Source organism: Deltaproteobacteria bacterium (assembly GCA_020845895.1).
Lineage (GTDB): Bacteria > Lernaellota > Lernaellaia > JACKCT01 > JACKCT01 > JADLEX01.
This window is the reverse complement of the sequence record JADLEX010000085.1, coordinates 1-44,977: the sequence shown is the minus strand read 5'-3', so window position 1 is coordinate 44,977 and position 44,977 is coordinate 1. Positions and strand designations below refer to the sequence as shown.

Genomic DNA, 44,977 nt, shown 5'->3' with positions numbered 1-44,977 from the left:
TCAGGATGACAGCTAAAAGGCACTCTATGACAGCGGGAGAGCACTTAGAATGACAGCCGGAGAGCGCTCAGGATGACAGAGCGCGAGCACTCGGAATGACCGGTGGTGCGGCACCGATCGGCTCTCGAAATAAAAATTCAATTGGCGCGGAACTGTTTCAACGTCGCAACACTCGTCGGCCTCCGCCGTTTCCCGGGCGTTTGGGCGATGTTGCTGGTATGATGGCGCGAATCCAACCACATGTGGACTTCGCGCGCGCTGGGACCGCAAGATCTTGCGGTTCCGGACCCCACAAATCAACCGTGCAGCGGCATCCGCATACCCGCCTGCGCGGCCGCCCCACTCCGCTTCGCGTTGCTTTGCCCCCGGCGGGCCGCTTTCCTCAGTTCTCGCTGGGCACCGGCGCGGAAAAATCCGGTCCCTCGCCGGGGCGGCGAGGTTCGCGTTTCGTCGCAGGGGCGGAAGCGGGGGCGAGGGTGGCGGTCGGAATCGCGTGAATCGCCACCGTGCGTTCCATGCGAAAGGGGTAGAATTCGGTCGGGTCGAGATGGGGGTTCCCGTAGACCGACACCTCGCCGCGAAACTCGGCATTCGCGTCGACGCGCGTGGCGATGCCCGATTCCAGCGAAATCACTGCCGAGCCGCCGCCCTGTCCCCTGATGCCGTTATTCCCGAAACGCAGATTCGACGATCCGAATTCGCCGCCAGGCGATTCGCCCGAGTATTCGGTCTTTATCTCCACGCGGGCTTGACCCGTCTGGATTGCACGCAGTTTCAGGCGGATCTTTGTCGTGACGGGGATGAGGTCGAAGAAAATCTCGCGGGTCACATCCCATTCGTCGCCAGCCCGCGCCTTTTTCGACGGAAGGATGCCGAACAGCGTGCCGAGCGTGTCGGCCAGCGCACGATCCGACACGATATTGGACAGTTCCTTCTCCAACTCGCCGTCGTCCGTACGATTCGCCAGATCCGGTTCGGCGCGCAGCGCCGTCAGCAACGCCCGCGAGCCTTCGACCATCTCCAGCCCCCCCGCCCCGTTCAAACGAACGGACAGCGGGAATTGCGCGAACGCGCGCGTGTAGCCGGAAGGCACCGTCGCGGAGTCGCCGGGAGGAGTGCGTACGGCGTACTCGACGACGCCGCCGGGCGATGCCTTGCGCATGGAGAGCGACGACAGTGTGAACACGAGATCCGCGGAGTGCCCCTTCGCCACGGTCGTGAATCGCCAGTCCCCGTCGATGTTGATGTTAACCGTTTCCATTCGCTCGGCATCCCGAAACCGCAGGTAGAGTTTCTGGACGATGGCGATGCCGACGCGATACGAATCGCCCGAAGACGGCCGGATGGTGGGTGCGAGACTCGGTTCGCAACCCGCCGTTGCGAGCAGCACCAGTAAAGCGAAGGCCGCCGCACGCACACGCGCTGTCATGGCGCACGCTCGAAGACGGCCGCAAAGAATCCTTCGGGCGATTCGGACGTCGGTTCGAAGAGATAGAATCCGTCGCGGGCGTGCGTTCGGCATGGACCCTCCAGAATCCGGGCGGCGTCGGCCAAACGGAAGCCCTCGTGACGCGCCTGCGCCCAGAACGCGTGCGCCACATCCCGCGTCTCGGCGGCGGTGAGCGTGCAGACGGCGTACACGAGCCGTCCCCCGGGTTTCACCGATTTCGAAACGGCGCGAAGGAGCGCGAGTTGAAGCACCGACATGCGTTCCGGGTCCTCCGGGGCAAGCCGCCAGCGCAACTCGGGGTGCCGCGCCGCCTGCCCCAGCGCGGTGCACGGGGCATCGACCAGGACGCGGTCGAACGACGCGTCCGCGAGTTCCCGTGTTTCGGCGACATCCAACGCGCGCACTTCGATATTCGCCAAACCCAGCCGCCGGGCGTTTTCGGCGATCAGTTCGGCTCGGCCCGCGTGGACGTCGGCGGCGACGACGCGGCCCTGCGGCCCGACCTGCTCGGCCAGTCGCGTCGCTTTGCCGCCCGGCGCGGCGCAGGCGTCGAGCACCAACTCGCCCGGCTTCGCGCCGACCAATTCCACCGCGATCTGACTCGCCTCGCCCTGCACGATGGCGTGTCCCTGCGCGAACGCACGCGAGGCGATCGCCGCATCGAGATGGGCAACCCTTACGCCGAGCGGCGCGAATGGCGCCGGGGTCGCGTCGATGCCCTCGTCGCGAAGCTGCGCGATCAGATCGCCCGGCGAGATCCCGCACGCCCGCAACATTCCCGGCGGTTCATGCGCCAGGGCGTGTGCGTACCGGGCGGCGGCTTCGTCGCCGAAGTCCTGCACCCATTGCCGCACGACCCAGTCGGGCAGCGACGCGCGCAGAGCCACCGACGCCACTCCGTTGCCGCCTGGCGGATCGACCGCTCCGGCGCCCTCCCGGCGGATCTGTTCGAGCACGGCCTTGCAGAATCCCCGGGCACGATCGGGAACGAGCAGCAGCGTTTCGGCGACGGCGGCGTGATCGGGCACCCGGTCCAGCGCGGTCATCTGAAATACGGCCATGCGCAGCGCGTCGAGCACCGCCGGCTCCAGCTTTTTCGTCGGAATGCGCGAGACGCGGTCGATCCGCCAGTCGAGCGTGCGCCGCGCGCGCAAAACGCCATTGACGAGCGCGATGGCGAGTCGGCGATCGGGGGACGACAGGGCGCGCCGCTCGAACATCGCACCGAGCACGAGATTGGCGTACGCATCCCGGCGACGCACTTCGGTGAGGGCGTCGAGCGCCGCGCGCCGCGCGGGCGAGGCCGCGGATCGGGCGGCTTCGTCCGCGATCATCGGCCGATCCGATCGCCGGGGGCAAGTCGGGCGCCGCTCACGAAGTCGCGCGCGTCCATCGCCTTCTTGCCTTCGAGTTGAAGTCGCCCGATTCGAAGAGCGCCTTCGCCGCATGCCACGACGATTCCGCCCGATCCGGCTTCGACCACCACGTGCGGCTCGCCGTCCACGCCCCGTTCGGGCGAGGCCGACAGGATCTTGAGCCGCTTTGGGCCGAGCGTGGTCTGCGCTCCCGGCCATGGAGTCACGCCACGGATAAGCCGATCGATCTCGACGCACGGGCGCGTCCAGTCGATCAGGCCGTCGTCCTTTTCCATCATCGGAGCGTAGTCGGCGAGGTCGTGGTCCTGGGGAATCCACGTCAGTTCGCCCGCCTCGATGCGATCGATCGCGTCGGTCATTGCGACGGCGGCGAGTTTCGCAAGCTTTTCGGTGAGCGTCGCGGCGGTGTCGTCGGGCGCGATGGGTACCTGCCGGACGAGCCCGACGGGACCCGTGTCCATGCCCTCGTCGAGCTTCATGATCGACACGCCGGTCACGGTTTCGCCGCGGATGATCGCCCAATTGATTGGCGCTGCGCCGCGGTACTTCGGCAGGATCGAGGCGTGCGCGTTGATGCACCCAAGAGGGGGCAGGTCGAGTACCCGCTTGCGAAGGATTTTTCCGTAGGCGACGACCACGATCAGGTCGGGACGCACGTCGCGCAATCGCTCGAAGGCCGCGTCGTCGATCTTTTCGGGTTGAAGAATCGGCAGGCCGAGCTGATCCGCGGCCTCGTGAACCGGGGTCGGAACGAGTCCGAGTCCCCGCCCCCGCGGGCGGTCGGGCTGGGAGACCACGAGCGTCGGCGCGCGGCCGGCGAGCACGAGGGCGCTCAGGACGGTCGCGGCGATCGAGGGGGTTCCCATGAAGACAATGCGCATGGCGGCATTATGCCCGCCGGGTCGCCCGAGCCACAAGCCGAACATTGCGGAGGCGGATGCCGGGCGTTTCTCAGCCCTGGGCGGCCTTGGACTCTTCCATGCGCTTCGCGAGTTCGCGTTTGTATTTGCGCAGGGAGAACTTGCGGCGCAGGGGCGAGAGGCGGTCGAACATCAGGATGCCGTCGAGATGGTCGTTTTCGTGCTGGATGGCGACGGCAAGCAGGCCTTCGGCCTCGAGTTCGAACGGCGCGCCGGTTTCATCCATCGCGGCGACGCGTACGCGCTCGGCGCGCAGGATGTCCTCGTTGACGCCGGGAATCGACAGGCACCCTTCTTCCCAGACGATCTCGCCCTTCTTCTCGACGATCTTCGGGTTGATGAAGGCACGCAGCTTCGGGCCGCCGGAAGGGTCCTGATCGCGCACGTCGATGACGAAGATGCGGCGCGTGACGCCGATCTGCGGAGCGGCCAAGCCAACGCCGGGCGCGGCGTACATCGTCTCCGCCATGTCGCGGACGAGGGCGCGGATGGACTCGTCGAAAACCTCGACGGGTTCGCACTTTTCTTTCAGAACCGGGTCAGGATGCCAAAGGATGGGTCTTAAGGCCATAGGTCGTCGTCTGCTCCCGTGTCTCCATGTCCTGCTCCCGCATGGGAAGCTCGATGCGGAACGTGGTTCCCTGGCCGACCTGGCTTCGACAGGTCAGGCGACCGTTGTGATCCTGTACGATACTGTAACTGATGGAAAGTCCCAATCCCGTCCCCTCGCCCACCTTTTTGGTCGTGAAAAACGGGTCGAAGATTTTGCCGAGGTTTTCCGGCGCGATCCCCCTGCCCGAGTCCTCGATCTCCACCACGACGTTTGGTCCCTCGACGAAGGTGCGGATCGAGATCTTTCCCTCGGTCTCGATCGCCTGGATCGCGTTGTGGAGGATGTTCATGAAAACCTGATTCATCTTGCCCGGGTTGCCGATCAGAACCGGAATCTCGCTGTATTCCTTTTTGATTTCGACCCGGTTCTTGTACTCGTGGCGCAGAATTTCGAGCGTGCTGTCGATGCCCTGGTGCAGGTCCATGTCGACGTTTTCGCCCGAATCCACGCGCGAGAATGTGCGCAGGTTCTGCACGATTTCCTTGATGCGCTGGGCGCCCGTCGCGACGTTCTTGACGATGCGCCCCAGGTCTTCCTGCACGTACTCGTAATCGATTTCCTGCTTGATCTTGCGGATGACGTCCTTCTGGTCCTCGGCGATGTCCATCGTCTCGATCTGTTCGACGAGCGTGAGCAGCGCCCGGATGTTCTCGTCGAGCAGCGGCATCGAGCCGTAGACGAAGTTGACCGGGTTGTTGATCTCGTGCGCGACGCCGGCGACGAGCACACCCAGCGACGCCATTTTTTCGGACTGGAAGAGGGCCGACTGGGCCGCTTTGAGCTCTTCGTATGCTTGCTGGAGCTGCTCGTTGGCGATGCGCAGTTCCTCGTTGGCGACGGCCAGCTCGCGCGAGCGAATCTCGACGCTGCGCTCGAGCTTGATGCGCTGCGTGACGTCGCGGGCCAGTTCGATGCCCGCGATGATGTTGCCCTTGTCGTCGCGGATCGGGCTGCCCGTCGCTTCCATGTAGAGCAGCTTGTCGTCGCGGGTGTAAACGCGGCGCAGCGAGTGCTCGACGTTACCCGTGTCCATCGACCGGCGCACGGGGCATCCGCCGCACACGTCGGTCTTGTGCTCGTAGACCTTGAAGCAGTGATCGCCGGTGTGGTCGCCGAAGATCTTCTTCACCGTGTCGTTGACGTAGATGATGCGGAATTCCTTGTCGACGATCGTGACGGGGTCGCCGATGCCGCGAAGGAACGCCTCGAAACGCCGCTTCTCCTCGGACAGTTCATCCTGGAGTTTTTCGCTGGGCTGGGTGCGCGCCGTGAGCTGCGAGCGTTCGTCGAGCGCCTTGCCGATGCGCACGATCTTGCTTTCGAGCTCCGCGAACCGCCCCCCGGGCGCGTTGCGCGGCGGCAGACGGATCTCGCCGCGCTCCACCGCATCCGCCGCGGCATCGAGGTCGCGAAGGGCGCGGACCTGCCGCTGTCCGATCAACCACGCGATGCCGCCGCCGCCCGCCGCGATCAGGGCCCACACGCCGAAGATGAGCGCATATTCGCGCGGCGTCGGGCCCGCCTCTCCGACCGTCGCCACCGACACCAGCGCGAACGCCGCGAGTACCGTGGCCGGCGCGGCGACCGCCATGGCGAGTCCAATGGCTCCACGTTCGCTGAGCCAGGCGACGATCCGGTTCAACATGGCGATGGGACGATCGCCGTCACTCGGCGACGATGATGCAGTTGCGGCCCTGTTCCTTGGCCTTGTACAGCGCCTCGTCGGCGATGGCGATCATCTGCTCCTTGTTCGAAATTTTCGGGTGCGGGTAGTAGGCGACGCCGATCGAAACCTGCGGCGTGACGAGCGCGCCGTCGGGGCTCGTCAGGTGCGACACCCGGATGTCGGAGTGCATGCGCTTCGCCATGTACATCGCGCGCTCGATTCCCGTGTGCGGCAGGATGACGATGAACTCGTCGCCGCCGTAGCGCGTGGGGTAGTCTGTTTCGCGGATATTGCGTCGGATCTTCTCCGTCACCCGTTTGATGACCAGATCCCCGAAGGGGTGGCCCCAAGTGTCGTTCACCGACTTGAAGTTATCCATATCGATCATGAGAATGGAAAGATTCAGATCATATCGCTTCGCGCGGCCGATTTCGCCTTCCAGGATCTGGAACAGGTGGCGTTTGTTGAAAAAGCCCGTCAGCGGGTCGGTGATCGAGAGGCGTTCCAGCTTCTTGTTCGCCGCTTCGAGCTTGACGTTCTTGAGCTTGATCTCTTCCTGCGCCTTGAGCAGATCCAGGTTCGACCGGGCGAGCTTGTCGCTCATCTCGATCGCGATTTCCTTCTGCTCCTTGTACTCCATCGCCAGTCGCTCGATTTCGTCCTTCTGGCGCTGGAGCTCGGCATTCATCGCCTCGAGCTCTTCGTTCTTGCGCAGCAGCTCCCGCGTCAGGCGCTTGTTCGACTCCTGAAGGTCGAAGCGCTTCAGTTCATAAGCGACCGCGGACTTCAGGTCGCCGGGGTCCCAGGGCTTGGTGATGTAGCGCTGCACCTGCCCCTTGTTGATCGCGTCCACCGCGACCTTCATGTCGGCGTAGCCGGTGATCAGAATCCGGATGATGTGCTCGTATTTTTCGCGCAGGACCTGAAGGATCTGCGTGCCCGAGATGCCCGGCATCCTCTGGTCGGTGATGACCATGTGGATGTCCTCGGTTTCGAGGAGCGCCAGGGCCTCGTCGCCGCTGTGCGCCTTGAAGATCCGATTCCCGCGGCGCAGCGTCGACGCCAGCAGGTCGAGGTTCTCCGGCTCGTCGTCCACAATGAGAATGTGGTGAACGACGCTTTCGCTTTCCGGCGAAAATTGCGTGGTCGGTTCCGCTGTCATGGACTCCCGAGCCCGGATCTGTGCCTATTAGCGCTTGATTTTACGCGATCTCTTGGATTTTTTCCAGATGAGCCCCGACGCGGGTCTTCAGCGCAGCCGGGCGAAGTTCTGGACCACGTATACATGCCCTCCGTCCGGGTCGATCGCGATCCCAACGCCGATCCTGTCCACCTGTCCATCCAGAATGTTGCGCCGATGCGACGGGGACCGCATCAGGTCGTCGTGAACGACGTCGACGTTCTGATTGACCGCGATGTTCTCGGAAATCTTCACGAAGTCGATGCCCACCGCCTTCGCGCGGTCGACCAAATCGCCCGAGTCGGGCGAGACGTGGACGACCCGGCGGTTTCGCAACATCTCCTCGGCGTAACGCTGGGCGACGGTATTGAGAATGGAGTCCTCGCCGACCGGCAACAGGTCCTCTCGGTCGCGTTCGTCGTTCACCAGTTCGATCATCCGCGCGCGCATGCCTTCCGGCGTCACAAGAGGTTCCGCGAGCGGCGTCGGTCGCGGACGGGCCGAAACGGTCGCGGCCGACTCCAGACCGGCCACGACCTCGAAGAGCGCGGCCACCTCGGGTCCGTTCTGCGTGGTGGTCATGATCTCGACGTGATATCGCCCGTTGTCGCGCAGGCGGATCATCCGCGAAAACCTGCCTTCGAAGTTGAACGTCAGGTCCATGGTCTGCGTCTCGACGGGACCCTGCACCCAGAGTGTCACCGGTTCGGATCCGTTCAGGAGTTGTCCCTGGACAAACAGGTCCTCCCCGACCTTCATCCGGCGTTTGACGGGCTCGATCCGCACACTCTTGCGCACCAGCAACACACCGACCATGTACCCCGGCGGCCACCACGTGCGCACCGCGCCCACGCCGTAGTGCGTGTGGTGCTTTTCCCGCAGTTCCTCGTCGATCAGTTCTTCGAGCTGGGCGGCCGCGCGGCCGAGGGTGAGTTCGTTGAAAACGTAAGAGCGAAACGCATTGTCCACGCTGCCCATCTCGCGCATTTTTTCACTGATGCGCTCGGTCGTCAGTTCGTCGATCCGATCGACGCCGTTCGCGACGACTTCGTGCGCGAGGTTGCGGGAGACCGCGCACAGCACGTTTTCGCGGTCCGGCGCTCCGGCGCGGCGTTCGCCGAGCCGTTCGATCGTTTCGCCAAGTTTCCTTTCCGCGGCCGTGATCGCGAATCCGATCGGCTCGTCGCCGAAATCCTGTGCGGGCAATACCGGGCCGGGCGAGGGAGAGCAACCGGCGGCGACGGCGAGCGCCACACACGCGAGGGCCGTTCGCCGCCACCGGCGGAACCGAGGACGTTGTTCGGCTCCGGGTTCCATCGTAACCTCATGCCACACGCACGCCCGGCGTGTAAATGACGCGGGGACGGCGGCCCTTGTGATGGCCGTCATGGACGAATCTCTCGCGGTGCACGAGAAGCGGGACCGCCGAACCGAAAAATGGGCGGCGGGCGAGGCCAGATGACCGGACAGAGCGTGAAATCGACGGAACCGGGAATGGACGCGCGCAAACCCCTCACGGGACTGACCCGGGAGGATTTGCGCGAGGAGATGCGCCGGATCGGCCAGAGCGCTTACCGCGCCGACCAGATCTTCCAATGGATTTACGCGCGCGGCGCGGACTCGTTTGACGCCATGACGAATATCCGGAAGGACCTGCGCGCCGAGCTCGCCGGTCTGTACCGGATCGACGCGGGCGGCGTCGAAAATGTGAGCACCGCGGCGGACGGGACCCAGAAGTTCCTGCTTCGTTTGCCCGACGGCGCGAAGGTCGAATCGGTGCTGATCCCCGAGCCGGGGCGCCTGACGATCTGCGTGAGCACGCAGGTGGGTTGCAGCCTGAACTGTCGATTCTGCCGGACGGGCACGATGCGTCTCGAGCGACAGCTCGCGGCATGGGAAATCGTCGAGCAGATCCGGGCCGCGCGGCGCGAGGTTGCGGACCGCGACATCACCAACGTCGTGTTCATGGGGATGGGCGAGCCTCTGCTCAATTACGACGCGACCGTGGCTGCGGCGCGTATCTTGACCGACGACCTCGGAATGAACTTCTCGAACCGGCGCGTGACGATCTCGACGGCGGGTATCGTCCCGGCGATCCGGCAACTCGGACAGGACACTGACGTATCGCTCGCGATCTCGCTGCACGCCACGGACGACGACACGCGCTCCCGCCTCATGCCGATCAACAAGAAGCACCCGATCGGGGAGTTGCTCGCCGCGTGCCGCGACTACCCGCTCAGCAACCGCCGGCGCATCACCTATGAATACACGCTGCTCGACGGAGTGAACGATCGCGACGAGGACGCGCGCCGCCTGATTCGCCTGATGGCGCCGCTCAAGGCGCACGTGAATCTGATCTGCTTCAACCCGTGGCCGGGCAGCCCATACGCGGCGACGCCCGAGCCGCGCGTGCGCGCATTCCAGCGGATTTTGCTGAACGCGCGCATCAACTGCGTCGTTCGCCGCAGCCGGGGGCAGGACATTCTCGCCGCGTGCGGTCAGCTTCGCAGCCTCGACGCCGCCTCACCGCCCGCGTGATGCGACCGGTCAGCCGAGCGAGATCGAAGGGTTCTGAATCGGCGTGAGGAACGCGTCGGCGTCCTTCGTGAAATGCCCTTCGGCATCGTGCAGCGCGAGATCGGGAAGCACGTCGGGGAAGCCGCGCGCCTGATCCTCGCGGGCGACTTTTTGGCCCTCGACGAGGATGAATCTCGGCTCCTGGCCCGGCTTGGTGACGACTCGCCGGAGCCGCCCGGGCGCGATCCGATTGGCGTGGAATTGGGCGATCACCTCGTCTTCCCGCGCGTGCAGATGAATCAGGAAAAACCGGCCGCCCTCGCGCGCCAGCCACGCCGCCGCGCGCACGGCGTCGGCCAGTGTCATCGTGAGTTCGTGGCGGCTGGCGGCCTTGGCTTCGTCGGGGCTGTGATGCCCGCTGTCCGCGGGATAATAGGGGGGGTTTGCGCAAACGACGTCGAAGGACCCGGCCGGAAACAGGTCGTCGATACGGCGCGCATCGCCGGACACGACCGACGCGCGGTGATTGAGCCCATTGGCGCGGATCGACCGCGCGGCCATGTCTGCGATCTCCTCCTGGTGCTCGATGCCCACGACCTTTCGCGCGCCGCGTCCCGCGAGGAGCAGCGGGATCACGCCGCTGCCGCATCCGATGTCCGCGATCCGGTCGTCGGCCTCGAACGCGGTGAAAGCGGCGAGCAGCAGCGCGTCGATCGAGTATCGGAAACCGGACTTTTTCTGAATGATCCGCAAAGGACCGCGCATCAGATCCTGAAGGCGCTCGTCCGGGCGCACCACGACCTCGGCGAGCGGACGGCCGAGCACGCGCTCGACGATTTCGAACGGCATCTCGCCCCGGCGGATGAGTTTCGGCGGTTCGACGGACAGGTCCACGACGGTGCTGCCCAGCGAATCGAGCACTCCCGCGTCGAAGAACGTCAGGTCTTCGACGTCGCCGAAGTACTCTCGCATCATGGATGTGTTGGTCGCCGCGAGTTTGCCGTGGGGATTGGCGCTCGTCGCCACGAGCAGCGCACCCTCGCAAAGGCGCCCGAGCCGGGTGAGCGCGGGCAAATCGGGAACGCGGATGCCGATGTACGGCCCGTCGCCCGTGGCCGCGCCGATGAGGTGCGGCATCGCCGAACCGATCAGCGTAATCGGCCCCGGCCAGAGGTGGTCTGCGACGACGTTGAGACGGGGCGGATGCGGAAAGTACGCGGCGAGCGCGGTGGGAACATCCGGCGCCAGGCACGGCATCGCCTTGTAGTCGTCATGCTGCTTGATCTGCTTGATTCGCTCCACCGCGGCGGGCCGGTCGAGCCGGCAGATCATGCCGTAGAGCGTATCGGTCGGAAACACGATGACGCCGCCGTCATTGAGGATGTCGGCGGCGGTCCGGAGCGCCGACGCGTCCGGACGTTCGCGATCGATGGCGATTCGCCTCACGGTCCTCCCATTTCACAAAGTCGGCAAGCGCCGAAACAATCAGATCGACTTCAGTTTCTTCTGGAGCGCGGCGTTTTTCTTCGCGACACCTTCGCGTTGGCCGGCTTTGTGCGCCGCGACGGCCCGCGCCAGTTCCGCGTCTCCAACCGCCAGAATCTGCGCAGCCAAAACGGCTGCATTCGTCGCGCCGTAGTCGCCGATCGCCACGGTCGCCACCGGCACGCCCGGCGGCATCTGCACCGTGGCGAGCAGCGCGTCCAGCCCGCCCAGCGGCGTCGCCGCGATCGGCACGCCGATCACGGGCAGCGACGTGTGGGCCGCGACCGCTCCCGCCAAGTGCGCCGCGCCGCCCGCCGCCGCGATGAAGACACCCACGTTGCGCTTCGCCGCGCCCTTGACGAACCGGGCCGTGTCGTCGGGGCTGCGATGCGCCGAGAGCACGCGCACTTCGACGGCGATCCCGAACGCGCGAAGCTGTTCGACGCATTTTTGCATCACGCCGAAATCCGAATCGGACCCCATGAGAACGGCGACGGTTTTCATCATTCCCCCGTAAGCCTTCGAATGGCCCGCGCGCCGATGTCGCGCCGGAAGTGCGCGCCTTCGAACCGGATGCGGTCGGCCGCGGCGTAGGCGTTTTCGATCGCCCGCGCGATATCGTCTCCGAGCGCCGTGACGCCGAGTACCCGGCCGCCGCTGGTGACGACACGCCCCTCGCGCAGATCGGTTCCCGCGTGAAAGACCACGGTGTCGGGACCGAAGTCCTCATCGTGGCCCGTGATCGTTTTTCCCTTCTTGTAAGCGCCGGGATAGCCGCCCGCCGTCATGACCACGCACACCGCCGGCCGGGGGTCCCACTCGATGGCGTGCCCCGCCAACGTGCCGTTCACGCACGCCTTCATCAGCGGGACCAGATCGCTTTTCATGCGCGCGAGCAGCGGCTGTGTTTCGGGGTCGCCGAGTCGCGCGTTGTACTCCAGCACCTTCGCGCGGCCGTCCTTGATCATGAGCCCGGCGTAGAGCACGCCGCGATAGGGCGTGCCATCCTCGGCCAGCGCGCGCACGGTGGGTTCCAGAATGTCGCGCACCACGTGGGCAAACACCGCGTCGTCCACCACCGGCGCCGGGGAGTACGCCCCCATGCCGCCCGTGTTCGGTCCCCGGTCGCCGTCGTTCACGCGTTTGTGATCCTGACTCGTGGCGAGCGGCAGGATGGTTTTTCCGTCGGTGAGTGCCAGAAAACTCGCCTCTTCACCGTCCAGAAACTCTTCGACGAGCACGCGCCGGCCCGCATCGCCGAACTTGCGCTGCACGAGGATTTCGCGAAGCCCGGCCTCGACATCCGCATGCGTTTCGCAGATGAGCACGCCCGTGCCCGCGGCGAGCCCGTCGGCCTTGAGCACCACCGGCGAGCCGAGCCGCCCGGCGAAGTCGAGGGCCAGATCGTAGTCGGCGAAGCTTCTTGCCCGCGCCGTGGGCACGTTCGCACGTTCGAGCAGCGACTTGGTGAAGGCCTTGCTGCCCTCGATGCGCGCGGCCGCCGCGGTGGGTCCGAACGCGGGGATGTCGCGGTCGGACAACTCGTCGACCAGCCCCGCCACGAGCGGCGCTTCGGGGCCGACGACCACGAGATCGAGCTCCTCGTATTCGGCGAAGGCGACGAGCTTGCGCACGTCATCGGCGTCGATGGCCACATTCTGGGCGATTTTCGCCGTGCCGGCGTTTCCCGGCACGCAGAAGAGCTGCGTGACCTCGGGAGACTGAAGGATCTTCCAGCACAGGGCGTGCTCGCGCCCGCCCGAACCAACGACAAGGATTTTCATGATGCGACCCGCTCCACACCTGCGGCGATTCGGAAGGGTTACATCATAAACGACCGTGACGCGGCGTGTCGAGGGCGAAGGCGCTCACCGGGCGGTGAAAACGGATCGGGCGGTGCGCCGGCGATCAAGGTTGCTTCGCGCCGGTCTCAGAGCGGCGCCTGGGAGCACCCCGATTCACAGGTCTGCATGACGTCCATGCAAAGGAATCCCTTGTCGAGGTCGCAGTCTTCCAGCGGCTCCAGGCACGTGACGAACGCCGAATCGCATTCGGCCATGCACTGCCAGTAGACTGCCTGCTCCGCCAGTTCCGGGTAGATTTCGGAGCAATCCACGGCGCCGTCGAACAGGTCCACGAAACAGCCGATCAGGCAGTGGAAATCGTCGCAGAACTCCTCGCGTTCGTCACAGCCGACCTTGCATTCGTCGAACGGCGGCTTCAGGGCGTCGAGACACTCCTCGGCACCGGGACCCGTTCCGAACGTGTCGTCGTCAGCCGAATCGTCATCGGCGCCCGCGTCGTCGTCGCCGTCATCGTCCGCGTCGACGTCGTCATCGTCGGGCGCGTCGTCATCCGCCGTATCGTCGTCGCAATCGCAGTTTTCCTCGCTGCACGACGCGAAGATGAGCAGTCCGGAGCAGACCAGGAGCAACGTCGCCAAGGATGCGATTTTCATGAAAGCACTCCCAAACAGGAATATTCGTCATTCGCCTGACATGGCGTCCGAAAGAAATCATCGGCGGTCCGCACCAAAAGCATGAGTCGTTTTCCGCACCTCGGAACACCGCCGAACCTGCCCGCGTTCTTGACGCGGCTCGTCCGCCGCACCTACCATCGACCCGTGACCTTCCATCGGGCTTCGCCGTGATCGACTTGTCCGTTGTGATTCCCATTCACAACGAGCGGGCCAACCTCCCCCGACTCTTGGCCGGGCTGCGGGAGGAGTGCGCCCGTTGGGACTTCGCGTACGAAGTGGTCGCCGTGGACGACGGCAGCTCCGACGAGTCGCCGCAAATCCTGACCGACGCCGTCCCGGGCTTCCCCGCGTTGCGGATCGTGCGACGAGCGCACAACGGCGGCATGGGCGCGGCCCTGATGGACGGCACCCGCGAGGCGCGCGGCGAGCGGTGCGTTTGGATGATGGCGGATCTGTCGGACCGGCTTGCCGATATTCCCGTGATCTACCGCAAATTGATCGAGGGCTACGACCTCGTCATCGCCTCGCGGGCAATGCCGGGCGGCAGCTATGGGAAACTGGGGCAGGTCAAGGCGCGGCTGTCGAACGCCTATTCGTGGGTCACGCGGCGGATCTTCGATATCCCCGCACGCGACATCACCAACGCGTTTCGCGGCATGGTTCGAACGCTGCCGCTCGCCGCGGGGCTGACCAGCCGCGATTTCGCAATTTCGCCGGAACTCGCCATCAAGGCTCGGCGAATCGGGGCACGCATTACGGAAATCCCGACCGTTTACAGCTATCGTCACCATGGAGACAGCCACTTCAAGATCTTCCGCATGGGCTGGAAGTACGCTCGGCTGTACGTTTTGATGCTGGCCCGGTCGCGCGGCCGGATCGGGGAGTCGTGATGCGAGTGCTCCTGCTCGCCCCCCCTTGGGGCGAGGTCTATGGCCGGTTCCGATCGCTCACGCGGTCGCTCAACCTGAATCCGCCGCTCAATCTCGCGTGGCTGACCGCCTGCGCGAACGCGCACGGCCACGAGGTTCTGATCCAGGACCTTGAATTCATGCCGCGCGGCGATGCGCCGATCCGAACGCTCTTCCACGAATTTCGTCCCGATGTCGTCGGTCTGACCGTGACCTCGCCGCTCGTGCCTGTGATCGCGCGTCTCGCGCACCTCGCCCGGGAGGCGAAAGTCCGCGTGATTGTCGGCGGCCCCCACGCAACGCTCGTGCGCCATCAGTGTTTCGACGACGTTCCCGACGCCGACGATGTGATGATCGGCGAGGGCGAGGAGAACTTCGTAGAATATCTGAACCGACTTCGCGACGGACGGGATCTTCTCGGAATCCCCGGGTTGCTCGTGCGCGGTGAAACAGACGGCGGCGAATCGGACCCTCCGATCGTCAAGGATCTGGAATCGATCCCCGATCCCGTCTATCCCGGCATCAACTTTCGCAACTATCTGTGGAGTGTGAAGGGCCGGGCCAAGGTGCCGACGCAGACGATCATGAGCAGCCGCGGTTGCCCGTATCAGTGCGTGTTCTGCTCGATCGAGTTTCTCACGGGGCGCAGCGTGCGTTTCCGCAGCGCCGAGCGCGTCGCGGAAGAAATGACCCGCTCCATCCGCGAGCGGCCCGTACGTCACTTCGTTTTCGTTGACGACGTGATGACGCTCAACAAGCGACGCGTGCACACGCTGTGCGACCAGTTGATCGCCTCGCGCCTGCCCGAGACGGCTTCGTGGGAGGCCGACACCCGCGCCGACGCGGTGGACGAAGAGCTGCTCGCGCACATGGCCGCCGCGGGATGCCGGCGCATCAACTTCGGCATCGAGAGCGGCGACGTGGATGTGCTCAAGGGCCTCAACAAGCGCCTCGAACTGCCGCGCGTCGTCGAGGCCCTGAGCCTCGCGAAAAAGGCCGGGATGGACACGCGCGGCACGGCGATGATCGGCAACCCCGGCGACACGCGCGACACGATCGACCGCACGATCACGTTCCTGCGCGATTTGCCGAACCTCGACCAGCCCTACCTGTCGATCGCCCAGCCGTATCCGGGCACACGACTGCGCGACATCGCCCTGTCGGGGTCGAGCAACCTTCGCGTGGAACGCGACGCGCTCGCCGAGATGCGACGCTACGGCTCGTCGGTGATGTTCGTCGGCGACATCAGCCCGCGCGAGATGGAATCGTTGCAGCGCAAGTCGATCTTCCGCATGTACCTGCGCCCCCGGCGCATCTGGTACAACCTCACGCGCACCTCGCTGCTCGACGGATTTCGCCTGGCCCTCGGCCTGCTCGCGGGCGTGCTGATCCCGGAAAAAAAGGAACCCGCTCCGGCGCTCGCGCGGACCTGCTGAACCGCCCGCTCCGTCGTTGTCGCCGCGCGGCATTCCCCCTAACATCGCGATCATGATCCCGAAAGTGCGCGCATGGGCGTGAAAGGCGCCGAGTCCGCATCGGGCGGAAAGCCGATGTCGCGCTTCGACCGCGCGCTGGCGTCGGGTACGCTCGTCGCCATCGCGGCAGCGCCGTTCGCGCCCGACTGGCCGCGTCTGATCACCGAGCGACCCCTCCCGCTGTTTCCGATCGTTTGTGCGGCATCCATCGGGCTCGCGTCCGGACTCCTGGTGCCGGCGACTCGGCGAAAATGGTGGGCCTGGCTCGCCGCGACCCCGTATCTGTTGCTGGCGACAATTTGCATTCTGCCGCTCTTCGTCTTCGTCGCCGAAGCCAGCGGCTGGGTGTTCGCCGCCCTCGTGTGGCCGGTCGGCGCGCTGATTCTCTCGCTCTGTGGGCGACCTCGCGCGGCGGGTTTGTGGCATCTCGCGTGGGTCGCCGCCGCAACGTGGGCGGTTGCGAGCCGATCCTTCGGCTCAGGCGCCGCAATGGTTGTGGCGGGAGCGATCTACGGCGCGTTCATAGTGCATTTGTCTCTCCGGCCACGCGTTCTCGCCGTCGTCGGCGGGTGTTGGTGGGGATTCCACGCGTTCACGGCGCTCGTGTTCTCCGCCGCGTACCTTTTTCATCAGGGGGTCGATCCCGGCGCGGCGAGCGGCGTCGCGGCGCAACCCGGGGTGCGGGTGCTCGTGGCGTTCTCCGATTCCGACCGAATCGCCCGGGCCATTGGCGACGACGTCATGATGGCGATTCCCGTCGACGGCGGCGCGATCCTCGGCCCGCACGATCCTGAGAAGAGCCTGCGCCGCCTTCGGAAGGGTGCGTCGGGAAGGCCGGAGATCGAGTCGATCCTCCTCGGCGAGCGTACGGGCGACAACGCGGTCCCGAATCCCACACGACCCGGTCACTGGTTCCTCGGTGCGCCGGGGCGCGTGATCGAAATCCGCGAGGACCCGTTCGATCTCGTGCGTTCCATCGACGTCCCGGGGGGCCTCGTCAATTTCGTACGCGACGCTGGTACGGGGGGTCTCGTTCTCAGTCGCGACAATGGCCGATCGGTCGCGCGGGTCGGGCTCGACGAGGGTGACGTTCGCGAATCGACACGCCTCGGCCCGCTTCGACGCATCTTCGACGTGGCGTATGACGGGCCGACGGGCCGGTTTCTGGCGGTGTGCGTGGACCCGTCCGGGACGGCGCTGCTGGTCGGCTCCGCCGAAACGATGACCGTTTCGCGCGAGGTCCGCGTGCCCGGCACGTTCGGATTCCTTGGCGATATCGACCTCGATGGCCGACGGTTTTTCCTCGCGTCTTTTCATACGGGCGAGGTCGTCGCGGTCGATCTCGACACGCTCGAGATCCGCGATCGCCTCTTCGTCGGCGGCACGCCGCGCAACGCGACCTTCGACGCGGCGAGGCGGCTTCTCTACGTCTCCGATCATTTCGGCGGCCAAATCGTCGTCTTGCGACCCGAAAAACGTGAGATCGTCGCGCGAGTCGCCACCGGTCCGCGCCCCCGGCAAACGACGCTTTCCGCGGACGGGCAATCCCTCGCCCTGCGCAGCGCAACCGGCGTGATCGCGATCCAAGTCGACGACGCCCTCTCGAACGCCGTACCGATCCCGGCCGCGAACCGCTCCGTTGCCGCGCGAATCCTCAGCGCCGTTCAGGTCGCTTCCATCCGGATTCTGATGCCGACATTCGTGGCGCTGCGTTCGCTCGGCGAGTGACGCTCCGGCCTGCCGGTCCGTCGAATTTGAACGACTTTGTGCACATACCCCAGTATTTCCGTGAGATTACGGTTGCGCCCGGACGGAGCCTGTGTTAGTCGTTTCGCCGGGATTGTGAGTGACTACGTCCCGACCGTGTTATTCGTCCATCGGCCGCCTGAAGCCGACGGGGGTCCAGATCATGCGTCATCGTCTCGTTGTTGTCCTTCTCGCCCTGGTTGCGGGCTTCACGCTTCTTTCCATTTCGCCCGCGTCGGCGCAGCTTTCGGAACCGACCCGAACGGTCTTCGTGATCGGCAATATCAACGGCGGCTTCGGCACGTTCCCGCTGCGTGCGTTCAACATCACCGACGACACGCTCCACCTCGCGCACTCGTGGTTCCCGGTGGACCGCGACGGCGGCCCCGTGGGCCTCGGCGTGGACCCGATCAACGAGCGCATGTTCGTATCTTACGAATTCAGCAACGTGCTCGACGTCTTCGACGCCACCGACGCCACGCCGCTCGGCCAGATCGTGCTCGCGGGCACGAGCGACCTGTGCGGCCTCTCCGTGCACGAGGGCAACGGCATTCTCTACACGGTGGACCGCATGGTGAACACCATCTACGAATTCGACACCGATACCTTCGCGCCGATCACCCAGTGGACGCTGCCCACGGGCGCGGGACCTTTCGATCTGGAAGTCGTCGAGGACGTCGACGGACAGGACCTGCTCTTCGTCACCGACGCGACGAACACCATCCGCTGGTACGACCTCGACACGCACCTGGAAGTCGGCAATGCCTACCAGTCCGTCACCGCCGCAGTCGGACTGGGCGTGTACATCAACGAAAACGACTACCCGGTTCTCTTCACCGGATCGGTCAACCAGCACGGCCTGCCGAGCACGCCGTCTCTGGTCAAGGTGGATACGGAGTCGGGGCAGACCTCGACGGTGAACCTCGGCGGCGGCAACGTGCGCGGCATCGCGGTCAACCAGCTCGACGGGCTCGTGTATGCCGCCGTGGGTTCGGCCTTCATCGGCGGCGGCACGCTGCGCGTTTACGACGTGGAAACCCTGACGGAGCTCACGCGCGCCGAAAATATCGGCGCGTCCCCGACGGACTGCAAATCCACGTGGCTGGCCTTCGGCAGTTCGATTCAGAAGACCTCGACGACGCACCCCGACGGCGACATCGACACCGGCGAAGAGGTGACCTTCGAGATTTACGTCGAAAACCGTAACAGTCGGCCGCTGCACATCATTCCGTTCTCCGACGAATACGACCCCACGCAGCTCACGTTCGTGTCGGCCAGCATCACGCCCGACAACGTGGACGACGTGAATGGCGTCATCACGTGGAACGACCTGGTGCCGGCGATCGGCCACGACCTCGCCTTCGAGGAGTCGTACACGTTCACGATCACCTTCGAGGCCGCCCCCGACGCGTGCGAGAACTGGGTGGACGGCACCAACACGGTGGTCATGACCGGCGCCGAGGACGACACGGGCGATCCGGTGGACGACGGCTCGGGCTCGATGGCCTATCGCATCTGGTGCACGTGCGTCGTCGATGAAGACTGCGAGGACGACGTCTGGTGCAACGGCAACGAGCAGTGCATCGATCGCGAGTGCGTGTCGAGCGGAAACCCCTGCCCTGTCGACAATGGCCTGTTCTGCGACGGCGAAGAGACGCTGGTGTGCATCGAAGAGACGCAGGAGTGCGGCCACACCGGTAACCCCTGCCCCGACGACGCCAACCTGTGCAACGGCGAAGAGGTCTGCGACGAAGACGCCGACCAGTGCACGCAGACGGGCGACCCGTGCTCCGACGACGGACTGTTCTGCAACGGCGGCGAATTCTGCGACCCGACGAAGGTCGATTGCCAGCACTCCGGCAATCCCTGCGATGAAGACGAAACCTGCGACGAGCCGACGGACGAGTGCATCCCGCCGGGTGACGACACGCCGCTCGACGATCCGACGCCCGCCGGCGAAAAGGAAGACGAAGCCGGCTGGCCCGAGGGTCAGGTGACCGGCGGTTGTTGCGGATGCGGAGATAACGGGACGGATTGATCGGGCACGGGCGACCGATCGGCGCGCGCCGTCGCGATTCACGCCGCGGGCTATGCGCCCGCGGCTGATCCGCGTCACTTCCCCACCGACGATTTCCGTCTATGGTTGCGCGAGACGTATTTCGCGTGTGCGTGCGCGCGTCGCGCGGTTGAGGGAATCTGTCAACATGAAACCGAACGCGGCGATCGCAATTGCGATTCTGATTTGCGTCCTCGCCTGTCCGCGTGCCCATTCCAACGAAAGTGCGAAGGAATCCATCATGACGGTATACGATTTTTCCGCGAAGCGCCTCGACGGAACGGATCAGTCCCTCGCGGACTTCAAAGGCCAGGTCCTGCTGATCGTCAACACCGCGAGCGAGTGCGGGTTCACGCCGCAATACGAGGGTCTGCAAACACTCCACGACGAATTGCAAGCGCGCGGATTCGCGGTGCTGGGTTTTCCCTGCAACCAGTTCGGCGGGCAGGAGCCGGGCAGCGACGAGCAGATCGCGTCGTTCTGCAAACTCAACTACGGCGTGACCTTTCCGATGTTTTCAAAAATCGAGGTCAACGGCGACGGCACGCACCCGCTCTACGTCTATCTCAAGAATTCGCAAAAAGGCGTTCTGGGCTCCGAGGGCATCAAGTGGAATTTCACGAAATTCCTGATCGGCAAGGACGGCAAGACCGTCAAGCGCTATGCGCCGAATGCCAAGCCCGAAGAGATCAAAGCCGACATCGAGAAACTGCTCGGCGCGAATTAAGCGGGCGACTCGTCACGAGTTCCGACCGCGTGCGTGCCGAGGCCGCCCAGCGTGGGTTCGCAGCGAACGTCGGTGAAGCCCTCTTCGCGGAGCAGGAGGCCGAGTTCGTCCGCCGTCAACGCATTCCGCCGCGAAACGACGACTCGCCAGACGAACATCGATGCCGCGAAGCGCACCGTTGAGATGGGACGCGCGAGGGCGCGTCGCGCGTGACCCGGCGCGACTCTTCCCGCCCTCCAAATCGAGCCCGCGGCGTCCGGATCCATCAGAACGAGCCGACCGCCGGGGACGAGCACGCGCCGCACCTCGCGCAGCACCGCGCGCCGATCGGTCGTCAGATAAAGAAAGCTGTGACCGAACGCGACATCGAACGAGGCATCCGCGAACGGCATGGCCGCGGCGTCGCCCTGAACGAATTCGATCCGGCGCAGGTGCGGGTAACGCTTCTGATGACGCCGCCGCGCGATCGCGACCATTTTTTCGGAAAAATCGAGCCCGGTGATGCGCTCGTTCTCGCCGAGGCGGCGGGCGAGCGCGAACGCCGAGATCCCGGGTCCCGCGCCCAGATCCAGCACGCGCGGCGCGTCGGGGAGGTCCGGCACGAGATCCGCCATCCGGGCGATCTGGTCGCCCCAGAAAACCTGATTCGTCAGGACGTCATATCCCCGCGCGACGATGCCCGCGCCCCAGAATCGCTTCATGTCGAATCGCCCGCGATCACGATCGCCGCCTCACGGATAGATCTTCTCCCCTCTCGCCATCATGGCGACGAATTCGCGGATCTTGCGCTCGCGCGTTTCCATCTTCTTCGCCATCAACACGCGCCGGATCACGGCGTAGCGGTTCACGGCGTTCAGCGTATCGAAAAACCTGGCGGCCTTGTGGTTTTTCGCCAGCGCCGCGCGCAGATCGTCGGGCGCTTCCAGATTCCGCAGCGGCGCATACGCGGCCTCCCAGCGGCCATCGGCCTTCGCACGTTCGACTTCGCGCAGGCCGGGCTCGCGCATGCGCCCCGCCTCGATCAGCGCGGCGACCTTCTCACGGTTGATCTGCGACCAGATACTCTTCGCCCGGCGCGGCGTGAATCGCTGGACGAACGTCGTTTCGTCGAAGGCCTTCCGAATTCCGTCGATCCATCCCCACGAGAGCGCCTCGTCGAGGGCTTCGGCGTACGTGATCGATGCGACGCCCGACGCCTTCTTGGCGATCCGCAGCCACACGCCGTCGCACGAGACATGATGAACGGCGATCCATCTTGCGAAACTCGCCGCATCGGCAAACGCAATGACGGCTTCTTGGCGACCGCCGTTGCCCGGCGCGGCGAGCGTCAACGATTTCGGAGGGTTCTTCATGCGTTCTCTCCGATTTTCGTGGCGTCAACCGCGTCAAGGAACCGGCGGCAACCGCCCTCCACGTCGCCGCCGCGACGCAGGTCGCCGCCGATCAACAGGATCGAGTCGGGACCGTAGAACCGGACGAGTTCGCCGACGCGATCGAGGGTCATGCCGCCCGCCGGAACCGGGAAGCACGTGCTCACGCCCTCGCGCGGCGCGCGGCACGCGGCGGCGATGTCCGCGCAATCGAGCGGTGTGAACGGAAATCTTCCGCCGTGATTGGGGAAGATCACGGCATCGGCGGCGAACAGGCGCGGCAGCGTCGCGTAGGTCATGGCGTGGCTCATGCCGCCGTCGTCGCTCGACGTGAACGCGCCGAGCATCGCCGGATGGCACAGGATCGGCAGCGCGATTTCGTCGGCCATGGCGAGCGCGTGGAGCGCCGCGAATCCCGCGAGGCCGGGGGCGATCATCACCGCGCCCGCGCCCTCTTCCCGCGCGATGGCAGCCCGCTCCAGCACCGTCGCGACGTCGCCCGTCACGTTCGCCGCATACAGACAGGGGCGGCCCCGACGCTCGGCTGCGTTCATCACGGCATCGGCGACCGCGCGCACGCGCTCCTGGAACCGGCAAAACGGCTGATCGGTCAGGCCGTGATCGTCCTTGATGAGATCAACGCCGCCGCGCACCATCGCCGCCGCGAGCTCGGCCAACTCGCGGGCGCTCATTCCCATCGGCTTGAGCGCCGAGGCGACGAGAGGGCGGTCGGCAATGCCGACGAGCCCGCGAATCCCCGGAACTCCGAACCGCGGCCCGGGGCTCACGTTGCGCAGCGACGTGGGCACATCCAGATCGACGAGCCTCACCCCGCGCTGGATGCTGGTGTTTCCGAACGCGACGTTGAGCAGTTGCGTCACCTCGCCCGCCACGACTTCGACGGCGTAGGCGATGTGCGCCGCGAATCGATCCTCGGCGAGCGGCGTCAGATCGACGAGCCGACCGATGATCTCGCGGCGGATGTCGTCCCGTTCAATCAGGTCCTCGGGAAACTCGACCGTCTGCTCCACGCAAATGGCGTCCGCGATCCGCGATGCGCGATCATGATCGCCGCGGATCTCATACGTCGCGACCCATTCTTCGCCCGACGGGCACAGGCTGCGCATCTTCCGGCCTCGGTCCACGCCCCCAACGAAAACGCGAGCCACGCATCGGCATGTCTCGCGAGCGATTGTCGGAGGGTGAGCGCGTGTCTGCGGTTGCGGTTTCACCGCGTTCGGCGTTTGCGGCATCACCGCGTTCGGTGGTCGCGGCGTCACCGCGTTCGAATGTTCTTGATCTCTTCCTTCGCTTCGGCGCAGTCGATGTTGAGCTCGAGCGCCTTGACGAAATGCAGCTCGGCGAAGTCGCGCTGGTTCTCGCGCATGTACATCTTCCCGAGAAACAGGAACGCCTGGTACATGCCCGGTTTTTTCGCCATGCCCTTCTTCACGATCGACTCGGCCCGGACGAAGTCCGTTCCCGAGGAGTTGTTGTAAATGCACCACCCGAGATAGGGATACGCCTCGGCGTAATCCTGCTCGACCTCGACCGCGCGGTTCAGATAGCGCTCGGCCTCGTCGAAACGGCCTTCCTCGATGAAATACACCGCCTGCTTCACGAGATCGTCCGCCGACGTGTAACTCGAAAGATCGTCGCCGGTCTCCATGTACGACGTGATGTCGGCGTCGCCGAACCCCGCCGGCGACTGATCGTCGCCGAAACCGGGGCTGTCGTCGTCCCACGAGAAGCCCTGATCCGCGGCGTCTAGCGGTTCCGCATCGCCCAGGTCCGCATCGAAATCCGTTGTGTCGAGCGAGTCGTCGCCCAGCGAAAGATCGAGGTCGTCCGCGGGTTCGGGCGCAATCGGATGGACGGGCTCGGCTTGCGCACGTCCCGCCGCCGGAGCGGACGCGATGGGAATGTCCACCCAGCCCGTTGGATCCTCGCGGCGCTTCACCGTCTCCTTGATGCGATCGACGCTCTCGAGGGCTTGCGCGATGAGATCCTCGTCGATCGAAATCTCGTAGCCCTCGCGCCCGGGTTCGGCCGCGGGTTTCGCCGTCTTGGAGCTTTCGGCGCGTCGCCGGGATTCGTGCAGGCTCTCGGGGAATCCGATGAAACCCATCAGAAACAGGGCGTACAGGATCTTGTACGCTTGGCCCTTGGGCATCTTGGACCCGGCGATGACTTGACGGAGCGTGCGCTGGCCGTTCACGACGTTGTACACGCGCGAGCCCATCGGTCCGAACGCCATATCCTCGACGCGGATTCGGCAATCGGGGCGGCGGTGCATGACCATTTCCTTGCGCCCCTTGAACTCGCGCGGCAGCGTGGTCATGGGGAAAAAGTCGCGGATGCCCGTAAAAACCAGATTCGTCACCGAGGTCTTGAGGATGCGGTGCTCGGCTTCGACGATCTCGCCCTGCTTGAAAAAAATATCGCCGTCGGGCCACTCGAACAGGCGCTGCAGCTTCACCAGCACGTGCGTGTTCAGGGCTTCGTAGAGTTCGTGCGGAGACAGGTGACCGTGCTCGACCAGGTACATGCCCTGCTTCGTACGTCCCGTGCGCGTGTTTTCGAACGACTCGTCCGCGACGTCCTGCGTGATGCGGCCTTCCTTGACCAGGTACTCGCCGAGGGCGAGCCCGGGGAAATAACTGCTGGTCACGTGGACGAGATGGCCCCTGTCGAAGTGGATATGGACCTTCTTCGGTCCCCGCGTCACCGCCAGAATGCCCGTCTTTTCGGCCTGATGGACGTAGAGCAGAGCCTTGGGAAGCGGCAACTGGGCGAGCGTGCCCTTGACGTAGGATTCGCGGGACGGTTCGGTCGACATGCCGGGCACCGATGGTGGAGAGGTTGTCGATAAATACGCGAATTATGAGCCGAAAAAATCTTAAGCCGTGGCTTGCCGGAGTGTCAAGGTCGGCGAACGGCCTAGACGCCGACTCCCGGTCAGCCGCCGCGCCCCAAACCCGCCCGAAATCGCATTTCGCCGCCGATTCGGGCACTTCGCGGCGAATTTGTGAGATCAAGCGGGATCTATGATTCCCGTCATGTAGCCTACGCGATTGAAAGGAGTATGGTGACCTTCGGATTCGCACCAGCCCGCGCAGACAGGGCCGAGCGCCGAGAGGAGGCACCCGGATGAGAACGAACCAGGAATTTGTGCACAATAACCCGCTGTTCAAGGGCCTGTTCGACAGCGATCCCGGCGAGCTCGATCGCGTTGCACAGAGCCTGTTCATCAAGAAGCGCCAAGTGGCTTATCGCCCCGGCGATCTGTCCGATTCGATCTACGTCCTGAAATCCGGCCGGGTCAAGATCTGCAAGATCACCGAGGACGGCCGCGAGATCATCCTGAACATGCTCAAGCCGGGAGACATCTTCGGCGAAATGGCGTTCCTCGAGGACGGCCCGCGCGATTCCTTCGCCGAAGCTCTCGACGACACCAACGTCGTGCTCTTCAAGAAGGCCGATCTGCTGCAGCTCATCAAGCGCCGTCCGGCGATCACCTACCGACTCGCCAAGGTCGTGGGCGAACGCCGCCGCGAGGCCGAAAAGGCCATGGAAAACTTCCTGTACAAGGGCGTGCGCGAGCGCCTCGCCAACCTGCTTCTGCGGCTCGGCGAGGACTACGGCATCAAGGACAGCCGCGGAAAGCTTCTGCGCATCAAGATCACGCACCAGGATCTGGCGAACCTCATCGGCTCCAGCCGCGAAACCGTCAGCCTCACCCTCGGCGACTTCCGCCGCGAGGGATATATCGACATCAACGAACGCAAGATCATCATCAAGGACGAGCGTGGCCTGCACGCCTTGAACTGAGCGGGAACCGTATCTCTTTGCTCTGAATCGACTTCCTGTTTCGCGAGAAACGCCCACCGAACCGATCGGCGGGCGTTTCGTTTTCTTAAGCGATGGACCTAGCGCCCGCCGCGTCGCGACCCCCCGGAACCTCCGCGTGATCCACCGCGCGATCCCCCCGACCCGCCGCGCGATCCGCCGTGCGAGCCCGCGCGCGGGCCGCCTCGCCGGGGCGGGCGTCCGCCGCGATCCGTGCCCGGGCGCAACTGCCGCGACTTGCGTCGGTGCTCGCCCATGCTGAAATCCGCGGCGCGATCCTCGCCGAAATCCGATTCCTCGGTGTATTCGAACGGGATGCCGCGCTTCAGATACGTCTCGATCGCGGGCAGGTTGAAGACGTATTCGTCGCACGCGAGCGTGTACGCCGTTCCGGTCTTGCCCGCGCGCGCCGTGCGCCCGATGCGATGCACGTAGTCCTCGGGGTCCTGCGGCACGTCGTAATTGATGATGTGCGTGACGTCATCGATGTGCAGGCCGCGGCTCGCCACGTCGGACGCGACGAGAATCTTCACCTTGCCCGTGCGGAATTCCTCCAGCACGCGCATGCGCGCGCCCTGCGACAGATCCGCCGTCAGCAGCGCCGCGTCGTAGCCGTTGCGCCGGAGTTTTTCGGCAACGAATCCGGCGACGATCTTCGTGTTGGCGAAGATGAGCCCCTTCCCAATCTCTTCGCGTGCGAGAATGCCCAGCAGCAGCGGCAGCTTTTGCTCGCGCTCGACGTGAAAGAGCTTTTCGTTGATGCCCTCGGCCGTCAGGTGCTCGGGCTCGATCTCGACGCGCTCGGGCCGGTTCATGAAGGTCGAGGCGATCTGCCGCGAACGGCTGTCGATGGTGGCCGAAAACAGGAACGACTGGCGCGCGCGCGCCGGCGGCAGGCGGCCGAGAATGTTCTTGAGCTCGTCGTAGAAGCCCATGTCAAGCAGGCGGTCGGCCTCGTCGATGACGAGAAATTCGATCGCGTCGGTTTTCAGGCGGCCGCGCCGGATGAAGTCGAGCACGCGCCCGGGCGTGCCCACGGCGATATCCACGCCCTGGTCCAGCGTCTTTTCCTGTTTGCGGTAATCCTGTCCGCCGTAGAAGAGCCCAAGCCGCAGCCCCGTGTGCGGGCCGAGCAGCAGGCCTTCCTTGTAGATCTGGATCGCGAGTTCGCGCGTCGGCGCGAGCACCAGTGCGCGCGGCGACTTGGCGTCCTCGGCGCGGGGCGCGGCCAGCATGCGCGTGAACATGGCGAGCAGGAACGTCGCCGTCTTGCCGGTGCCGGTCTGCGCCTGGCCGATCAGATCGCGGCCCGTCAGGACAATCGGCAGCGCCTCGCGCTGGATCTTCGTCATCTCGACGAAGTTCGCGTCGCGAATGCCCGCCATCACGGGTTCGGGCAGACCGAGTTTCTCGAACTCGGACGGCTGCGATTTTCGGCTTCGTTCGCGGGTGCGGGCGCCATGCCCGCGCGGAGGTCCCTGTGTCATAGCCCCGATCGTTCAGTCACGAATGCACATTCCAAAACTGCGTTCCACGCATTTCGCCGGTCTTTTAGCACAATCGCGCCCCGATGCCAAAACGCCGCCGCGCGCCTTCCGGGCGCTCCTCGTGCCCCATCTCGCCGGCGCTTCGCCAAATCGCCCACAAAACGGGCGATTTTCCGTGTCCGAGCCCGCCGCGAACCGTGTTTCGCATTGACCTTTTCGGCCGCCAAGAACACACTGATTTCATGAAGAAAGTGGTGCTGCTGTATCCCAAGACCGGCTGGGACGTGAAAAACGTCACGATCCTCCTGCCGTTGTCCGTCATGCTGCTGGGCAGGCCCCTGCGCCGGGCGGGTTTCACCCCCGTCGTCATCGACATGCGCATCGACACGCACTGGGAGAACACGCTGCGCACGCACCTCGCCGGCGGCGACGTGCGCGCGGTGGGCATCTCGGCGATGACGGGCTTGCAGATCCGCGGAGGGCTTGTCGCATCGGCGATGGTGCGAAAGCTCGCGCCCGGCGTGCCGATCGTGTGGGGCGGCATCCACCCCGCGCTCATGCCCATCCAGACCGCCGAGCACCCGCTCGTCGATTACGTCGTGTGGGGCGAGGGCGAGAGCGCGCTGGTCGAGCTGATGAACGCGCTCGATCACGAGGCCAAACCCACCGCGCCGATCCCCGGCGTCACCTACCTCGACGCGCACGGCGCGCCGGTGCACGGGCCGAAGCTGCCCTTCATCGACCTCGGCGAAGCCCTCGTGCCCGACTACGACCTCGTCAACGTCGACGACTACTTCACCACGCAGACCCTGGGCGAGCGCGACCTCGCCATCGTCACCAGCCGCGGCTGCCCGAGCCGCTGCTCGTTTTGCTACAACGTCGCATATGCGAGCCGGCGCTGGCGCGCCCAGCCGCCCGAGGCCGTCGTCGATCACGTCGAGTACATCGTGCGTCGGTACGGCATCAACGCGATCCTCATCAAGGACGACAACTTCTACGTCAGCAAAAAGCGCGTGGAGCAGATCGCACAGGGGTTCCGCGCGCGCGGCATCAAGGTCGTGGTGCGCGGCGAGTGCCGGGCCGATTACATCTCGAACGGCTACAGCGACGAGCTGCTGCGCGACCTGTACGACAACGGATTTCAGGAGATGACCGTGGGCGCGGAGTCGGGCACCGACATGGGCCTGTCGCTGCTGCTCAAGGACCTGAAGGTGGACGACATCTACACCGCGAGCGAAAAGCTCGGCCGCGCGAAGATCGCCACCAAGTTCACGTTTATGGCGGGGTTTCCCGGCGAGACGTGGGAGACGATCAAGGACACGCTGCGTCTCATGACCAACCTCGTGCGCGACAATCCCTACGCGCGCACGACGCCGATGCACCTGTATGCGCCCTACCCCGGCACGCCGCTTTTCGACGACGCGGTCAAGGGCGGGTGGAACGCGCCGGATACGCTCGAAGGCTGGTCCGACGTCGATTTTCACCAGTGCGATCTGCCGTGGATCGACCCCAAGGTCCGCAAGGTGCTCGAGCGCATCAGCCTCTCGACCTACTTCCTCGACGGACGCACCATGCCCGAGTACTTCGCGAATTCGAAGACCCTCTCGTGGGGCACGAAGTTCTACGGCTCCGTCGTGCGCTGGCGCGCCGAACGCACCAACTTCCGCTTCATGCCCGAGCTCTGGCTGATGGAGCGTTACCGGAAGATGGCCGCCCAGGCGTGAGGCGTGGGGCGTGAGGCGTGAACCCTCACCCCGCCTCGCTACGCTCGGCACCCCTCTCCCGTCATGACGGGAGAGGGGACGGGGGTGAGGGCCGCCTTGCTTCCACCGCCCGTTGCGTGTAGGGTTCCCTTTACGTCTAGATGTAGTGTGCCGGTACCGCCATCACCCGACCGGAGCGACACGCCCTTCCATGACACCACGCGCACCATCGGCGAAAGCCGCCGCGGCCAAGGTCAAGTACTTCATCCTCGACACCAACGTGCTGCTGCACAACCCGAACGCGATCTACCTGTTCGAGGACAACCACATCATCGTCCCGATCACCGTGATCGAGGAGATCGACAAATTCAAGCGCGAGCAGTCCGAGATCGGCCGCAACGCGCGCATGGTGAGCCGCCTGCTCGATCGGCTGCGCGAGCGCGGCAAGCTCTCGCTCGGCGTCAAGCTCGACGGCGGCGGCACGCTCACGATCGAAACGAGCGCGCACCAGCACGACGGCGTCCACGAGATCTTCACGACCGACAAGATGGATCACCGCATCCTCGAGACGGCGCTCAAGGTCCGCGACGACCACCCCGGCTCACGCACGATCCTCATCACCAAGGACACGAACCTTCGCATCAAGGCCGACGCGCTGAACCTGGAGGCGCAGGACTTCGAGAACTCGAAGGTCAACTTCGAGGAGCTGTACGGCGGCGCGCTGGAGGTCACGGTCGATCACGCCACGGTCGAGAAGGTGTACGAGCAGGGCCACGTCGCGCGCCCGGCGATCGACGCGCCGCTCTACCCCAACACCTTCATCACGCTCGTCGATCGCGGCAACCCGCAGCACACGGCGCTGTGCCGCAACGGCGACAACGGCAAGATCCACCTGATTCCCAAGCAGCGCGGCGCGTATTTCGGCATCTCGCCGCGCAACCGCGAGCAGCGATTCGCCCTCGACCTGCTGCTCGACGAAAAAGTCCGGCTCGTCACGCTCGTCGGCAAGGCCGGCACGGGCAAGACGATGCTCGCCATCGCAGCGGGCCTGCAAAAGGTGCTGGTGGAAGAAACCTATCAGCGCCTGCTCGTCTCGCGGCCGATCTATCCCATGGGGCGCGAACTCGGCTATCTGCCCGGCGACCTGGAGGCCAAACTCCACCCGTGGATGCAGCCGATCTTCGACAACCTCGCCCTTCTGCTCTCAAGCCAAAAAGACAAGGCGGCGCACATCACGCGCCTGCGCGAGCTGATCGACAACGGCACGCTGGAACTCGAGGCCCTCACGTACATCCGCGGGCGCTCGATCCCCAACCAGTTCATGCTCATCGACGAGGCGCAGAACCTGACGCCGCACGAGATGAAGACGGTCATCACGCGCATCGGCGAGGGCAGCAAGATCGTCATCACCGGCGACCCGTATCAGATCGACAATCCTTACCTCGACGCGTCGTCCAACGGCCTGACCTACGTGGTGGAGCGCCTGAAGAACGAGTCGATCGCGGGTCACGTCACGCTGGTCAAGGGCGAGCGCTCGGGGCTTGCGGAACTGGCGGCGAATCTGTTGTAGTGGCTGGAAGCTTGAAGCGGAATCCGTCATGTGGCACAGCCCCGCCACGGCGGGGCTGTGCGTGCCTTTCCAAAAACCAACAACCAACAACCAGCCACCCTCATCCTTCTCGCCGATTGAACCGATAAGCGATTGAAGAGGGTTCCCGCGTGACCGACCTGTCCATCATCACGTCTCAACCGGCTGCGGCTCGCTTTCGCAGCGAAGCGCAGGTCGCCGTCGCGAAAAAGACACTCGACATGGCCGAACTCCAGGGCGAAGCCGCCATCAAGCTGATCGAGGCCGCCGCGCCGCCGGCCCCGCCCGATGTCGGCGCCAACGTGGACGTGTTTGCCTGAACGCAATCATGGCGCAAGAGATTCAGTAGACCCCGCGCGGCAAACTCGCGCGCCGCTTTTTCCGGAATCTGTTCCCGGCGCGCCTGACCCTTGGTCGATCGGCGCGTGTTCTGGGGAGCGGTCATGGGACCTCGCGAGAAATGTAACCGGAGAAGATTGATCTCCGCGCTTCGGACGACGTTCTACCTGAAATGACCGGTCGCGGCCAACTTGCGGGAGGGCTGCGCGTCGGTAGGATCAGCGTCTGGTGGTTCCGAAGTAGTATCCGACCGCCGAGCCGAGGAGAGCGGTTTCGACAGGAAGAAGAACCTCAAGCAGCTCCTTCATCGTCGGCCAGCAACCGCAGCAAACCGAAGCTCCGGCCATGGCAACCGTCAGGAACAGAAGAAGAAGCAGCGCCTTCGTGATGAACGAACGGCCTTTGTCGTCGTAAGGGTAGTCTGATTTCGATTCAGCGGGCGCTGAAGCTCTTGTATCCGAAACTTCAACCTCACTGACAGGCGCGTTTTCCTCGTTCGGCATCTGCTTCGTCCTCTTAGCGAATCAGCACTTCATGAAGCTTTCCGTCACGTTCAACCAGGATTTTGTCGCCTTTTTCGATGGTGTCGCGAGCCCAGTTTTCGAGGGCGATTGCATCGCGGATGACGCCGGCCACGGTCTTGGACCTCCGGCTCGCCAGCGAGTGGACCGTTTCATAGGCTTCGCCCGACAAAGTCAGACTGATACGTCGTTCTTCCTTCTTGGTGTTTCGGTCTTCACTCATGGCTCACCTCCTTGACGGTCCGCGCGTCCGACCCATCAGGCTCAATAATGGTGCCAAATCGGCGTCATGTCAATGGCGAATAAATGCAATAAGTACGTCAAATACGCGCAAAAAGCCGACTCGCGGCCAGCTTGGCAAGGAGGTTGGCTCCTCATTGCGCGGGCCCGCGCGGCAACTTAAAATCGAACCTCGATTGCGAATTCCTTCCCCGGCCCGGGAGCTTGCCATGACTCGGCTTGGCGCCGCCGCGTTTCGCCATATCGTGGTCACCGGCGCGTCGGGCTCAATCGGCGGCGCGACCGCGCTGGAGTTTCGGCGTGTCCGGCCCGGTGCGCGCGCGCGAATGGGATCTCGCCGCTTACGAAACGCTCGCCGAGCGCTGGGCCGAACTCGTGCGCGAGGACGGCGATCCGGATGTGCTCGTCAACTGCGCCGGCTTCATGGAGTTGCGGGACTTTCGGTCGACGCCGTGGGATCTCGGCGAGCGGCTGCTGCGCGTCGACCTGATCGCGCCGATGCGCCTGATGCACCTCGCGGCCCCCGCGATGGCCGCGCGCAGGGCGGGGTGCGTGGTGAATGTCAGCAGTATGGCCGGACGGGTGCCGATGAGGGGGTGCGCGTTTTACGGCGCGGCGAAGGCCGGACTCGCTCTGGCGTCGGAAAACGCCGCGCTCGATCTCGCGCCGCACGGGGTGCACGTGGTGACGGTGTTCCCGGGGCCCGTCCGCACGGCGCTCGAACAGCGAGCCCGGTCGCAGGTCCGCGACACGCGCGGCGCGCGGCTCATCCCCACGGGCGATCCCGTGGTGCTGGCGAGGCGGATCGTCGCGGCGTGTCTTCGCGGGCGGCGGTGGCTCGTCTACCCGGCTATTTATGTGCTCGGCGACCGATACAACAGACTGGGCGCGGCGGTGACGTCGGCCTTCAGCCCCGCGCCGCTGGAGTAGCGCGAGGAGGGTGTCATGGTCCAGGTGGATGTGTTTTGGGGATACGGCTGGGGCGCGAGCCTCGCGGTCGCGGCGGGCCGGCAGCTCGCCAAGGCGGACAAGCCCTACGAGACGCGCTACCACGCGAGCACGATTCTGTTTCTCGCGCTCTCGTGGGCGCCGACCGGCCTGCTGCTGCTCATCCGCCATCCGAGTTGGGAGACGATGCAGGTCGCACGCGACTTTGCGCACATCCCCGCCTGGCTAACCCTCGCCTTCGGCATCACCAACGTCACGCAGGGCCTGCTCGGTTTTTGGATCGGGCATCGGCTGATGGCGCGCGGGCGTTATTACGCGGCGCAGCTCAACTGGATTTTCGGCTATTTCGGGATGTTTTTCATTTTGCTTTACGGTTGGGACGGGCTCGGTTACGACCGCTTTCTCTACGACCGCGACATGCTGCCGGGAAGCCCCGCGTGGACGGCGGGGGTGGGCACGGCGGCGAGCGTGATTCCGGCGATCGCGGCGTTTCTGACGAGCAGCGTGGCGATCACGCTCTACATCGATGGGCTGTGGCTGCTGCCGCCGTTCGCGGTGCTGTTCGACCGCTGGCATCGAGAGGGCGCGCGGCTCGCCGGGGTCGCGGAACCGGGGCGCGGCGCGACGCTGGCGAGTTACCTCTTCGGTGTGTTCGGCGTCGGCTTCGCGGCGGCAGGTGTTTGCGCCCTCGCCACGCGCGGCGTCGCGTACGCACTCGGCGTCCCCGACCACGTCACGCGCATTTTGCACGGCCCCGCTTCGATCGGCGCGCACGCGCTCGCGTATTTCATCGGGCTGCCGGTCGGCCTTGCGATCGTGTGGTTCGGCTGGGTGCGTCCCGGCATGCCGGGCCACCGGCTTCTCAAACCGATTTGGCTGACGCCGGACAAGGCCGCGTGATGTTCCCGACGCACGTGATGTCCGGGCGGGAGGCCGTCCATTTCATCAAAGCCGGGAGCGACCTGAGGGCCGATTGCCGCCGTTTGCTGCGTGCCGTTTACGGCGACGCGACACCGTGGGCGTCGGCGCGCGAGGTGCTCGTCAAACCGAACGCGGTGAACTTCGAGCCGCACGTCTATGTCGATCCCGCGATGATCGGCGCGCTGGTCGCGGTGCTGCGCGAGGACGGCGCGGCGCGCGTGACGGTGATGGAGTCGTGCACCAACGGCAGCTTCACGCGGCTCGTCTTCGCCGCCACCGGCATCGCGCGGGCGGTCGAAAACGCGGGCGGGCGGTGCGTGTATCTCGACGAGGGACCGTCGGTCGAGATCGAGATGGGGAGCGCCGGACGCATTCGCGTGCCGCGATTCGCGCACCAACGGCTCGTCGAAAACCGGAACGGCGTCTTCTACATCGACCTCGCCAAGATGAAGACGCACTCGATGAGCACGGTGACGTTCTGCCTGAAGAACCAGTGGGCGTTCGTGGACCCCGCGTGCCGCAGCGCGCTGCACAACGACTTTTTGCATCAGAGCATCGCCGAGGTGAACCGCGTCTTCGTGCCGGATCTGTGCCTCGTCGAGGGGCTGGTCGCGACGAACCACGGGCATTTTCCGCTGCGGGGGTTCGAGGGGCGGACGCTGTGGAACGCGGGCGTACTCGTCGGCGGCCGAAACGCCGTCGCGGTGGATGCCGCCTGCACGCGTTTTCTCGGGCTCGACCCCGCGGCCATCCCGCACATCGCGCGGTGCGCGGCGTCGCCCGATCTGCTGGATCCGCCGGTCGTTCATCACGACGCGATCGAAGGGCCGAAGACGCCTTTCACGGACGAACTGTTGCCCGAGTTCCCGCGCGGCATCACCGTGCACAAGGGCCGCGATCGGTGCTGCGTCGAGGGCTGCTGGTCGAATCCCGTGTGCTCGATTCAGGTGATCGCCGCGAACTACGGCGGCGGCGGGCGGTTCCACGTCTTCATGGGCAAGGGGCACGATCCCGCCGAGGTGGAGGCCTGCGAGGGTCCGGCGCTGGTGGTCGGTCCCTGCGCCCATGACGAGGTGCACGACCGGCTGGTGCGCCGGCTCGGTCGGCGCAGCGTCCGCTTTTCGTCGGGGCACAACAACCTCAATGAGACCATCGGTCGCCTCCTGAAATTGATGGGGGTGAGCGTCTTCCAGTCCGCGCCGCTACCCCTGCCGCGCATGGCGTGGCTGTTCGCCGCGCACTTTCTGTCGGGCAGCCGCGCGCGAATCGGATTTTTCTGATTTGTGCGCGGCGCCGGACGATGTTATGTTCCGGGCTTCGAAATGACCGATGAGGAGGTGGCGCAATGAGTTTTTCCGTTGAGCAGAATACGGCGGCGCAGATCACGGCGCTCGCCTATCACCTGGCCGAGCACGCCACGCGCCGCCAGATGGAACTCGACCCCACCACCGCGTGGTCCGAGGCGATCCACCAGAACGCCCGGGAAATCCTGCCCGAGATCGTGCACACCTACTACGAGGCGACGCGGGTGCTGCGCGGCGAGGACGACGACGCGTCGCCCACGGCCGATTTCGTCACGCCATAAACCGACCGCGAAGGATCGTCACGGAAGAATCGGCAGGTAGTCCGTCAGGCGCAGACCCGGCTCTTCCAGCCCGAACAGCTTGAGCCACACGTCGATCGCGGCGTCGGTCGGCAGGAAGAAAAACGCCCATCCCAGCGCGACAAGGTTGAACGTCAGCAGGACGCCGGCGACGCGCACGAACGCGTGATCGGGAACGCGCAGCCGCTCGCGCCAGACCTTGCGCCACTGGCGATACGCCACCAGCAATACGCCGTGGTAAAGCCCCCACACCACGAAATGGAAGTTGAGTCCGTGCCACAGGCCGACGAGCACCATGGCGAGTAGCGTGTTGCGCGCGGCGAGCTTCGCGCCGAGTCGATTGCCGCCCATGGGGATGTAAACGTAGTCGGTGACGAGGCTGGTGAGCGAAATGTGCCAGCGGCGCCAGAAGTCGGCGATGTTCGTCGCGAGGATCGGCCAGCGGAAGTTTTCCATGATGCGATAGCCGAACAGCCGCGCGAGGCCGATCGCGATGTCGCTCGCGCCCGAGAAATCGAGATACAGGTGCAGCGAGTACGCCCACACGCAGCACCACGCGTGCCACGTCGAGAGATTGGGGAAGGTGATCGCGCCGTACTGCGTCTCGAGTCCCGTCAGCGGCCCGGCGAGACGGCCGAACAGTGCGCCGATGACGAGCGTTTTTACGCACCCCGTCGCGATGCGCGCGAGACCCACGGCGCGGTCCTCGGTGGTCGGGCTCGGAGAGTTGCGGTGCTGCGTCAGAAACGGCGCGGGGCGCTCGATGGGTCCGGCGCTCATGGTCGGCCAGAAGAGCACGTACGCGACGAACTCCCACCACCGGGCGGGGGCGAGCGCGCCCTTGCGGATCTCGGCCAGGTACGCCAGCACGCGGAAGGTGAGGTAGCTGATTCCGAGCGGCGCGAGATAGGCGAGGCGCTGCCCCTCGCCCGTGGCCGCGAGCATCTTCACGATCGACTGCGGAAAAAACGCGCCGACGATCTTGAACGCGACGAGCGGCAGGATCACAACGATCACCGAGACCGCGAGAAACGCGTTGGCGTCTGCCCCTTGGCGCTTCGCGAGCCGTCCTCCGAGCCACCAGCCCGCCGCAACGGTGACCAGCGTGACGACGGCATACGCGAGCCCCGCGAACGCGACCGGGCCGGACTGCGTGAGCACGAAAAACACCGACGCGACGCACACGAGCGCGCCGCGCAGGCGCGAGGGAGCGAACCGGTACGCGACGAGCAGCGCAAAGACCGCGATGATGAAATTCGTCGAGAAGACGTTCATCGGTCCGACGCCTCTTTCCACATCGCTTCGATGTGCGGGTACATCTCCGCCGCCAGGATCTCGTGGCCGCGGCGCGTGATGTGGTCGGAATCGGTGAAGTGCTCCGCCGGAACCGCATCGGTCATGTCGGCGACGCGGATATCCGTCCCCTCGACCGCCTCGGCCAGCTTGCGCTGAAAGTACGCGAAATTTTCCCAGTTGAAGTAATTCTCGCGGTCGATCAGCCGCCGGTTCTGCGGCGTGTAGTACATGAGCATCGGCACGCGATTCTTCTTCGCTCTCTTCGCGAGACGCACGAGCATCGCCAGGTGGTCGTTGTACCGGTTGATCGCCATCTGGCCGAAGACCTCGCGCTCGGCGTCGTGATGGGCTTTCAACATGTCCATCCACAGGTTTTCGCGGTCGCGGTCGCGGGCTTCGAGCGCGCGCAGGATGTTGCGCCCGGGATCGGACTCGATCACGACGCCGAGTTGCTTCGCCCAGCGGTCCTCGATCTGCACGAGCGGGTTGTCGTACGACCCGGTGACAACCTGGGAGAGCAGACCGCGATAACGGTAGAGCCCCCAGACGTTGGCGAGATTGCCGCGCACGCGGATCGCCAGCCATTCCTTCGGCGAGACGCCGAGCTTCGCCAGCGCCGGTCCGAGATCCGGTTCGTCGCGCAGATAAAACGCCGTCTGCTTATAACGCAGCGGATTGGCGAACATCGGGTGCGAACTGAAGAGTTTGTAGTGGATCGACACCACGAGCGCGTCCGCGCCGTTGCGCATGGCGCCCACGCCCACGGCGTAGTGGTCGCCCATCTGCGCGCCCATCGACGAAAGGTTGAAACCCGTCACGTCGAATCCGTTCGCCCGAAGCTGGTTTTGGATCAGCACCGCGGCCGTCCGATTGGGCGGCGTCGTCACGAGCCCCTGCATGACCGAATCGCCCAGAAACGCGATGGACGGCGTGCCCGAGCGCATGCGCGCGAGCATGTACGGCGTCGCCGCTTGGTGGCGGGTCTCGTTGCGATACACGAGGTCGGGGACGGATTCGATTCGGCGAACGCGCACATCGAGGATCAAGAGCAGCGCGAACGCAATGAGGCACACGCGCCAAGGCCGCATGGCCCGGACCTGCCGGTGATACCAACCCAGCGCCGCCATGGGGCGGCTGATGTTCGCCGTGTTGTCGTTGCGCATGAGCGTGAGCGGATTGAACCCACGCCGATCTTAGGTCAGGATGCGCGCATGCTCAATCCACGTTGGCGATCGGTGATGGTTTCGGCGATGTTGGCGTTGCTGGCGGCATGCTCGGCGTCGTTTCAGGAGCCGCAGACCCGCCTCGTGGACGCGCGGATCGACAGCGCGTCCGTGGAGCGGATCAAGACGACGTTCACGGTCGAGATCGACAATCCCAATTCCGTGGGCGCGAAGGTCACCGAGGTCCGTTACACGGTCTTCGCCGAAGGCGTGAAGGTCATCGAGGAGAAGGTCAGGAAGGACTTCGAGATCAAAGCCAAGAGCAAGACGCGCGTCGACCTGCCCGCGCGCATCACACCGTCGGACCTGGCCGCGGCCGGACTCGCCGCCGCCCTCAATCGTCGCGTGAACTACACGCTCAAGGGCGAGGTGACGATCGACACGCCCATCGGCGACATGACGCTGCCGATCTCCGACAGCGGCGTGCTCAAGTGGTGAAGGGCTTGGCGCCTGCGGCTTGAGGCTTGAGGTTTAGGCCACGGACTCCGGACCAAAAACCGGAATCCAAAAACCAATAACCCCGCTTACTCCACCACGACCGGATTCGAGCGCTCATAGAGGTAGAATTCGTCCGATTCGCGGAAGTCGAATGACGGCGCGAAGAACGTGTATTCGCCCGCGTCGAGGCCCTCGTCGATCGTGTAGTCGAAAAGGATGCACACGTCACCGCGGTCGCCCGGGGTGTCGAGGTCGCGGCGGTCATGGACGATCATCCACACGCCGTCTTCGCTCGCCTCGGTCCAGCCCACGCGGTGGCTCACCTGCACCGAGGTTTTGTCCTCCAAAAAGCACGGGGATACGGTGAACGTGAACGAATCTCCGGTTGGGATTGGACCTTGAAGCTGATTGCCCGTGATCGTGTCGACCAGCGGCACTCCCCACTGCCAGTCCTCGCCGTCGTCGAGCGTCAGGTCGAGCGCCGCGATGTTGCCGCCGAGACCGGCCTTTGCGCCGCTTTCGGTGATGCCCTCATGCGTGAATGCGTATTCGCCCGGGGGAATGCCCACGATGTCGTAGCTCAAGTCCACCGCACACACGCAGTCGGCCAGCATGCCGCCGTAGTCCTCGTTCACGGTCAGGTTCTGGCCGTCGATGTCGACCTCGACCGTCACTTCCCAGTCCTCGTTTTCGGGACTTCCCATGCCGCAGTTCACGATGGCCCCGAAGCGGTGCACGGTCAGCACGCCGCCTTCCCAGTCGATCTCCACGATGTCGAAAGGATCGACCGTCGGATCGGGGGGCGCCTTTTCCGGGGAACAGGTCCCCACGTCGAGATTCTCGATATCGACGCCCGCATCGTCATCGCCCGTGTCGTCGTCGGCGGCATCGTCATCGGCATCGTCATCACCTGCGTCGTCATCCGCGGCATCGTCGTCCGCCGCGTCGTCATCGGCGGAGTCGTCGTCATCGTCGCCGCCGCAACCCACCGACCCCGAAACCAGGAACAGAACCGCGACACACCACGCCAACGGCATGCGAAACCACATTTCCAACTCCCGTTCCGTCCCGCCCTGCGTGACCGCCACGGCAGGTTTCGAGGGACGCAGGAGTGGGAAGTTAGTCCCGAGGCCGCCACGCGTCAACAAGAAATTTCCGTCGAGATTTCGTGGGCATGAACAAATTAACTGAACGTTAATAGTGCATCTTCGAAGAAAATATTGGACATCTGACACACGAAATGCGAGAATCACGCTCGATTCGACAACTCAATTGCGGAGGCACACCATGAAGTGGCGAGGTTTGGTTTTTGCCGCGCTCCTTGCGATCGCGGCGCTGGCTGCGTCGCCCGCGGGCGCGACGGTCTGGGGCCCGGACGGCGGCGGCTATCGGGCCGACGACGAGGCGACATTCGACTGGCAGAGCATGAGCGGGGCCACGGACACGCTCGCGAACCAGGACGACGAAGAGTACGGACCATTTCCGATCGGATTCACGTTTTCGTTTTACGGACAGGACTTCACGGAGTTCTATGTTTCGACGAACGGCTACATCACGTTCGACGCCACGACGTCCGGACACGTCACGTACAACGACTTCCAGACGGCGGACTACTACGATTGGATCGCGGTCTTCGCCGGCGACAGGGCCGTCTATGCCGGCGCGCCGACGAACGGTCTGATCGAGTACAAGACCGTGGGCTCCGCGCCCAACCGGATGCTGGTCGTCCAGTTCACGAACCTGTGGCAGAGCTACGACATCGAAGAAAACCTCATGGACGCGCAGGTCATCCTGTACGAAACCAGCAACGACATCCTGACCCAGTGGGACAACATGGACATCAGTCCCTACCCCGGCCTCGTGGGAATCGAATCCACGGCGGGCGAATCGTGGCTGACGCCGTCGGACTACAACCGCCTGTGGGTGAACGAGGGCGACGCGGTGCTGTTCACGGCGAGCGGGGACCTGGGCGTGACGTCGGTGAACCTCGAGCAAAGCGCCGGCACGGCGGGCAGGACGTTCACGCACGTCCTCCGCGTGGCGGAATTCGGCGGCGTAACCGCGACGAGCGCGACCTATGACGTGGCGGTCACGGCGGGCGACTGGGGTGCCGACCTGTCGGACGACGAGATCACCGTGCCCGCCGGCGGCTATTTCGACGTGGAAGTGGAGGTGGACATTCCCGCCGACGCGCAGCTTGGCGACGCGGACACCTTCGAAATCAGCATCACCGAGCAGAAATCGGGCGCGGCGAAGGCTACACGGACGTTCACGACGAGTGCTTCGGCAAACGCTTATGACGTCGAACCTTTGCCCGATCCAATGGCGTACGCCCCCGCCGTCTATCACAACGGCCTGGTTTACCTGATCGGCGGCATCGATATCGACAGCGCCAACCAGACCGACGATGTGCTCGTCTACGACCCCGAGGCGGATTCTTGGGATACGGCCGATTTCTCGCTGCCGGAGCCGACGGACGAACATCTGGCCGAGGTGATCGACGGCGTGCTTTACGTTCCTGGCAAAAATTCCACCGAGACCCTCTGGGCATACGACTTCGGATCCGACAGCTGGGATATGGGCCTGGCCCCCATGCCGACGGGATTCACCGATGCGAACAACGGCGACAGCGCGGTCTGGGACGGGCTCCTCTACATCGCCTGCGCGGATGGCGACAACAAGAAGCTGATTGCGTACGACCCGGACGCCGATTCATGGGACGAACTCGCCGACCTGCCCACGTCGGGGCTGAACGGTTCGATGCAGCTCGAGGCCGTGGATGGATTCCTGTACGCCTTCGGCGGATACGACAACGACTTCGACGGCGGCGCTCCGACGGGGGATGTATTCGTCTACGACATCGCCGATGACAGTTGGGATACGATCGAAGGCGAGCAGTCCTTCGCGCGCGAGTATGGCGGCGGCTTCGCCCACAACGGAAAGCTCTACCTGCTCGGCGGCGGGGATGCGAACTACGACTACGCGTTGCCCGAAGTCAACGTGTTTGATACCGCAACGAAGGCGGGCTGGTCGGTTTACCCGGGGCGTTTGCCGATCGACAAGTACGGCTTCGCATTCGCCGTGGTGCCGGGCAAGGGCGCATACCTGATCGGCGGTTACTACGACACCATCGAAACCGACCAGGACGAGGTCTACCTGCTTCCGCTGTGCGAGAATCCGGCTCCCGATTTCTCGGCCGATGCCACCGAGGTCGAGGTCGGCGTGGACGTGACCTTTACGTCGGACAACCCGGTCGGCGCGTGCAGCTACACCTCGATCACGTGGGACTTCGGTGACACCGAAACCGGCGCGGGCGAGGACGCCGTGCATGCCTACGCGGCGGCGGGAACCTACACCGTGACCATGACCGTCGAGACGCTCGGGGGCGAGGGCATGGTCGAGAAGGTTGAATACATCACCGTGACCGAACCCTCCGACGACGACACCGACGATGACGCTGACGACGACACGGGCGACGACGACGCGGGCGGCGACGACGACACGACGCCCATGGACGACGATGGCGGCGACGATGACGATGACGACGATGGAGGCTGCTGCGGCTGCTGACGCGTCGATCCCGAGCTTCAAACTCGACGGGGCGGGGAATTTTCCCGCCCCGATTCTCTTTCGATCAGTGTCTGGTGGATCAGCCGCCGGCAGCCGCGGCGAGCGCTGTCAGTACCATGTCCTTGGTGATGACCTCGGGCAGCACGTTCGGCGCGTCGGGCGATTTGGGCGAGATGACCACGTACATCGGCACCCCGGCGCGGCCATGCCGCTTGAGGTATGCGGTGATGGCCGGGTCCTTGTTCGTCCAGTCGCCCTTGAGCGCCGCGAATCCGTGTTTTTCGAGCGCCGCGCGGATCTCGTCGGTCTCGATCACGGCCTTTTCGTTCACCTTGCAGGTCCAGCACCACGCGGCGGTGAAGTCGATGAAGACCGGTTTCCCCGATGCCACGAGCTGGTCGACTTTCTCCTCGGAAAATTTCTGCCACGCGATTCCGTCGCCGTCGAAGGCGTCGCTGCCGGCCATGGCGAACGGCTCGAAATGCAGCAGAAACGCCCCCGCCACGGCGATGGCCGCCGCGATGGCCGCCGCGCGCAGGCGCACGGAATTAGTCCGCATCAGATTGCCCCAGCGACCCCAGATCCACACCGAGACGGACAGCAGCGCGAGATAGCCGATCACCCGCGTCAACCCCGACGGACCGACCTGCTGCCCCAGCACATCGAGCAGCCAGACCACCGTGGCGACGAGCAAAAAGCCCATGATCGCCTTGAAGGTGTTCATCCAGTCGCCCGGGCGCGGCAAAAAGCGCGTCCACGCGGGCACGAAGGCGAGCAGCAGGAACGGCAGCGCGAGGCCGAGGCCGACCATCACGAAGGTCGCGAAGATGAACGGCAGAGGCTGCGTGAAGGCGAACCCCAGCGCCGCGCCCAAGAACGGCGCGGTGCACGGCGTCGCGAGCACGGTGGCGAAGATGCCCGATAGGAACGACCCGGCCACGCCCTCGCCCGAGGTGTCGGCTTCGGCGTGGAGCGTTGCCTTGACGATCTTCTTCGTCGCGTGTTCGGCGACGCGCTCGGCCTTTTCCACGGCTCGGCCCGGTCCGACGATCTCGAAGACGCCGAGCATCGAAAGCGCGAAGACGAAAACGAACGCGGCCAGCAACGCGACAAACAGCGGCGACTGGAACTGGAAGCCCCATCCCACCGCCTCGCCGCTCGACTTGAGCGCGGCTACCACGGTCGCGAGCACGACGAAACTGAGCACGATACCGCCGGTGTACGCGAGGCCGTGGCGACGGATCTCGGCGCGCGTGTAGTCGGCGTGTTTGACGAGCGAGAAGATCTTGATCGAGATCACCGGCAACACGCACGGCATGATGTTGAGGATCACGCCGCCGATCAGGGCGAACGCCAGCATCAGCGCCACGCGCGCGAGCGGCGCGGGCGCGGCGGGGGCAATGGGCGCGACCGGCGCGGCACTCGGCGCGGGAGCGGCGGCGGTCCCGCGCGGCAGCGGCATGTCGTGATAGAGCGCGATGTCGCGCGATCCGGCGGCGTCGGTCAGCCGAAACTGGAACACGCCGCCGATGCGTTCGTCCGCGCCCTCGCCGGGGAACGTCTTCGCCATGATCGTCGCGGCAACGGCGTTCTTCGCCTCGCCGGGCTTCGCGTCGGGCTCGACCGATGTCACCTCGTAACCGGTCATCGGGCCGGGAATCAGGAAGGGGCGGTTCGCGGCGGCGAGCGGGGCGATGGTTGCCCCCGGCGGCGCGGTGACGACGAACTTCGCCGAAAAATCGCGGTCGGCGGCGATCCGCTCTTCGCTCAGGGTTCCCTTCACGTCGAATCCCGCGAGGGTATCGAGCGTGACCGGCACGCTCGCGGCGGCGGCTTGCAGCAGCGGCACGTGCTTCGACGCGCCCGCCGCGGCCTTCACCGGCAACGTGAGTTCGACGTTGGCCGAACCCGGAATGCACGTGTGGCGGCACACGAGCCAGCTCGTCTCGGCCTTGAAGGTGACCTTCGCCTCGGCGGTCTGCGCGGGCGCGACGGCATCCACGAAGAGCACGACCTCTTTTTCGTAGCCGTAACCGGCGAGCGGCGTGCCCGCACCGAAAAATTCGGGGGCGGGATACCGCGTCGGCGCGAGCGTGAACCCCTCCGGTGCGACGAACTTCGCCTCGGTGGGGATTCCCGCGTCGCCGGGGTTCTGCCAGTAGACGTGCCACTCGGGATCGATGTCGAATCGCGCGCCGAGGCGCAGCGGCGCGCCCGGCACGACCGCATCCACGTCCGCAATCATCTCCGCACGCACGTGGGGCTTCGTGGGGTCGTCGGGCGCCGCGCCGGGCTCGGCCGCGAAGGCGCTTGCCACGGCCATCGCGAGAACTGTCACCACCGTCAGGAAAACTCGCACCGACCGAATCCGCATTGTCATCCTCATGTCCGGTACCATACGCCGCGATCCTAGCCGTCGTTTCCGAAGGTGTCACGGGCGCGACGAGCGCGCGTCGTGCACCAGCGCACCGATGGCTTGGGGCGTGGCGGCGCGCGAGAGTGCCGGGCACCCGCTCGGTCCCTCCCGAATCCACCCAGATCCGGATGCGCGACAGCGCCGTGGGACAGGCGTCAGAGCCAAAAAAAGCGCCGGGCGACGTTCGGGTCGCCCGGCGCTCGCGCATTTCTCAGACCGCGTGATCGCTATTTATCCTTGACCGGCGCGAACTCGCCCCGCGCGCAGCGGGCGTTCGCGAAATCGTCGTCGGTGATACGCGCATCCTTGATCCCGCCCTTCAGGAACTCAATGTCCCACACCTCGAGCTCGGAATCATTCTCGACCGGAGAATTCGACCAGAACGTTCGGAGCATCGAGCCGGAATCGCAGGTCGCTTCAAGGTTGTCTTTGATATAACAACCATTGCTCGGCCCGGCGCCATCTCCGCATCCTGTGCAATGATATTCTTCGCCCCCGTACCCGCATTCGAAGTCGAGGCACTCGTCCGTCACACCGCACTCGCCACCGTATTTCGTGGCGTTACAGCCATCGACGATGCTCCGCAGCTCCGAAATCGTCGGCAGCCGCCAGTCGTCATAACCGTCGCATGCGAGCGACTCGCAGAAGTCAACGGCTTCCGCCCATGTGAGACCGGTATAGGGCGTCGTCACTGCCGGATCGACGATCCACGTGAGTCCCGACGTCGAATCTGTCCATGTATCGCACTCGGTTTGCGTGTCGTCGTCCGCATCATCGTCGAACTCGTCGTCGGCATCGTCATCGGTGTCGTCGTCTTCCACGTCGTCATCCGCATCATCGTCCGCATCGCTCGCGTCCGACGAGTCG

General features: G+C 65.1%; 39 protein-coding genes. 16 read left to right on the top strand and 23 right to left on the bottom strand.

The genetic code is table 11. The annotated features are described in order from the left end of the window. Positions 1 to 382: 382 nt before the first annotated feature. From IT350_11395 to IT350_11365, 7 genes are all read right to left on the bottom strand, one after another. On the bottom strand, positions 383 to 1,429 hold the full coding sequence (locus IT350_11395) for a hypothetical protein (GenBank protein ID MCC6158646.1): 1,047 nt from the start codon (positions 1,427 to 1,429) through the stop codon (positions 383 to 385). Continuing rightward, positions 1,426 to 2,784: a 16S rRNA (cytosine(967)-C(5))-methyltransferase RsmB gene (gene rsmB / locus IT350_11390; protein MCC6158645.1), complete on the bottom strand. Its 1,359-nt coding sequence runs from the start codon at positions 2,782 to 2,784 to the stop codon at positions 1,426 to 1,428. Before rsmB ends, IT350_11395 begins: the two co-directional genes overlap by 4 nt. Next, entirely contained in the window at positions 2,781 to 3,707 is a 927-nt protein-coding gene (locus tag IT350_11385; protein MCC6158644.1) for a methionyl-tRNA formyltransferase, read from the bottom strand. Before IT350_11385 ends, rsmB begins: the two co-directional genes overlap by 4 nt. A 70-nt stretch (positions 3,708 to 3,777) precedes the next feature. Continuing rightward, positions 3,778 to 4,317: a peptide deformylase gene (def, locus tag IT350_11380; protein ID MCC6158643.1), complete on the bottom strand. Its 540-nt coding sequence runs from the start codon at positions 4,315 to 4,317 to the stop codon at positions 3,778 to 3,780. Continuing rightward, entirely contained in the window at positions 4,286 to 6,004 is a 1,719-nt protein-coding gene (locus tag IT350_11375; GenBank protein MCC6158642.1) for a PAS domain-containing protein, read from the bottom strand. The genes def and IT350_11375 overlap by 32 nt, the downstream gene beginning before the upstream one ends. Positions 6,005 to 6,023: 19 nt before the next feature. Further along, entirely contained in the window at positions 6,024 to 7,187 is a 1,164-nt protein-coding gene (locus IT350_11370; protein MCC6158641.1) for a diguanylate cyclase, read from the bottom strand. Between the two features lie 87 nt (positions 7,188 to 7,274). Further along, a complete protein-coding gene (locus tag IT350_11365; GenBank protein ID MCC6158640.1) occupies positions 7,275 to 8,522 on the bottom strand; it encodes a CAP domain-containing protein in 1,248 nt (415 codons plus the stop codon). A 177-nt stretch (positions 8,523 to 8,699) separates the two neighbouring features. Here IT350_11365 and rlmN point away from each other — a divergent pair, with 177 nt between their 5' ends. After that, on the top strand, positions 8,700 to 9,743 hold the full coding sequence (rlmN, locus tag IT350_11360) for a 23S rRNA (adenine(2503)-C(2))-methyltransferase RlmN (protein MCC6158639.1): 1,044 nt from the start codon (positions 8,700 to 8,702) through the stop codon (positions 9,741 to 9,743). A 9-nt stretch (positions 9,744 to 9,752) separates the two neighbouring features. Here rlmN and IT350_11355 read toward each other — a convergent pair whose 3' ends face one another. The 4 genes from IT350_11355 to IT350_11340 form a co-directional block, all read right to left on the bottom strand. Beyond that, positions 9,753 to 11,168 carry a Sua5/YciO/YrdC/YwlC family protein gene (locus tag IT350_11355; GenBank protein ID MCC6158638.1) on the bottom strand — a complete coding sequence of 472 codons (1,416 nt, stop codon included), beginning with the start codon at positions 11,166 to 11,168 and terminating at the stop codon, positions 9,753 to 9,755. A 39-nt stretch (positions 11,169 to 11,207) separates the two neighbouring features. Beyond that, entirely contained in the window at positions 11,208 to 11,714 is a 507-nt protein-coding gene (gene purE, locus IT350_11350) for a 5-(carboxyamino)imidazole ribonucleotide mutase (GenBank protein ID MCC6158637.1), read from the bottom strand. After that, positions 11,711 to 12,991, bottom strand: coding sequence for a phosphoribosylamine--glycine ligase (gene purD / locus IT350_11345; GenBank protein MCC6158636.1), 1,281 nt, complete (start codon positions 12,989 to 12,991; stop codon positions 11,711 to 11,713). Before purD ends, purE begins: the two co-directional genes overlap by 4 nt. Positions 12,992 to 13,137: 146 nt before the next feature. Continuing rightward, positions 13,138 to 13,665: a hypothetical protein gene (locus IT350_11340; GenBank protein ID MCC6158635.1), complete on the bottom strand. Its 528-nt coding sequence runs from the start codon at positions 13,663 to 13,665 to the stop codon at positions 13,138 to 13,140. A 188-nt stretch (positions 13,666 to 13,853) separates the two neighbouring features. Between IT350_11340 and IT350_11335 the strand changes: the two genes are divergently transcribed. The 5 genes from IT350_11335 (at position 13,854) to IT350_11315 (ending at position 20,598) form a co-directional block, all read left to right on the top strand. Then, positions 13,854 to 14,576 carry a glycosyltransferase family 2 protein gene (locus tag IT350_11335; GenBank protein ID MCC6158634.1) on the top strand — a complete coding sequence of 241 codons (723 nt, stop codon included), beginning with the start codon at positions 13,854 to 13,856 and terminating at the stop codon, positions 14,574 to 14,576. Further along, a complete protein-coding gene (locus tag IT350_11330; GenBank protein MCC6158633.1) occupies positions 14,576 to 16,030 on the top strand; it encodes a B12-binding domain-containing radical SAM protein in 1,455 nt (484 codons plus the stop codon). Before IT350_11335 ends, IT350_11330 begins: the two co-directional genes overlap by 1 nt. A 72-nt stretch (positions 16,031 to 16,102) precedes the next feature. Beyond that, positions 16,103 to 17,797, top strand: a complete 1,695-nt coding sequence (locus IT350_11325; protein MCC6158632.1) for a hypothetical protein — start codon at positions 16,103 to 16,105, stop codon at positions 17,795 to 17,797. 181 nt (positions 17,798 to 17,978) lie between these two features. Beyond that, positions 17,979 to 19,853 carry a hypothetical protein gene (locus IT350_11320; protein MCC6158631.1) on the top strand — a complete coding sequence of 625 codons (1,875 nt, stop codon included), beginning with the start codon at positions 17,979 to 17,981 and terminating at the stop codon, positions 19,851 to 19,853. Positions 19,854 to 20,112: 259 nt separating this feature from the next. Next, positions 20,113 to 20,598: a glutathione peroxidase gene (locus tag IT350_11315; protein MCC6158630.1), complete on the top strand. Its 486-nt coding sequence runs from the start codon at positions 20,113 to 20,115 to the stop codon at positions 20,596 to 20,598. Here the strand turns inward: IT350_11315 and IT350_11310 are convergent. The 4 genes from IT350_11310 to IT350_11295 all read right to left on the bottom strand — a co-directional run bounded on the left by IT350_11310 (position 20,595) and on the right by IT350_11295 (position 24,807). Continuing rightward, complete coding sequence (locus IT350_11310; protein MCC6158629.1) at positions 20,595 to 21,299, bottom strand: methyltransferase domain-containing protein; 705 nt, start codon at positions 21,297 to 21,299, stop codon at positions 20,595 to 20,597. The two genes, IT350_11315 and IT350_11310, sit on opposite strands and share 4 nt — an antisense overlap. Before the next feature lie 30 nt (positions 21,300 to 21,329). Continuing rightward, positions 21,330 to 21,950: a YdeI/OmpD-associated family protein gene (locus tag IT350_11305; protein MCC6158628.1), complete on the bottom strand. Its 621-nt coding sequence runs from the start codon at positions 21,948 to 21,950 to the stop codon at positions 21,330 to 21,332. Beyond that, complete coding sequence (locus IT350_11300) at positions 21,947 to 23,095, bottom strand: ribulose 1,5-bisphosphate carboxylase large subunit (GenBank protein MCC6158627.1); 1,149 nt, start codon at positions 23,093 to 23,095, stop codon at positions 21,947 to 21,949. The genes IT350_11305 and IT350_11300 overlap by 4 nt, the downstream gene beginning before the upstream one ends. Before the next feature lie 149 nt (positions 23,096 to 23,244). Next, on the bottom strand, positions 23,245 to 24,807 hold the full coding sequence (locus IT350_11295; GenBank protein MCC6158626.1) for a DUF4388 domain-containing protein: 1,563 nt from the start codon (positions 24,805 to 24,807) through the stop codon (positions 23,245 to 23,247). Positions 24,808 to 25,118: 311 nt separating this feature from the next. On the opposite strand from IT350_11295, the gene IT350_11290 reads away from it, so the two are divergent. Continuing rightward, entirely contained in the window at positions 25,119 to 25,799 is a 681-nt protein-coding gene (locus IT350_11290; protein MCC6158625.1) for a Crp/Fnr family transcriptional regulator, read from the top strand. Positions 25,800 to 25,897: 98 nt separating this feature from the next. On the opposite strand, the gene IT350_11285 is transcribed toward IT350_11290, so the two are convergent. After that, positions 25,898 to 27,202, bottom strand: coding sequence for a DEAD/DEAH box helicase (locus IT350_11285; protein ID MCC6158624.1), 1,305 nt, complete (start codon positions 27,200 to 27,202; stop codon positions 25,898 to 25,900). Positions 27,203 to 27,546: 344 nt separating this feature from the next. Here IT350_11285 and IT350_11280 point away from each other — a divergent pair, with 344 nt between their 5' ends. From IT350_11280 to IT350_11270, 3 genes are all read left to right on the top strand, one after another. Then, positions 27,547 to 29,028 (top strand): radical SAM protein, encoded by a 1,482-nt coding sequence (locus IT350_11280; protein MCC6158623.1) that lies wholly within the window; start codon positions 27,547 to 27,549, stop codon positions 29,026 to 29,028. 190 nt (positions 29,029 to 29,218) lie between these two features. After that, entirely contained in the window at positions 29,219 to 30,577 is a 1,359-nt protein-coding gene (locus tag IT350_11275; protein MCC6158622.1) for a PhoH family protein, read from the top strand. A 149-nt stretch (positions 30,578 to 30,726) separates the two neighbouring features. Continuing rightward, on the top strand, positions 30,727 to 30,915 hold the full coding sequence (locus tag IT350_11270; protein ID MCC6158621.1) for a YjfB family protein: 189 nt from the start codon (positions 30,727 to 30,729) through the stop codon (positions 30,913 to 30,915). A gap of 237 nt (positions 30,916 to 31,152) precedes the next feature. On the opposite strand, the gene IT350_11265 is transcribed toward IT350_11270, so the two are convergent. Continuing rightward, on the bottom strand, positions 31,153 to 31,437 hold the full coding sequence (locus tag IT350_11265; protein MCC6158620.1) for a hypothetical protein: 285 nt from the start codon (positions 31,435 to 31,437) through the stop codon (positions 31,153 to 31,155). Positions 31,438 to 31,450: 13 nt separating this feature from the next. Further along, positions 31,451 to 31,678, bottom strand: a complete 228-nt coding sequence (locus IT350_11260; GenBank protein ID MCC6158619.1) for a hypothetical protein — start codon at positions 31,676 to 31,678, stop codon at positions 31,451 to 31,453. 317 nt (positions 31,679 to 31,995) lie between these two features. On the opposite strand from IT350_11260, the gene IT350_11255 reads away from it, so the two are divergent. From IT350_11255 to IT350_11240, 4 genes are all read left to right on the top strand, one after another. Next, a complete protein-coding gene (locus tag IT350_11255) occupies positions 31,996 to 32,625 on the top strand; it encodes an SDR family NAD(P)-dependent oxidoreductase (GenBank protein MCC6158618.1) in 630 nt (209 codons plus the stop codon). A 15-nt stretch (positions 32,626 to 32,640) separates the two neighbouring features. Continuing rightward, positions 32,641 to 33,543 carry a hypothetical protein gene (locus IT350_11250; GenBank protein ID MCC6158617.1) on the top strand — a complete coding sequence of 301 codons (903 nt, stop codon included), beginning with the start codon at positions 32,641 to 32,643 and terminating at the stop codon, positions 33,541 to 33,543. Next, positions 33,543 to 34,844, top strand: a complete 1,302-nt coding sequence (locus IT350_11245) for a DUF362 domain-containing protein (GenBank protein ID MCC6158616.1) — start codon at positions 33,543 to 33,545, stop codon at positions 34,842 to 34,844. Before IT350_11250 ends, IT350_11245 begins: the two co-directional genes overlap by 1 nt. A 65-nt stretch (positions 34,845 to 34,909) precedes the next feature. Continuing rightward, on the top strand, positions 34,910 to 35,149 hold the full coding sequence (locus tag IT350_11240) for a hypothetical protein (GenBank protein MCC6158615.1): 240 nt from the start codon (positions 34,910 to 34,912) through the stop codon (positions 35,147 to 35,149). A gap of 18 nt (positions 35,150 to 35,167) precedes the next feature. Here the strand turns inward: IT350_11240 and IT350_11235 are convergent, their stop codons facing one another. After that, complete coding sequence (locus IT350_11235; protein ID MCC6158614.1) at positions 35,168 to 36,442, bottom strand: MBOAT family protein; 1,275 nt, start codon at positions 36,440 to 36,442, stop codon at positions 35,168 to 35,170. Further along, entirely contained in the window at positions 36,439 to 37,626 is a 1,188-nt protein-coding gene (locus IT350_11230) for a hypothetical protein (GenBank protein MCC6158613.1), read from the bottom strand. The genes IT350_11235 and IT350_11230 overlap by 4 nt, the downstream gene beginning before the upstream one ends. Positions 37,627 to 37,674: 48 nt before the next feature. Here IT350_11230 and IT350_11225 point away from each other — a divergent pair, with 48 nt between their 5' ends. Further along, positions 37,675 to 38,124, top strand: coding sequence for an LEA type 2 family protein (locus tag IT350_11225; protein MCC6158612.1), 450 nt, complete (start codon positions 37,675 to 37,677; stop codon positions 38,122 to 38,124). Positions 38,125 to 38,210: 86 nt separating this feature from the next. Here IT350_11225 and IT350_11220 read toward each other — a convergent pair whose 3' ends face one another. Then, positions 38,211 to 39,173, bottom strand: coding sequence for a hypothetical protein (locus tag IT350_11220; protein MCC6158611.1), 963 nt, complete (start codon positions 39,171 to 39,173; stop codon positions 38,211 to 38,213). 238 nt (positions 39,174 to 39,411) lie between these two features. Here IT350_11220 and IT350_11215 point away from each other — a divergent pair, with 238 nt between their 5' ends. Next, a complete protein-coding gene (locus IT350_11215; protein MCC6158610.1) occupies positions 39,412 to 41,694 on the top strand; it encodes a PKD domain-containing protein in 2,283 nt (760 codons plus the stop codon). Positions 41,695 to 41,773: 79 nt separating this feature from the next. Here IT350_11215 and IT350_11210 read toward each other — a convergent pair whose 3' ends face one another. Both IT350_11210 and IT350_11205 read right to left on the bottom strand, forming a co-directional pair. Then, complete coding sequence (locus tag IT350_11210; protein ID MCC6158609.1) at positions 41,774 to 44,074, bottom strand: thioredoxin family protein; 2,301 nt, start codon at positions 44,072 to 44,074, stop codon at positions 41,774 to 41,776. 263 nt (positions 44,075 to 44,337) lie between these two features. After that, on the bottom strand, positions 44,338 to 44,977 hold a 640-nt coding region (locus IT350_11205), incomplete at its 5' end, for a DUF1566 domain-containing protein (GenBank protein ID MCC6158608.1).

Excerpts from the sequence above, each read along its gene's own strand:
- IT350_11395 (MCC6158646.1), bottom strand. The coding sequence starts at position 1,429 with ATGACAGCGCGTGTGCGTGCGGCGGCCTTCGCTTTACTGGTGCTGCTC.
- rsmB (MCC6158645.1), bottom strand. The coding sequence starts at position 2,784 with ATGATCGCGGACGAAGCCGCCCGATCCGCGGCCTCGCCCGCGCGGCGC.
- IT350_11385 (MCC6158644.1), bottom strand. The coding sequence starts at position 3,707 with ATGCGCATTGTCTTCATGGGAACCCCCTCGATCGCCGCGACCGTCCTG.
- def (MCC6158643.1), bottom strand. The coding sequence starts at position 4,317 with ATGGCCTTAAGACCCATCCTTTGGCATCCTGACCCGGTTCTGAAAGAA.
- IT350_11375 (MCC6158642.1), bottom strand. The coding sequence starts at position 6,004 with ATGTTGAACCGGATCGTCGCCTGGCTCAGCGAACGTGGAGCCATTGGA.
- IT350_11370 (MCC6158641.1), bottom strand. The coding sequence starts at position 7,187 with ATGACAGCGGAACCGACCACGCAATTTTCGCCGGAAAGCGAAAGCGTC.
- IT350_11365 (MCC6158640.1), bottom strand. The coding sequence starts at position 8,522 with ATGGAACCCGGAGCCGAACAACGTCCTCGGTTCCGCCGGTGGCGGCGA.
- rlmN (MCC6158639.1), top strand. The coding sequence starts at position 8,700 with ATGGACGCGCGCAAACCCCTCACGGGACTGACCCGGGAGGATTTGCGC.
- purE (MCC6158637.1), bottom strand. The coding sequence starts at position 11,714 with ATGATGAAAACCGTCGCCGTTCTCATGGGGTCCGATTCGGATTTCGGC.
- purD (MCC6158636.1), bottom strand. The coding sequence starts at position 12,991 with ATGAAAATCCTTGTCGTTGGTTCGGGCGGGCGCGAGCACGCCCTGTGC.
- IT350_11340 (MCC6158635.1), bottom strand. The coding sequence starts at position 13,665 with ATGAAAATCGCATCCTTGGCGACGTTGCTCCTGGTCTGCTCCGGACTG.
- IT350_11330 (MCC6158633.1), top strand. The coding sequence starts at position 14,576 with ATGCGAGTGCTCCTGCTCGCCCCCCCTTGGGGCGAGGTCTATGGCCGG.
- IT350_11325 (MCC6158632.1), top strand. The coding sequence starts at position 16,103 with ATGGGCGTGAAAGGCGCCGAGTCCGCATCGGGCGGAAAGCCGATGTCG.
- IT350_11320 (MCC6158631.1), top strand. The coding sequence starts at position 17,979 with ATGCGTCATCGTCTCGTTGTTGTCCTTCTCGCCCTGGTTGCGGGCTTC.
- IT350_11315 (MCC6158630.1), top strand. The coding sequence starts at position 20,113 with ATGACGGTATACGATTTTTCCGCGAAGCGCCTCGACGGAACGGATCAG.
- IT350_11310 (MCC6158629.1), bottom strand. The coding sequence starts at position 21,299 with ATGAAGCGATTCTGGGGCGCGGGCATCGTCGCGCGGGGATATGACGTC.
- IT350_11305 (MCC6158628.1), bottom strand. The coding sequence starts at position 21,950 with ATGAAGAACCCTCCGAAATCGTTGACGCTCGCCGCGCCGGGCAACGGC.
- IT350_11300 (MCC6158627.1), bottom strand. The coding sequence starts at position 23,095 with ATGCGCAGCCTGTGCCCGTCGGGCGAAGAATGGGTCGCGACGTATGAG.
- IT350_11295 (MCC6158626.1), bottom strand. The coding sequence starts at position 24,807 with ATGTCGACCGAACCGTCCCGCGAATCCTACGTCAAGGGCACGCTCGCC.
- IT350_11290 (MCC6158625.1), top strand. The coding sequence starts at position 25,119 with ATGAGAACGAACCAGGAATTTGTGCACAATAACCCGCTGTTCAAGGGC.
- IT350_11285 (MCC6158624.1), bottom strand. The coding sequence starts at position 27,202 with ATGGCGGGCATTCGCGACGCGAACTTCGTCGAGATGACGAAGATCCAG.
- IT350_11280 (MCC6158623.1), top strand. The coding sequence starts at position 27,547 with ATGAAGAAAGTGGTGCTGCTGTATCCCAAGACCGGCTGGGACGTGAAA.
- IT350_11275 (MCC6158622.1), top strand. The coding sequence starts at position 29,219 with ATGACACCACGCGCACCATCGGCGAAAGCCGCCGCGGCCAAGGTCAAG.
- IT350_11265 (MCC6158620.1), bottom strand. The coding sequence starts at position 31,437 with ATGCCGAACGAGGAAAACGCGCCTGTCAGTGAGGTTGAAGTTTCGGAT.
- IT350_11260 (MCC6158619.1), bottom strand. The coding sequence starts at position 31,678 with ATGAGTGAAGACCGAAACACCAAGAAGGAAGAACGACGTATCAGTCTG.
- IT350_11250 (MCC6158617.1), top strand. The coding sequence starts at position 32,641 with ATGGTCCAGGTGGATGTGTTTTGGGGATACGGCTGGGGCGCGAGCCTC.
- IT350_11245 (MCC6158616.1), top strand. The coding sequence starts at position 33,543 with ATGTTCCCGACGCACGTGATGTCCGGGCGGGAGGCCGTCCATTTCATC.
- IT350_11240 (MCC6158615.1), top strand. The coding sequence starts at position 34,910 with ATGAGTTTTTCCGTTGAGCAGAATACGGCGGCGCAGATCACGGCGCTC.
- IT350_11235 (MCC6158614.1), bottom strand. The coding sequence starts at position 36,442 with ATGAACGTCTTCTCGACGAATTTCATCATCGCGGTCTTTGCGCTGCTC.
- IT350_11230 (MCC6158613.1), bottom strand. The coding sequence starts at position 37,626 with ATGCGCAACGACAACACGGCGAACATCAGCCGCCCCATGGCGGCGCTG.
- IT350_11225 (MCC6158612.1), top strand. The coding sequence starts at position 37,675 with ATGCTCAATCCACGTTGGCGATCGGTGATGGTTTCGGCGATGTTGGCG.
- IT350_11220 (MCC6158611.1), bottom strand. The coding sequence starts at position 39,173 with ATGTGGTTTCGCATGCCGTTGGCGTGGTGTGTCGCGGTTCTGTTCCTG.
- IT350_11215 (MCC6158610.1), top strand. The coding sequence starts at position 39,412 with ATGAAGTGGCGAGGTTTGGTTTTTGCCGCGCTCCTTGCGATCGCGGCG.
- IT350_11210 (MCC6158609.1), bottom strand. The coding sequence starts at position 44,074 with ATGACAATGCGGATTCGGTCGGTGCGAGTTTTCCTGACGGTGGTGACA.